The sequence below is a fragment of the Pseudoduganella flava genome, assembly GCF_007830495.1.
In the GTDB taxonomy this organism is placed as follows: Bacteria; Pseudomonadota; Gammaproteobacteria; order Burkholderiales; family Burkholderiaceae_D; genus Rugamonas; species Rugamonas flava.
Genome location: NZ_VLKW01000005.1, coordinates 115,344 through 171,923, shown reverse-complemented (window position 1 = coordinate 171,923; position 56,580 = coordinate 115,344). Strand labels below are relative to the sequence as shown.

Sequence of the window (56,580 nt, the reverse complement as noted above, 5' to 3'; positions counted from 1 at the left end):
CGGCCTGTCGTACCAGAAGGGCCACTACCAGGACGAGGTGACGTGGAACTCGCCGCCGGACAACACCGTGACGAGCGACCCGACGATCACCGGCCCGCGCGACCTCGGCCACAGCGGCACGACGGGCAAGCGCGATCGCTGGTCCGGCAACTGGGCATTCCAGTACAAGCCGTCCAACAACCTCGAGGTGTATGCCGAAGGCTGGTCGACCCGTATCGAACACGACCGCGAGACCCAGTTCTTCATCGGTAACCTGGGCTGGAACGCCGGCACCACGTACACGCTGTTCCCGGGCACGAAGCAGATCGACACTGTGACGTCGACCGGCGACCTGTACGCGCTGAGCTCGAACCAGGCGCCGCAGGACGATTCCGAGAGCCACCAGGGCGCGATCGGCGCCAAGTGGAAGGTGACCCCCGACCTGCGCGTGAGCACCGAATTCGCCCGCACCACCAGCCACTGGCAGCAATCGTTCCCGATCATGGAGATGTTCGCGCATCCGACCAAGATCGTCGGCCAGACCTATGTCGACGGCGGCGCGCGCTTCGATTATCCGGGCACCAATATGCTGGACCCGGCCAACTACACGCTGGGCGCGTTCATCGACAACTGGGCAGAATCGCGCGGCCAGTCGAACGACTGGCGTGCCGATGTCACGTGGAACAACGGTGAAGAGCACTTCTTCCGCGAGTTCTCCGGCGGCGTGCGTCTCGCCCAACGCAAGGCGGCCTACCAGCACGAGAGCGCGAACTTCCTGGCCGCGCCAGCCGGCCTGCCGGCGGTCGGCTCGCTGCCGGGCCTGACCTGCCCGTCGATGCCGATGGCCGGTAGCTACGGCATGAGCCAGTGGCTGGTGATCTGCGGCGACTACCAGCACGCCAACCTGGATGCCTGGCGCAAGATGTACGGCCGCAACGGCCAGACGGCGCCGGACCCGTACTCGCTGTACAGCAACAAGGAAGACACCACGGCCTTCTACGGCAAGACGCGCTTCGGCTTCGATGCCGGCCCGATCCCGGTCGAAGGCACGTTCGGCGTGCGCGTCGTGAAGACGGAGCTCGACGTGAACGGCTTCAGCCAGGTGAATGGCCTGCCGGTCGCCGTGAACCGCAAGACGTCCGACACCGACGTGCTGCCGAACCTGACGATGAAGGCCACGCTGACGGACACGCTGATCGCCCGCTTCAACGCCGGCAAGGCGATCCAGCGACCGGAGTTCAACCTGTTCAATCCGGGCCAGTCGTTGGGCACCACCGAAACGTCGCCGGGCTCGGGCCTGTACGACGGCGCCGGCGGCAATCCGGACCTGAAACCGGTGACGGGCAAGAACGCCGACGTGGCGCTGGAATGGTACTTCGCGCCGACCGGCAGCCTGACCGCGACCGTGTTCAAGCACAAGTTCCAGGACTACATCCTGACATCGCTGGCCCGCGAAACGATCGACGGCAAGGAGTACCGGATGTCGCGGCCGCGTAACGTCAACGACGGCACGCTGGAAGGCGTCGAGCTCGGCTACCGCCAGTTCTACGACTTCCTGCCGGGCTGGCTGGGCGGCTTCGGTCTCGAGGCGAACTACACGTACATGAAGGGCCACCTGAACGACCAGGGCAAGGTGACGCCGTTCCCGGGCATGTCGAAGAACGCCTACAACATCAACGTGCTGTACGAGCGCGGTCCATGGTCCGGCCGGGTCGCCTACAACTACCGCAGCAAGTTCGTCGACACGTTCAACTACCGGGCGATCCTGCCGCCGGTCGGCCCGATCGACCTGATCGTCGATCCGATCGAGACGATCGACGCGTCGCTGTCGTACAAGATCAACGACCACCTCGGCATCACGCTGGACGTCGAGAACCTGGGCGATCGTACCTACAACGACTATCACAACGTGCCGAGCAACCCGCGCGACATCCGCCGCTACGACCGCGTGATCGGCCTGTCGCTGCGCTGGAAGCTGTAAGCGGCAAGCCGCACCGCTTCACCTGACCCTCTCGATGCGCGCCGCCGGCGATACCGGCGGCGCGCATTTTTTTTTCGCGCTGTCCGCGCAAAATTGGGGAACTGCCTGGCGTCAACGCTGTCTTACCTTCTGTTGAGATAACTCATCGATAACAGGAGGCAAGCATGAGCACGAATGGCTTTCAGCACCTGTTCCGCGCGCTGGCGCAGCTGCCGCTGTCGGCTGACGAGATCGATTGCTTGCGTGATTGGCTCGCCGCGCTGGAGGCGCCGGGGCGCTGCCTGGCCCTGATCGAACAAGCGAAGGGGCGATGTGCGTGCCCACATTGCGGCAATGCGCGCTGTCACCGCAGCGGCCACGCCAATGGCTTGCAGCGGTATCGCTGCATCGCCTGCCACCACAGCTTCAATGCGCTGACCGGGACGCCGCTGGCGCGCCTGCGGCATCGCGACAAATGGCTCGCCTATTTCCAGTGCTTGCTCGACTCGCGCACGGTGCGCGCGGCTGCCGAACGCGTCGCGGTCGCGAAATCGACCAGCTTTCGCTGGCGCCACCGGTTCGTCGCGGCCGTGCGCCGCGAGGAGCCGCCAACATTGAAGGGCATCGTGGAAGCCGACGAAACGTATGTGCTCGAATCGCAGAAGGGCTCGCGCCACCTCGACCGGCCGCCGCGCAAACGCGGTGGCAAGGCCACGTGCCGCGGCATCAGTCAGCAGCACGAGTGTGTGCTGGTCGCGCGCGATCGCGGCAAGACCACGCACGCTTTCCATGCGGGGCGCGGCGAGCCCGACGCCGAGCGCCTGCTGCGCTACCTGAAACCGGTGCTCGCGCTGGATGCCTTGCTGGTCAGCGACGGCGCGGTCGCGTATCCGCGATTTGCGAAGCTGGCCGGGATCAGCCATCGGGCAATCAACGTGCGCGCCGGCGAGTACGCGCGCGGCGCTATCCATGTCAACGGCGTCAACGGCTGGCATGGCCGCTTCAAGATGTGGTTGCGCCGTTTTTGCGGTGTCGCGAGCCGCTACCTGGCCAATTACGCCGGCTGGCAAATGGTTCTCGACGCTGCAGCACTCATCATCCCCGAGCACTGGCTGCGGGCGGCGGTTGCACCCCGGCAGCAGGAGCGACCGTAATGTCTGCGAGAAGTTTCGTTCCGGGGTGAAAGCTCAGCTAATGCGAACTGCGCGTTTTTTTCATCTTCCTCGGCCCATACATCTTTTGACATCGCACGCCCGCAAAATTTGATTGGATGCTGCATCGCAGGCTCACTAAGATTGGTTGCGTTGCATACGAAAAAATCGCGCCGCCACGGCGCGAACAAAATCAAAACCATGGAGACGAAGATGAATACACCCGCCAACGGGACGGTACCCGCACGCCCATTCAACTTGAAGATGACGGTTGCCGCATTGGCCGCGGCCGGCATCGTGACGCCCGCATCCGTGTGGGCGCAGGACGCGCAGGGGGCCGCCGAGCGAGAGCAGGCATCGGCAGGGCCGACGGTGGTCGTGACGGGCGTGCGCCGCGCCGCCCAGAGCGCCCAGGCCATCAAGAAGAATTCGGATGAAGTGATCGATTCGATCGTCGCCGAGGAAGCGGGCAAGTTCCCGGACAAGAACGTGGCCGAGATCCTCGGCCGCGTGTCCGGCGTGCAGATCCGCCGCGAGTATGGCGAGGCCGCCAACGTCGTGATCCGCGGCCTGACAGGCTTCGTCACGCTGCTGAACGGCCGCGAAGTGTACACGTCGCGCGACCGCAGCCTGTACCTGGCGGACATCCCGACGACGATGCTGCAGCGCGTGGACGTGTACAAGACGCAGGGCGCCGAGATGGTCGAAGGCGGCACCGCGGGCGTGATCGACGTGCGCACCGCGCGGCCGTTCGACTTCGCCGGCTTCAACGCCAGCATGGCCGGGCGCGTGGAGAACCGCGACAAATCGAAGACCAACGACCCGCAGGTGTCGGGCACGATCAGCAACCGCTGGAAGGGCGACTTCGGCGAGTTCGGCGCGCTGCTCGGCCTGTCGTACCAGAAGGGCCATTACCACGACGAGGTCACGTGGAACTCGCCGCCGACCGCGGTGCTGGGCGCGGCCTCGCCGGTGACGGGCCCGAACGACCTGGGTCACGTGCTGTACGAGGGCAAGCGCGATCGTACGGCCGCGAACTGGGCGTTCCAGTGGCGACCCAGCAAGGCGTTCGAGATGTTCGCCGAAGGCTGGTCCACCCGCGTCGACCACGATGCGCAGCGCCAGTTCTTCGTCGCCAACCAGGGCTGGGGCCCGAATTCCCAGTACACGCTGATGCCGGGCACGAACCAGGTGGCGGCGGTGACGAGCACGAACGCGAACCCGTTCACGCTGTCGTCGACGCAGGCGCCGAACGACGATTCGGAAACCCACCAGGGCGCGATCGGCGCGCGCTGGAAAGTCAACGATGACTGGACCGTCACGACCGAGCTGGCGCGCACGAACAGCAAGTGGAAGCAGGACTTCCCGATCCTCGACCTGCTCGCGTCGCCGCCGACGGTCAGCGGCGAGACTTACCGCAACGGCGGGGGCTACTTCACGTATCCGAACTACGACATGATGAATCCGGCGAACTACCGGATGCATACGTTCTTCGACCAGTGGAGCAATGCGCACGGCGCGTCGAACGACTGGCGTGCCGACGCGACGTGGAACCCCGGCTCGGATGGCCTGATCCGCGAGATCGGCTTCGGTGTGCGGCTCGCCGAACGCAACGCCTCGTACCAGCATGAGAGCAACGGCCAGATCGCGCCGCCTGCGGGACTGCCAGCGGTGGGCTCGCTGTCCGGCTTCGCGTGCACGTCGTTCCCGATGGCGAACGACTATGGCCTGGCCAGCTGGGTTACGCCGTGCGCCGGCTACCTGCATGCGAACATGGACAAGCTGCGCCAGCTGTACGGCCGCGCGGCGGGCCGGCAGGCGGCCGACCCGTACTCGCTGTACACGAACCAGGAAGACACCAGCGCCATCTACGGCAAGACGCGCTTCGGCTTCACCGTCGGCGCCGTTCCCGTCGAAGGCACGGCCGGCGTGCGCGTGGTGCGCACGAAGCTGGACGTGAACGGCTTCTCCGGCGAGTTCGTGAACGGCGTGCAGGTGCCGGTGCCGGTGAACCAGAAGACATCGTCCACCGACGCGATGCCGAACCTGACGTTGAAGGCGATGATCACGCCACAAGTCATTGGGCGCTTCAATGCCGGCAAGGCGATCCAGCGCCCGGCGTTCGCCGACTTCAACCCGGGCACCACGTACAACAACGGTGGCGGCGGCACGGTGGACCCGACGGCGAACGGCGGCAACCCGAACCTGAAACCCGTCGAAGGCACGAACTACGACGTGGCAGGCGAGTGGTACTTCGCACCGACCGGCAGCCTGACGGCCACGCTGTTCAAGCACGACTTCAAGAACTACGTCATCCGCCGCAACACGTTCGAGACCGTCAACGGCATCCGCTACCTGACGGAGCGCCCGCGCAACGTCGAAGGCGGGGAGCTGAAGGGCATCGAGCTCGCGTACCGCCAGTTCTACGACTGGCTGCCGGGCTGGCTGGGCGGGTTCGGGCTGGAAGCGAACTACACGTACATGGAAGGCCACCTGATGGACAACGGCGTCAAAAACCCGTTCGTCAACATGTCGAGGAACGCGTTCAACATCGTCGCCCTGTACGAGCGGGGGCCGTGGTCCGGCCGGCTCGCGTACAACTACCGCTCGAGCTACGTCGACACGTACAACTACCGTGGCCTGGGCTTCGACCTGATCGTCGATCCGATCAAGACGGCCGATGCGTCGATCACCTACAAGATCAACGACAAGCTGGGCATCACGCTGGACGTCGAGAACCTGAACGACCGCACCTACCACGACTACCACGGCATCGCCAGCAATCCGCGCGATATCCGGCGGTATGACAGGGTGGTCGGGCTGTCGATGCGCTGGAAAATGTAGCCGCCGCCGCTGCGCCGCGTGGCCGGGAGCCGGCGGCGTGGCGCGGCAAGTGTCATTCCCCTTCCGATGAATCGAAGGACGCTACCGGTCCGGCCCCGCCGGGCGCCCCAAGGTCGCGCACGATACGTCCATGCATGATTCTCTGCGGCAGTGAAGTGCTAGGATGCGACTAGGTTGCCCGGCATTTTAGACCTCGTCAAATATGATTTCCAGGTATCGCAGAAATCCTGTCATTGTTCTGTTGCTGGTCTTTTTCCTGTCCGTCCGGATGCAGCGAGTACAGGCGCAGGGAATCGGCTACACCTACTATTCCGTAGGGGACCCGACAATCCCCGTCGCGGTTCCACCGGATCAGGCGCGCTCCGGCATGGTGCTGATGGGAGGCGGCCCGGATGTCGACAAGGCCTTTCGCTGGATGATCCGCAGAGCCGGGATCCGCCCTGGTACAGGGGGGCGCTTCGTCGTGCTGCGGGCGAGTGGGGCGGGCGCCTACAATCCGTACATCTACTACAGCGGGCCGGGAGAACGCACAGATGAACCAGCAGAACGCGATTGGGTTGGCGGGGCGGCACTTGGGCTGAGTTCGGTCGAGACCCTCGTCATTCCAAGCAGGGCCGCAGCGAATAATCCGTTCGTGAACGAGATCGTCAGCCGTGCGCACGCGGTGTTCATCGCCGGCGGCGACCAGAGCCGCTACATCCGCTTTTGGAAGGATACCGCGCTGGATCGAACGCTGATGGAGTTATTGAACAAAAACGTTCCGATCGGCGGCACGAGTGCGGGCCTTGCGATCCTTGGCCAGTACAGCTTCTCGGCACTACAAGGCGGCATCGATTCGACCGCGGCGCTTGCCAACCCGTTCGATCCGCGCATCACCATCGATCCGGACCCGCGTGACAAGTCGAAGAGCTTTCTCGCGCCAGCACCTCTGGTCGGTGTACTCACCGACTCGCACTTCGACCGGCGAAAGCGGATGGGCCGCTTGATCGCTTTCCTGGCAAGGCTCGGTGGCGCGACGGGAGCTGCCGGATGTCTTGGTGGCGTGCCCGCGGCCGCGGGTATCGAGGGGGAAACGTCCATCCGCGGTATCGGCGTCAGCGAGCAGACCGCATTACTGGTTGAGAGCACTCCTGACGGAAAGGATTTCATCGCCCGCAGGGTCAGGAACACATGGAGCGACAATGAAGGCGCGGTTTACTTCGTGCGTCCGCTGGCCCCGCCGCGTGAGTGCGATGCAGGGGTGCCGCTGTCGATCCAGCAGATCGAGATACGCAAGCTCTCCGATTCCGATTCCGTGTTCAACCTGTCCGACTGGTCGGGTATCGACGCATACATTGTCAACGTTGAGGAGGGACGATTCGATCGCTCTCCGTATTAGCGGCGTCGCTTGCGGCGTTCACCGGCGGATGCACATGGCCGACGTGGCTCCGCTTGCCGGCGCGGTCGCGCATGGCGAATGTTGCGCCGATCTTTCAACAGTACCTGATGCTGCGAGGGGCTTGCCGATGTCAGAGGAAATCGCGATCGCTTACCAGCGCCTGCATGCGCTGGGCGCCGCCGCAGTGCGGATGTTGCCGAACCTGGTCATTGCCGCGCTTGTATTGCTGATGTTCCTGCTCGTGGCACGGCACGCGCGCAGCCTTGTCCAGAAAATCAGCGCGCGCAAGTATCACAACAATCTCGTCACCGTGCTCGGCCGTATGACGCAATGGGGACTCATCCTGCTCGGGGTGATGTTGGCGGTGACCGTGGCCTTCCCATCGTTCACGCCGGGGAATCTGATCAGTGCGCTGGGCATTACCGGCATTGCGATCGGGTTCGCGTTCAGGGATATCTTTGAAAATTTCCTCGCGGGCATCCTGATCCTTGTCACGGAACCATACAAGATCGGCGATCAGATCGTTTTTGGGAATTTTGAAGGGACCATTGAGCAGATTGAAACCCGTGCGACAACCATGCGAACGTATGACGGGCGAATGGTGATCATTCCCAACGCGGATTTGTACAAGGGGACGGTCATCGTCAACACCGCGTACCCGGCCCGGCGATTGCAATATGATGTCGTGATCGGGAATAGCGATGATGTGGCGATGGCGAAACGATTGATGCTCGACGCGATGCGCGGCATTCCCGAAGTCGAGGCCACGCCAGAGCCGGATGTGTTACTTCTCGCGTATGCGGATGCCGGGGTGACCTTGCGGATCCGCTGGTGGATCAAGCCGCCCCGGCGCGCCGATGCCCTGGCATTGCAGGATCAGGTATTGGAGAAAATAAAGGTCGTGCTGACCGAGAATGGCATCGATCTGCCGTACCCGACCCACCAGATACTGTTTCATGATCAGACCGAGATGACCGACGGAGATCGGCGGCGTCAGCGTGAAGGTTGGCCGGCAGGGAAGGGTGATGTGCCGCGGCCGGTACGCTTTGGCGGAGCGGACGCCGCTGACAGGGACGACGTGGTCCGGCGGTGAATGCCGCGCCGTGTGGCCGGTTGCGCGGCAGCGGTTCCGCGAACGCTCTCAACATGATTCGTTAACCGTAGAGGTGCCATGTTCTTTGCCGACTGGAGCAATATCTATCGCGTCGCCGTGGTTGGCGCGCTTGCGTACTCTGCACTGGTGGTCCTTCTGCGCCTGAGCGGTAACCGTACGCTGTCCAAAATGAATGCCTTTGACCTCGTCGTGACGGTCGCGTTCGGGTCCACCCTGGCGACGATCCTGGTCAACAGGAACGTCAGCCTGGCTGTCGGATTGGCGGCGCTGGCATTGCTCGTGGCGATGCAGTTTGTCGTCACATGGTCCTGCGTAAGAAGTTCCCTGCTGAACCGGATCGTGAAGACGGCGCCGACCGTGCTGGTGCTGCGGGGCGAACTGTGCCCGGATGCGTTAAAGCGGGTCCGGGTCACCAGCGATGAGGTGCTCGGCGCGGTACGTCAACACGGCTATGGAGGGCTCGACCTGATCGAGGCGGTGGTGCTGGAAACCGATGGCAGTCTTTCGGTCATATCCCGCGGCCAGGCCGGCGACGGCTCAGCGCTATCGGGCCTGGATGCTTGAAGGGACTGTGCGCTGCCACGGCACGTGCCCTTGCCACCGCGCTTGCGCGCCGGCCTGTCGAGGTGGCGCGAGCATTTCGCACGTTCACTCCGACCCGCTCAACCATGCACGCCTCCACGCTTGCCACGCTGCTCGTCCGGCGGAGGGCAGGACACGACTTTTCGCACCAGTTTCTCGACGGTCAGCCCTTGGACCAGTACCGAGAACACCACCACGATATAGGTCATCGTGACGATCGCGTCCCGTTCGGCGCCGGGCGGCAGTGCCAGCGCGAGGGCTACCGAAATCCCCCCGCGCAAGCCGCCCCAGGTAAGCACCTGCCACGCGCCCTTCGGTAATCCGGACCGGCTGCCGAGCACCGCGACAGGCAGGCCGGCCGTGAGCAGGCGCGCAAACAGCGTGATGCACACGGCCATGAGGCCTGCGCCCAATAGGGTGCCGGAAAATGGCAGCACCAGCGCTTCGAAGCCGATCAGCACGAACAGCACGGCGTTAAGCATCGAATCGAGCAGTTCCCAAAACTGGTCAAGCTGCTCCCGGGTGAGATCGGACATCGCTTTACGACGCCCGCGATTACCGATCAGGATACCCGCCGCGACCATCGCAAGCGGACCTGAGACCTCCAGTACGTGCGCCAGGCTATATCCGCCCAGGACGGCGGCGACCGACAGCAGTACCTCTTCCTGGTAACTGTCGATACTCTTGAGCATCTGGTATGTCACCGCGCCCAGTGCCAGCCCGTACGCGATGCCGCCACCGGCCTCACGCATCAACAGCATGGCTGTCTGGGACCCGCCCGGAGCGTGGTGCTCGGCTGCGAATGTAGTCATTATCGTGAACACGACAATCCCCACGCCGTCATTGAACAGTGATTCCCCCGAGATGACCGTTTCCAGGTTGGCCGGCGCCCCGACCTTGCGCAACAAGGCCGTCACCGAAATGGGATCGGTCGGAGCAATCAATGCGCCGAACACCAAACAGGAGGAGAAGGGAAGATGAAGGCCGGCCAGCGGTAGAAGATAGAACAATCCCGCGCCGACCAGAAGCGCCGCCGCGACGGTGCCGAATACGGCCAACGTGCCGACTTGCCATCGATAGGCCGCCAAGTGCCTTAAATCGACCTGCAACGCGCCAGCGAACAGCAAGATGCTCAGCATTCCCTCCATGAGCACGTCGGAGAAGTCGATACTACTGAACAGGTCGGCAGCGTAATCCCGTGGCAGTCCGTATCCGATGTGGTCCAGCAGCAGCGTCAGCGCGGACAACATCAATGCGGCAGCCATGACGCCGATCGTCGAGGGTAACTTCAGGTAGCGTGCATTCAGCCATGCGATGACGGCGGTGATAACCAGGAACACGGGAACCACTTCAGGCATCTATCCTCCTGCAAAGGGACATTCATTTGCCGTTCCGTACCGGCGGTCTCGACGTGCGCCCTGTGCACGGCGGGGCACGCATCCCGCCGGGGTAACGATGGCGACCGTACGAAGGTCCACCTCGACGCTGCCGGGTCCCCGGCGGAGCCGGGTCCGCAACGTGATCAAGGCAGGAACCGTGGATCGCTACGAAGGCGCGCTCGACGGCACGTGCCGACGCCAACCCCGCCGGCGGCGGAGCCGTGGCGCCAACAGCACCCTGAACTCATCATACGGGAGTCGCTTCGCCCACGGCGTACAGGAGCTTACGCGGAAACCGCGCCCGCGGATGGCCGCCATGCTTCCGCCGATCGCACAATTGACTTGACGACTCATAACCCGCCAGCTATGATTAATCCATAACCAGCCGGTGATGAATCAAAGGATGAATCAAAGGATGAATCAAATGAGCAGCGCCCACGACATCCTCTTCCGCACGCTCGCCGACCCGACGCGGCGGGCCATCTTCGAGCAGCTCTGCAGGGAAGGGGAGCAGACCGTCGGCGCGTTGACGGCGCATGCGCTGGTGTCGCAGCCGGCCGTGTCGAAGCACCTGGGTGTCCTGAAGCAGGCCGGCCTGGTGCGCGACCGGCAGGCCGGACGCCAGACGCATTACAGCGCGCAGCTGGCGGCCCTGGCGCCGCTGGTCGACTGGACGAAGGAGATGGCCGGCTTCTGGGAAGCGAAATTCGACGACCTGGAAGACCTGTTGAAACGGATGGACCAATAACCCCAACGAAAGGAAGAAGCGATGAACGATACCGCCCTGCAAACCCGCTCCGTCGTCGTCGAACGCGAGTTTTCCCATCCACCGGAAAAGCTGTGGCGCGCGCTGACGCAGCCGCACCTGATCGAAGCGTGGCTGATGAAGAACGATTTCGTGCCGGACGTCGGCCGCCACTTCACGCTGCGCGGGGACTGGGGCTCGGTCGACTGCGAAGTGCGCACCGTGGAACCGAACCGTACGCTCAGCTACACGTGGGCGGCAATGGGCCTGGACAGCGTCGTCACGTGGACGCTGACGCCGACCGGCACGGGCACGCACGTGCGCATGGAGCAGATGGGCTTCCAGCCTGGCCAGGATCAGGCTTACACTGGCGCGCAGTACGGCTGGCAGAAGTTCTTCGGCTCGCTCGAGCAGGTGCTGGCACAGCCGGATTGATCGAAACGCCCACAGGAGGAGACATGAGGCAAGCGGAAAGTGCCGGCACGCAGCCGGCAACGGCTGTGATCGACGAGAAGATCGCGTCGCTAGGCGACTGGCGCGGCGCCACGCTGGCGCGGATGCGCCGGCTGATTCACGAAGCCGTGCCGGACGTCGTCGAGGAAGTGAAGTGGATGGGCACGCCGGTGTGGTCGCACGGCGGCATCCTGTGCACCGGCGAGTCGTACAAGGCGGTGGTCAAGCTGACGTTCCTGAAAGGCGCCGCGCTGCCCGATCCCGCTGGCCTCTTCAACTCCAGCCTGGACGGCAATGCGCGCCGCGCGATCGACATCCGGCAGGGCGAGGAAGTCGACGCGGCAGCCTTCAAGCAGCTGATGCGCGAGGCGGCGACGCTGAACGGTTCCAAGGCGAAGCCGAAGCGCGGCAAGGCCGCGGCGGCATAGCGTTCGGCAACGGCTCTGACGCCGGTCAGCCGCCTTGGCCGCGCGGCTGGCGGTTGCGGCCATGGTGCATATGCTCCGGGTGTGGGGCGAGCATGGGCAGTTGCGCATGCGCGCCCCGGTTCACTACACAAAGGAGCTGGCCATGAACACACGAAATCATGTACGAGCAATGACATCCACGGCGCTGCGACGGGCCGCGGGCGCGCTGGCGGGCGCCCTTGCGGGCCTTGTGGCGCTCGCCGGCGTAGCGGCCGCGCAGGAGGGGGTAACGCGGCAGTGTCTGATCGTACCCGCCGACGTCGAATGGATGGGCACGGGCATCACGGTGACCCCGCGGGAATTTGTCTGCGTGAAGGGCGACGGCCTGTGGTCGCACGGCGGCCAGGGCGTCGAGCAGCTGTACCCGTATTACGGCCCCGAAGGCTACGGCAGGGACGCGTATCCGGCGGATCCGGAAGAGCCGGATCCGGTCCTGCACATCGGGGCGCTGGTGGGCAAGATCGGCCCGGAGAGCTATCGCTTCCTGATCCGCCATCAGACATGCTTCGTTCCAAAGATCACGGCCGAGCTGCTGCTGGCCATGGACGATGCGCCGGGAACCTATGGCAACAACGACGGCTATCTGCGTGTGCAGGTCGTCAAACAGCCCGCCACCTGGCCGCTGCCGAATCGCGTGAAGATGAATCCGGAAATGTGCGCGCCGCCGAAATAGCCGGCTGTTCGCAGTGCCGGCGGCCGCGGCGGCGTTGGCGTCCCGGTGGCCGCCGGCGGCGATGCAGGGCGTTCGGTCAGAACATGAACCATGCCAGCAGGTAGGCGGTGTCATTATCCGATGCACGGCGGCCGAAGCCATCGTAATTGCGTGAGGCGCCGTTGAACTTGTTGTAGTGGGTCAGCTGGAGCGTCAGCCGGATGTCGCGCCGCGGCAGGTAGTTCAACTCGGTGATCCAGCCTGAGCTGTCGGGTCTGCCGTTACCGCTGCCCGTGAACGCCTCGCCAGTGTCGTACAGCGCGCTGTCGGCGCTGCCGTGCAGGCTGAAACGGGCGGCGTTGAAGCCATACTTTTTATCGTAGTAATAGGTGGCTTTCGCCCGGAACACGTGGAGCCGGTCCGTGCCGTTGCTGGCTTGTGCGGCGGCGCTCCATGTCTGCGTCTCGCGCAGGTAATTGAGTTGCGCCGTGACGCGGTGGCGATCCGTGACGTACTGGTATTGCGCATCGACGCCGATGTCGCGGTAACGGTCCGTGGGCCCGGCCGCGACCCGATTGTCCGGGAACACGTCCGCGACCAGGCCATAGGTCCCGATCATTGCCGATTGCGTGCCGTCCGCCCAGTCGTGCTGCAGCGCCAGCCGCCAATAGGGGTTGTAGCCGTCCAGGGAGGCCGCTTCGGCGCGGTTCACGCCCAGCCGCAGTGGGTTGAACAGGTGATTGCTGGTGCGATAGGCCGTCACTTCCGCATACACGGTGTCGTGCCACAGCACGTACGCGCCGAGGCCGGCCACTTGCTGGCCCAGGTCCTCGATCAGCGGCGCCGCGGCGGGCACGTTCGCAGCGGGCGACGAGGAGAACGGGAATCCCCACGTGCTGGTCGTGTTCCACACGTCCTGGACCTGGGGGTTGTTATGCAGCATGAAGCCGTACAGCACATCCGTCCCCGCGAGGGCGACGTGGTTCGCGTATCGTACGTCGACGTTGTCGATGCTGGTGTGGTGCTCGACGCCATCGTAGCTGAACTGCGAAAAGATGCCAGCATGGTCGGCCAGCTTGCCGCTGTAGAACAGGCTTGCTTGTTGCAGGACCACCTCCCGATCCTTCGGAAAGCTGGCGGCGAAGTCCGTGCCCCGCTTGTCGGTCGCGCAATACGACAACTGGAGCATACCGGCGAGCGGAAGGGCGGGGCGGGGCCCCAGCGTATAGCCGTTCAGCTTGAACTGGCGGCCCGTCGGCGTCAGTTCCGGCCAGCTGACGTGGCAGGCGAAGCAATCCATCCGCGTCTGGCGGGCGAAGCTGGGAACGGCCTGGACCGGCTGTACGCAGCCGGCCAGCATGATGGCGACAGCCAAGCCGCGCCACGGAAAACTGCATGGGAATTTTCTCATGAGGCCCTCGATCAATGGACGGGTGCACCCCGCACGATCATTGGAACCGAAGAGGTGCGGGTTGGTTCCCCACTGTCCGTCCAGCCGTCGCGGTGAAAATAGGTAACGCGCCACCGCATATGCTCCCGATGGGCGATGCGCACCACATGGACCATCACGTGGTTGAGTTATAAATACAACGTAAAACGTTGTATTACCTATCGCTTTAGTCCAGTTCGAAAACAGGATGCCCGGCGGGGCGAACCGGCTTGCGCGCATGTAGCGACACTGCCTGTCAAGCTTCGTGGCTGGCTCCAAATACAACGTTCGATGGGCGCGCCGATCGGTAGAATTTCCTTCACCCGCCGGACCGCGCAGGGCGCAGCCCAACGGTTTCATCAACGCTGATTGGAGAGCCACCATGCGCACCCCGAACGAGACGCCACCCGCCTGTTTCAGCCAGCCCGACCAGACCGCCGAGCGCATCACCGAGCTGTTTGTCAACGTTGCCCAGGCCGGGCATATCCGCAACGACCCGGCGCCCGCCAGGCGTGCCGTGTTCCGCAAATTGCACGGCGTGGCCCACGGCCGCTTCGAGATGGCGGCGGCGATTCCCGATGCGCTGCGGGTCGGCGTGTTCCGGCACGAGCGGCTGGACGCGTGGGTGCGCTTTTCCAGCGATGCCGCGCCGACCGACCCGGACGTGGGCGCGACGGTGGGGATCGGCATCAAGCTGTTCGGCGTGCCCGGCCCGAAGGCACTGGGCGACGACGGCGACACGGCCGACTTCATCCTGCAGAACTTCCCCGTGTTCTTCGCCGATAACGCCACGGAGATGCTCGACGTCACCTATGCATCGCTGATCGCCGGGGACGACAAGCGCTATCTGGCCGACCACCCACGCATGGCGCGGATCCTCGACCAGATGGCCAACGTCGTCGAGGCGAGCGTGCTGACGGCGCGCTACTGGGCGATCCTGCCGTTTCACTGCGGCGCACAGCAATACGTGAAGTACCGGCTGGAGCCCGAAACGGCGGGCGACGCGATCGCCGGCTACGGCGACAACTACCTGGGCATCGACATGGCGCGGCGGCTCGCCAGCCGCGAGTACCGCTTCCGTTTCATGGTGCAGCTGCGCACGAACGACGCCTCGATGCCGCTGGATGAGGCCTCCGTCGAATGGCCGGAGCAGGAAAGCCCGTTCGTCCACGTCGCCACGTTGATCCTGCCGCGGCAGGACACCGGCACGCGCGGCCAGGCCGCGTACGGCGAGGCCCTGGGGTTCAACATCTGGCGCGTGCCGCCCGAACACGCACCGGTAGGCTCGATCGCCGAGGCCCGCAAGCTCGCTTACGCGGCCAGCGCGCAGGCGCGCCATGAAGCCAACGGCCAGCCGCTGCAGGATCCCCCTGAACCGCGCCCGGCCTGTCCGTTCGGGCACGGCCGGCCGGCGCAGGACGACGACACGTGCATCGTCACGGCCGCGATCTATCCGCCGATCGGCATCGCCCGCGTCGGCTCGGCCGACAAGGACTGGTTCCTGGGCCCCGAAGTGCCCGAGCCGAAGGCGCATCCGCCCGGCTTTTACCGCGACAGCGAGAACAAGCTGAAACGGCAGGCCGTGCGCTATCGCGTCTATGGTCTCAACGCGAAGGGCAACATCGTTGCCGAGCTGACGTCCGCCAACGCGCACATCGCGTGGCAGGTGCAACTGGCGAACACGAAGTCCGCCTGGTACGGCTTCCAGCTTGCGCTCGACATCCCGGAGGCGGCCTGGGCGCCGCCGACCACGCTGCGCAACGCCGCCGTGACGGACCGCGCCAGCCTGGCGATCACGCCCGGTGCCCGCATGGTATCCGGCCCGAATGCGGCACCGCAGGCGTTCGATGACGGCACGTTCATGGGTAAGCCCGTGTACCTGGGCGAGATCTTCACCGATGACGAAGGCCACCTGATCGTGCTGGGCGGGCATGGCGCCGCCGCATCGTACGACGGCAGCCGGGCGATCACGTTCGCCAACAACGAAGGCTGGCACGACGACGTGTCCGACGGCCCCGTCAACGCCACCGTGCATTACCAGGGCCAGGAGCTGAACGTGCTGCCGGCCTGGGTGGTGGTCGCGCCCCCGAACTACGGACCGCAGCGCAAGTCGGTGCGCACGATGTGGGACCTGATGCGCGACGTGGCGATCCAGGGCGGCAAGCTGCCCAAGCCGACCCGGCCCAGCTTCACGGACGACATCCTGCCGCTGTTCGAACGGATGGCCGGCCTGCAGTGGGTCAACGCGGGCTTCGCGTCCGGCTTCGGCTGGAAGGGCGCGAACGACCTGACCAGCCCGGAGGCGTTGCGCCGGCTGTCCGATGCGGGCGGCGCGAGCGGCGAGCTGCGCCGCCTCGTCGCCAACCAGTTCCGCAACGACGCCGTCGACAGCTACTCGCCCAAGCCGTGGCCCTGGCTGTACGGCGATGCGATGAACGTGCCACCGGCCGCGACGCCGCGCCAGAACGCCACGCTGACGGCCACGCAGATGGGCATGCTGGCGCAATGGGCGGCCGGCGATTTCGTCGAGGATTACGACCCCGAACGGGGGCCGCCGGCATGCCTGGAGGATGTGCCGCTGGCCGAGCGGGGCGACGTGTTGACGCGCGCCGCGCTTGAATTCGCGCTGGCCGATGCGTTCCATCCCGGCTGCGAAATGACGTGGGTCACGCGCCTGCCGGGCATGTACATGGCGCCGTTCCGGTTCCGGCACGCGCCCGACGGCTGGATCGCGCCGCAGCCGGCGCAGGTGCTGACGGCCGATGCGCTGGGCACGCCGAACGGTCCGTTCGCCGGGCAGCTGCCGGGCGGGATCACGCGCTGGATGGCGGTGCCGTGGCATACCGACACGGCCAGCTGCCGCTCGGGCTACGTGCCGGAGTACGACCCGTACGTGCCGACGTTCTGGCCGGCGCGCGTGCCGAACGAGGTGCTCACCAGGGAGAACTACGCCGTCGTCATGGACGAGGGCAGGCCGCTGGGCGAGCGCCTCGCCGCCTTCGCCAACCGGGCCGGCTGGCTGACGCCGCTCGGCACCGCGGACTACACGGAAACGATCAACAACATGGTCGCTCACTTCGGCGAGCTGGGCGTCGTCGAACAGCGCGACGGCCCGTCCGACCGCGCGCATTTCCCTGCCTTCATCGAAGTGGAAGACCAGCACCCGACGATCCCGCCCGAGCCGGAGTCCGCGGAGAAGGCGCGCGACACCCGCCAGCGCACGCTGCGCATCGGCGCCCGTGTGAGCACCCGGTCACGTTCGTTCGACCTGAGCCACATCGACAAGGTGAAGCGCTTCCCGCGCGGTTTCCCCGGCTGATGAATACCGCCATCGATGCCGACGTGGCCGTCATCGGCGCCGGCCCGGCCGGTTGCGCGCTGGCGCTGAACCTGGCGCCGTTCCACCGCGTGATCGTGGTCGATAAGGGCAGTGCCGCGCGCCGCCGCGTCGGCGAATCGCTGCCCGCCGCCGGCGGTCGCCTGCTGCGCGACATGGGCCTGGCGGACGAGTTCCTGGCCCAGGGCCACACGCCATGCCACGTGATGCGCTCGAGCTGGGGAGAAGGGGAGGTCGTCGAACAGGACGCGCTGCGCAACCTCGACGGCCACGGCTGGCACCTGGACCGGGCTCGTTTCGATGCGTGGCTGGTGGAGGTGGCCGCGCGGCGCGGCGCCGCGACGCTGCGCGACACGCGTCTGCTGGGAGTACGGGGCGCACCCGGGCACTGGAAGCTCGACCTGGCGCGCGCGGGCAGGCCGGTGCGGGTGCGGGCGCGCGCGCTCGTCGATGCCAGCGGCCGCGATGGCGTGCTGGCGCGCCATGTCGGCGGCCGGCGCGCGCCAGCCGGCAAACTCATCTGCGGCTGGGTGTTCGGCCATGACGACGGGCGTGCGGCCGGCATCGCCGAGCTGCACGCGGAGGCCGAAGGCTGGTGGTACAGTGCCGCGCTGCCCGCTCGCCGCCGGCTGCTGGCGTTCTACAGCGATGCCGACCTGCCGGCCGCCCGCGCGGCCCATTCGGCCAGCGGGCTGCTGATGCGCATGGCGAACGTGCCGCAACTGCGGGCGCTGCTCGTCGACCACCGGTTCGCGGCCGACGGCGATCACGGCTTTTGCGCAGCCCATGGCGCGGCGCTCGAACAGCCGGCAGGCGACGGCTGGCTGGCGGTCGGCGATGCCGCGCTGGCGTTCGATCCGCTGTCGTCGCAAGGCTTGTTCAACGCGCTGTACACGGGGCTGGCCGGCGCCGAGGCGCTGCACCGGCACCTGCAAGGCGACCTCGCGGCGCTCCCGCAGTACGCCGACGAATTGGCCCGCGTGCAGCGCACCTATGCCGCACGGCTGGATGCCTGCTACGCGCACGAGCGGCGTTGGCCGGACAGCGCGTTCTGGCGGCGGCGCCAGGCCCCCGAACCGCGCTGATACACCTCGAACCTGCGCTGACACTGCTGTTCCGCGGCGAGCGGCAACGCGGCTAGCCGCTGTCGCTGACGATCGTCCGGTATGCGGCTTCCGTTTCCGCCGACGGCCGTATGCCGAGCAAGACCGACAGCATGTGGCGGCAGCGACGGTAAGCCTCCAGCGCGGCGGCGGCGCGGCCGCGCCGGTATTCGCATTGCATCAGGCGCCGATAGAGTTCCTCGGCGAGGTTGTCCACTTCGATGCCATGCTGGTAGGCTTCCGCGGCGCGGCTCCAGTCTCCCGCGTCTTCCCACGCGCAGCCGAACTTCAGCACCTGGCGCAGGTACTTGCTGCGCAGCCGCTCCCGCATCGGCACCACCCATGGCGTGTCCGTGTCCTGCGGCAGGAAGTTGCCCACGTAGAGACGGAGGAATCTCGTCGCGTCGTCCAGCCGGGGTTCCTCGGCCCGCTGCAGGCGATTGCCGAGGCGCTCGAACAGCCACGCGTCGACCCACACCTTGGCGGGATTGAGCGACAGCTTGGCTTGCTGGACGGTGATCGCATCGTCCTGCCGCAACAGCTTGCGCAGCCGATACAGCGTCGTGTTCAGCGTGCTCTGCGCCGCATCGCCTTCCATGTCCGGCCACAGCTGCGCCGCCAGCGTGGCGGCGGCCACCTCCCGGCCGCCATTCGCGACCAGCGCCTTCAATAGCTCAAGGGGCTTGGCCTGCGCCTTGCCCGTCGTCTTCAGCGGACTGCCGTCGATGACGACGGAAAAGCGGCCCAGCAGGTACAGCTTGACGGGCCACGGCCATTGCTCGATCTCCGGCGTGTCGGGGTACAGGCCGCGCACGCGGATCAGTTGCCGGACGTAGTCGACCTCGATGCCTTCCTGTAGCGCATGGCTCAGCAGCCACACCATCATCTTCGGATACCAGCGCAGGGAGCCCACGTAGTTCTGCTCGCGGCCCACGGCCAGCCCCGCTTTCAGCAGCGGCAGCCCGGCCGCCGGGTCGCCGGACTGGAACGCGGCATACGCTTCGGTCAGCAGCGCGTCGAACTCCAGCAGGCGGCTGGAGCCGTCGGCACGCAGCCGTAACGTGCGTACGCTGGCCTGCGCGGCCGCCGCGTCGCCCAGTTCCAGCATCAGTTGCGCACGGCCCAGCAGGCAATAGGTCTGGATGGAGACCGCGCCGGCCGCGAACGCTCCCTCGACGGCGGCCTGGCCGTGCTTGACGGCAGCCGTCAGTTCGCCGCTCTGCAGCTCGTACCACGATTGGGCGGAATGGTACAGCGCCAGGTCCATCCGCCGCGTGGAATCGATCGCGCACTTCAAGCGGGGCAGCAGCGCGCCGGCGCAACCGAGATCGCCGAACGACAGCGCAAGGAACGCGCGCTGCGTCAGCACCGTGGGCCGGATGAAGTTCAGTCCGTGCTCGCAAGCGATCGCCTCGGCCCGGTCCAGCGCGTCGGCGCCGGCGTCGTGCTCCGCGCGCAGCATGTGATAGTAGGCGACGGCGATCAGCCACCACACCCGGTTCAATGGCGTCAGTTCACGGTCCGCCAGGTCGGGGCGCAGCAAACCGATCACCCGCTCGGCACAATCGAAGTCGCCCCGGAAGCAGTAACAGTTCAGCAGGATGATGCCGGCGGTGAGGCGCGCGGCAACCGGCACGTCCGCCTCCAGCAGGGCCAGGGCACGGCCGGACTCCGGGCGCAACAGCCAGTTCTGCGGCTGGCGGTACAGCAGCGCCGCCACCAGCGCCGAGCGGGCCCGCAATTCGATGGCGGGGGAGGGGAACGGCACGCCTTCTTCGAACAGTTTGCTCTGCAGGTCGATCCAGCGGTCGAGCGGCGCGAAGGTGGTCCATTCGAAGTAATAGGTTTCCATCATCAGCGCCGCGGCCATGACCTGGCCCAGCAGGTCGTGGTTGGCTACCAGCCCCGCATGGGCTTTTTCCAGCGCGGCGCGGGCATGCGCCGGCGCGGTCACCACGTCGCACGCGCCATCCCAGAACGGCAGCCAAGGGTCGGCCTCCAGCAAGGCCGGCGGCAGCATGCCGATCCACCGCTTGGCCGTTTGCCAGCGGCCCTGGCGGATCAGCTCCGGCGCCTGCTGGCGGACCATCCGGCCGGCGGCTTCCCAGTCCTCGGAGGCGACATACAGGAAGAATGCCTGCTCCGTATGGTTGCCGATCTCCAGCAGGCGGGCGGAGCGCCGTTGCAACAGCAGGTACTCGGGCGGCTGCAGGTACTCGCGCGCCCGCGCATTCAGGAACTCCCGGAACAGCGCGTGGTACTGGTACGTGGTTTCGGGCTCATCGCGGCGATCGATGAAATAGCGCAGGCGATATAGCTCGCCGAGCCGCTGTCCCGCTTCGAGGTCGCCGCTGATCGCCTCCGCCATCGGCACCGTGAACATCGGCAGGAAGGCCGTGCGCAGCAGCAGGTGACGCACGTCCGGCGACGCGGCACCGAAGATCTCGACCGCGAAATAGTCGAACAGCAGGTCGCGGGAAGGCGGCACCGCACCCCAGCCTTGCCGGGCGATCGCGCTGTGATGCTCGAGCATCAGCACGAAGCCGACGGCCCAGCCGCCGGAACTCTCCCAGACGGTGCGGATCTCGTCCTCGTCCAGCCGGGCCGACCGCTCCTCCAGCCGGGCGATCCGGCACGCTTCGTCGAAGCTGATGCGCAGGTCGTCCGCGTCCAGGCACACAATGGCGTGGGTCAGCCGCAGGCGGCTCAATGCGGGCGGCGGCTCGGTGCGGCTGGTGATGATGACGCAGATGCCTTCGGGGACGTCCTGCAGCGCATCCTGCACGATCGTGTGCAACACGGAGGCGGGCGGCACCATGTGGTAGTTGTCGAGCACCAGCACGCTGCCCTTGTGCAGCCGTGCATACAGCTGGCGGAAGAAGCGGCGCGTGAATCCGGGCAGGTCGGGCAGGTATTCCGGATTCAGCAGGGGCAGCGGCTCGCCGGCGGCGAGCGCCTGGCAGGCCATCGACAGGTAAAAGAAGAAACTGGCCGGGTCCGAATCGCCGCTGTCCATGTGGTACCACAGCGCGGGCACCTGGCGGTGTTCGAGGTAGCTCGACGCCAGCGTCGTCTTGCCGGCACCCGGCGGCCCGGTGATCCAGATCCCCTTGCGCTCGCCCAGCTCGTCCAGGCGGTGGAACAGGTGGTCGCGAGGCACTGTGCGATAGAGCCTCGGACGGGTAACTTTGGCCATGCCGGCAGCGAATTCCATGACATCCCCCGCTTCCTCGTGCATGCCGAGAAGCTCGTCAGATCGGAACACCGCCATCGTCAGCCCCAACCGCGCACTTGACGAGACCGAGCGCTCGCGGGACAGGCATCGCGGCGTGACGTGAATTCTCTCACGTGTGGGCGCCGTGTGGCCCGACAGCAGCGAATATGTAAGCAATTTGAAAGCCACTCAGGCCGCCAGCCCGGCGGCTGTGGTTGATCGCTTGTGTTGCGGGCAGTCGTTGCCGATGGCCTGCACGGCGGCCCGCCGATCGTTACAGCGAAGGCGAGGGCGCCAACTGCCGCGCCCGCAGCGCATACGTGGTGCGCGCGAGCGCGGCGGACAGCGGCGTGCTGGCGATGCCGAACGTCCGTTGCGTCAGCGCGGACGAGAACGCCCATGGCGTCTCATACAAGTGCAGCATGTCGTGCAACTCGTCCAGCGCCGGGTTGAACAGCGCGAGGCAGCGCATCGCAAGGGGGCCCAGCGCACGCAAGCGGACGTCCTGGTCGGCCGGCTGCGCCGCCTCCCGCAGGAAGTCGAGATGCGAGCGACCGTTGTGCGACGGCGTATGCCAGCAGTGGCCGAACGCCGCGTCGCGGCAGCCGAGTTCGATCATCGTGCCGGCAAAGTCGGGCACGTAGGTGAAGGCATGGGCCATGCCGGGATCGCCTGGCACGTGGACGATCCTGCCTGCCAGCGCACCGGCCAGCGCGGCCTGGCTGACGCTCGACTTGGTCACGCCCGGCCCAAAGAACGTGGCAGCGCGCACGACGGTGGCCCGCACGCCATACCGCCCGTGCAGCGACAGCACGCGCTCGGCCATATACATGCGCGCCCGGCCTTTGCTGTTGCACGGCCGGGCCGGATCGCCTTCGACAAACGAGCCTTTGCAGTGGCCGTAGGCGCAGACGCTGTCGGCCAGCACGATATCGACATTGCGCCCCGGGACTGCGCCGGCGATGCCTTCGGCCAGGCGGGGGAACTCCAGGTCCCAGCGCGACACGGGCGGCGCGGCGCAGACGTACAGCGTGGCCGGAGCGTCGAGCAGCGCCGCCAGCGCGGCCGGATCGCCGGCATCGCAGGCCAGCACGGACCAGCCGCCGACCCGCCTGCCGCTGCGGCTCGCAAGCACCGGCCTGACGCCGTGTGCCGCGAGCATGCGGGCGACAGTCAACCCCAGAACCCCGGTGCCGAGGACGATGTGTTTGCGTGAGTTCATGGCGGATCCTTTACGGTAGGGCTGGACAAGCTGCGCGTTGCGCACATGTCGTGCGCGCCGGGCCGCGCTTCATGTCGGAATGGATATGGGGCGCCAGCGTAGAGGAGGGTGGCTTACGGATAGCTCACAGATCGTGCAGCCCAGCGGGCCCGGACAGATCGTGGGGGCGGGAGCCATGCCCACGAGCGGGGCGGGCAGCGCGGGCAAACGGCCGGCGGCTGCTTGCGCGGCGCGGCTTACGCGTGCTTGCCGCCTGGAGGGAAGGCTCTCCGCGCGCAGCACCTATCGAACCAGGCGTGCAAGCGGACGGTAAACCGTCTTATTTGCTCAGGCCCGGGTCGTGGGCCTTGCTGTCCTGGTTGAGTACTTCATCGGGCAGCGTGCCCTTCGCATCGGAGTCCATGTAGTAGATGCGGTAGCCCGCCAGCGGGCGGTCGGGGTCGTAGGCTTCGGCAAGGCCGAAGTCGCGCATTTCCTTCAGCGCGCCGGCCTTGTCGGTGGCCGCCAGTTTTATGGTCGCCTTGTTGGAGAGGGCGTGGAAATCCCTGCCTTCCTGGAGCAACGCCAGCGCGTGCGGTGCGCGGTCGGGATCGGTCGGGGTGACCGCCATGTAACCGACCGGGGTATAACCGCTGGCGACCAGCAGCCGCACGCCGTAGGTGGCCAGCACGTCGCAATCGACCTTGAGCTGGGACTTTTGCGGACCGGCGGCGCTCAGCTTGGTGATGCGCCCGCTCTTGTCCGGTTTGACATCTTCCTTGGTGTCGGGCGGGACGTGCCAGGTAAAGGCGTCGACGATCTGCGTGTACATCGCTTTCGCCGCTTCCGGATTGCCCGGATTCTGCTTGTGGACCGCCTGGCCGATTTTTTCCGTATTCAGTTCCAGCCAGGCCTTCAGGGTAGCGATGTCGCGGGCGGCGGGCGGCTTCAGAGGGGTACCGGCGGCGGCGCAGACGGCGATCACGTCCTCGACCGTGATCCGCTGCTTGTTGCCAATGGCCCAGCCCAGCGTGGCGGCATCCGGGTGTTGCGTGGCCGTCCCTACCGAGACATTGGCGCCTTCGACGAAGTAGGCCTGCTCGGAGACTTGCTTGAGCAAGGCGCCGCGCTTGTCGGCCAACATCCACTCCGTGAAGGCGACGCGGCCGCCGGGGTGGAAGAACATCAGTCCGGCCAGTTTTTCGGGCAGGTCGGGATCGTTCGCATAGGCCTTGACGATGACTTTCAACGCCGCATTGACCTTTGCGCTGCCCAGCGCCTTCGCGTAGACGCCCTGGTCGCTGGTCAGCCGGGCAAGCAGCGCGTGGTCGGCCATGGACTTGGCGTTGCTCGCCTGGTCCTGGGCAATCGTCGCGATCTGCGCTTCGGTGACCTTGGCGGGCTGGTCGAGCACGGCTTTATGGACGAATTTGCGCAGGTCCAGGTCCGTGATCTTGGGCGCCAGGGCCATCGCTTCGTTCAGGAAGCCGGCGGTGGCGAGGTCGACGGCCAACATCTCGGCGCGGGCTTCCTTCTGCTCCACATCGGGGCCGCTCTTGTCGAGGATGCGGTTGGCCAGCTTGTCGATTTTCTGGAACCGGCGTTTCCACGCTTCCTTGGCTTTCGGGTCCTTCGGTTCCGGCAGCAAGTCCGTAGCGTTACCGGACATGTCGTGCGTGATGTCGTAACCGTAACCCTGCAAGCTGCGGGCGTATTCGCGGTGCGTCGGATCCAAAGACTTCTGATCCTGGATCTTGCTCTTCAACTCCTCGTCGAGCTCTTCGTCCAGCGTCTTGTGGTCCACTCTAGCGATGCGGTCTCCAGCCTGTTGGGTAACGTGGGCCAGTTCATGTGCGAGCAGCGCACGGCCGTTCAGCGTCTCCGGCGCCCACTGGCCGTGGGCGAATGCGATGCGTGGGCCGCACGTGATGGCCCGGCTGCCCGCCAAGTGCACGGCATCCGCTGTCGGGCCCGTCGTGAAGATGCGGACCCGCGAGAAGTCATGCTTGAAACCCTGTTCGAACGGCGCCCGCAAACTGCCGGCGAGTTCCTGGCCACCGCTATCGGGCAGCGGATTGTGCTGTCCAGGCCAGTCCGGCAGAGCGCGCAGGGACGCGCCAGCCATCCCGGCCGGCCGGCCGCCGTCGAGGGCATCGATGGCCCGCCGATCGGCATCGCGCTCGCGGCCGTGCCGGTCGGTCGCCCGGCCGGCCGGCGCTGCGGCAAGGGAAGGCTGGGCAGGTCTGAACTGTCGCATGTCCGGCCACCGCCTTTCTCGTGAGGTTTCAAGCCGTCGTCAAGCCGTCGATCGGGCCCCCGGACGCGGGACCGGGCGAGACGACGAGCCAGCGCCGGGCGGACACGCCGGCGAGACGTTCTGGACAGCTTAATGCATTTGTCGCCGCCCGTTGCAGTGACGTGATACGGTGTGTGGCGGTTTGGCGATAGCCATCCAGGCTGGCTGATTCAAGCTGGAGCGCTCCAAGCGAATGCGGCGGCGAAGCGCATAGGGCATGCGCGTGGCTTGCGGAACGTCGCCGCATTCCAGGCCACGCGAGCGCTGCGGCGTCGTTACCGGTGGAACGTGTGGCCAGACTCTGGTGACTTGGCGAAGCGAGGGGCGAGCATTGGTTACTGAAGCGGTGTTGGGTGGCGGGCTGGTGGAGTTCAAACGGAGCGACGTGCGGCAATGGTCGTCGCTACAGACCCCATTTGACATAATATAGATTATGCGAAGCAATTCGCAACTTTCTGAAGTAGCCCCGGACGATGCACAATACCTTGCAACACACTATGCCGGCACGCACAGACGGCTTTTCTTCAGCCAGAGACCATTCATCTCTGGCTGTTTTTTCATGGGAGGCACTGTGCGTTACCCGAACCTGAGATACGGCAATCCCACGGAACTGGCTTACTACGCCATGGGCGTCCCGCTCCGCGACCTTGCGCGCCGCTTGCGCCGCGACGAGCGCACGGTGCGGGACTGGCTCTCCGGTAGACAGCGCGTGCCTTGGTGGGTTCCCGAAATTCTCAGGCTCAAACGCCTGGAAGCCGAATTACGGCACCAGCAGATGGGCTTCGGATCGCTGGCGCCGCACCTGGGGATCGTCGGGGCCGATGTCGTCGAGCTGGCCGACGTGCGCAAAAAGACCGTGACGGCCAGCACGCCGCCACGGCAAGCCCATGCACTCGACCCATCCTATCCGCCGCTGGCCGATACCGCTTGAGCCGTAACAAAAAGCCCGCACGCGGCGGGCATCGTTCACTTCTTACGGCGCTTGAAACGGCCGTTGGCGCCGCGCGGCGGCAGGCGTTTTTTCTTCGTCATGGCTTGACCCCTGTCTTAACTTCGATCGTCAGCAAGCGGCGTTCGACCGCCAGCCCCCATTTCAGCAGCCCGAGGCCGCCCGCCAGCACGCCGGTACTCGTGACCAGCTGGATCGCCTCGAGCGCCGTCATTACTGCGCGGCCTTCGTGCGTTCCGGCAGCGCGCCAGCCAGGGCGGCGGCGGCGGCCGTCAGCGCGTCCGCGTACATGTGGTTGTGCGCCGGCAGGAAGGACTTCAACACCTGGAACACAGCGGCGATGCCCGCCCAGGTCGAAGGTTCGGTGAAACGGTTCATGGTTGTTACTCCTTTCGTGGTTACATGGATGGCGACCAAACCGGCTCGCCTTTGTAGTAGTACGTGCCGTCCGGGCTGATCGCGGTGCCGTCGGTGAAGTACTGCCAGCCGTTCGGCACTGCAACCGGGATCGCCTGCGGCGGAATCCATGGCTGGCTGCTGGTGCCGGTGCCGGAGGCCTTTTTGCTCAACATGAGCACTGCGGCCGCGCCGGCCAGCAGGTAAAGAATGTCGTTGTTCATGGTTTTCACTTCATCAGGTATTTGAGCCACGTTCCGGCCGGGCACGCGAACGACGCGTCCCACGTCCGCCCTTCGCGCATCGCCTTCTCGCACTCGGTTTCGTCCGTGCGCGGGATGCCGATCACTTCACCGATGCCGATCACGACACCGGACATCGCATCACCGATCACCCCCACAGCTCCCGCAGCCGCATCCACAACTCCGAAGTTTTTTTTTACGATGATCAGGCCCAGCACAGCGCCGGCCGCCAGCAGCACGAGCTTCGTGTTATCGATGGTCATGCGATCACGTCCCACCAGTCGCCGTCGGTGCTGTTGTCGCCGCCGATCGGCAACGACCAGTCGGACGACGATCCGCTTTCGATATCGCTGACGTACGGCCCGCCGTTCGCACCGGAACCGGTCGGAGCCGCGGTGCTGCCGGACTTGAACCACGAGCCGATCAGGTTGCCCAGCGCGCCGCCGAGCGCCTGCCCTACCCCCGTGCCGATGTTCCCCGGCAGGGACGACAGGTTGTTGTTCTGCGGCCGACCGACAACCGGCTGAACCATCGCGGTGCGCCGCGTGTACATGTAGGCTGCACCCAGCAGCAGCACTGCAAGCAGTGCGTCGTTGTTGTTACTGCTCATGCGTAAATCCCCCCTGCCTTGCGCAGAATGGTTGTGTAGTAGTCGACCGTTTCAGCGGGGGCGCTATCGATGCCCTTGCGCTGTACGTTGCCGATGCCCCAGTTGTACGCGGCCAGCGCGCCGGTCCAGCTGCCCGTGCCGCGATACAGCTTCGCGAGGTATCGCGCGGCGCCAGGGATCGCCTGCGCCGGATCGAGTGCGGCCGCAGTGCTGCCCAGCTCTTGCGCGGCCGTGGCCGGCATGAACTGCGCGATGCCCATGGCGCCCACGGCGGAACGGCGCGTGCCGTCGATGATCGCGGCGCTGTAGCGCGATTCCTTCCACAGCAGCCACGCCAGAATCAGCGGGGGCACACCAGCGGCCAGGGCGCTGTCCTGGATGATGTTCTGGTAGGGGCCGGAGCCGATCGGCCAGCCGTTCGTTAAAGCGCTCAATTCGTCTATCCCGTCAAAAAAAATGTTCGATTCGTCGTCGCCGGCCGTGCCGGCTGTCTGCCGCGTCGCGTCGTACAGCATCAGCAGGCCTGCGGCGGCGACGGCCAGCGTCGTGCGGTCCATCACAGCACGGTGAGCAATGCCGAGACGATGCCTGAGTAGGAGCCACTGCCCACGACATAAATTCCCTTGCCCGCCGCTACCTTGATACGCGTTCTGTCGATCGGTCGAGCTGACGAATCCAAGAAGTTGATGACGTCGCCCGCTGTATCGCTGGTAGTCGTCGGCTTGACGGCTTTCGCCCACATGTATGCTGTGAAGTTCGTCCCGGCGGCATACGTCTGCTCAACGACAGCGCCATTGAGGTTGTCCGTGGGTGCCAAGAGTTCAACGACGTCGGTAGATGCGGTCCCTACGGTGAGCTTGTTTTTGGCAGTCGTGTAAGTCATGATCGGCGCGGAATTCTGAAGGAGCTGGTTCGGATCGAGGGACACCGGCACGCGGTGCGCGCTGTCGTTCATCACAGTGACGTTGTTCGCGAAGGACGCGTCCAGCGTCACCCGGTTAAGCGTGTTGGCGTCATCGAAATCACCTTCGCCGATGATGAAGGTCCCCGCGAGTGGGTCGGTGCCCACCATGCGCACTTGCCACTGCATAGCTGGCTTGGCCGGGCGGAAGCGCTGCCCCGGCTTCAGGATGATTTCGCCGCCGGAGTCGGGCTTGACGCTCACGCGCACGTCGCCCGTCGTGGTCGCGGACTCGTAGACGAACAGGTTGCCCACCGTTTGCAGCGTGGTCGCTTGGCCGTTACCCGGCGTGAGGTTGAATGTGTAGCTCTGCATATCAGTCCTTCAGCGCGATAGCCAAACCGATAGCCGCCACGCTGGCAACGGCAGCGATCTGCAGCGTCTTGTTGGTGCCGCCGTCCTTCGCTTCCGCGAAGGCGTCGCCGGCCTTCGTAATCGTGTCTTTCGCGAAGCCGATGACGTCGGTGTATTTCTGCGCGTCGGCCGCACTGGACGACTTCGCGAAGTCGAACGCGGCGCTCAGCACAGCAAGGTTGTCTTTCGACTGTTCGGCCAAGCCCTTGATGCCGTCCTTGACCATCTGCCCGGACAGCGTCAGCGCGGCGTCGGAAACCTTGCCCATGCCGTCGAGCGCCTTTGTTACGGAACCGAAGTCCGTGCTCGTGTACGTCGTGTTGTTCGTCGTCGAGGTGCTGCGGTTCGACGAGTCCAGGAAGTTCGTACTGCGGTTGCTGTTGTCGGTGAACGCGGTGTTGTTCACAACCGACTTGTCCACGATGTTGCTGTTGCCGTTCAGGCCGACGGCGTTATCACCGCCCATCATGGACTGGTCGAGCATGTTGGTGCTCGTCGTCGTCGTCGTCGCCGTGGACGTGTTCGCCTGGCTGCTGCCGCCTCCGCCGCCGAGGTTGTACACCCGGCCGTGGCAGCGCGCCTTGCGTTTGTAGAGGTCGATGTTCACAGTGTTTTTCTCACGATGTAGGCCGCCACTCGGTAGCCATGTTTTTCCGCTTTCTTTACGAGGCCGCGCCGGGCGGTCTGGAAGCCGATGGCGCGGAAGCGGCCGTCGGCGTGGTCGCGCAGGTGGTCGGCCATCAGGTCCACGAGGTCGGTTTGCGCGCGCCCCACCGCCACGGACACCCAAAGCTCGTCTCCGCATGCTTCGGTGACGAGGGCGCCCGTAATCACGCCCTCCTCTACGATCTTCCAGCACTGGCCGGCGTCAATCAGCGCGTCTACGCTGTGCCGGCCGTCCGGGTCCGTTTTGGGCGACGCCGCGGTGCGCAGCAACGCGCGCACCTCGTCCGCTAACGCTTGCGCAACAGCAGCCATGCTGCGGCCCCGATGAGGATCCACTTCATATCGATACCGCCGACGCTGCCGAAGCCGGTAGCGCCCGCCGTCGGGTTTGCGGACGCGTTTGCGCTCTGCGTGCTGCCCTGCGGCTTGTTCTGGTAGTTCTTGATCTGGTTCCACGGCAGCGTGACGTTGATGGGCGTACCCACCTGCGAATTCGCATCCACGGGCCCGGCGGCGCCGCCAGCGCCGCCGGTAAAGCTCATGTTTGGAATCGCCATTTAGGAGCCCTTCCCATTCAGCAGGAAGAACAGCACCGCACCAATGATCAGCAGTTTTGTGCCGCTGGAAGCCGGCGTCGCGTACTGCACAGGCGCCTGGAGCTGGCCGCTTGCGTAGGCGCCACCGATGGCCGAGTAGATCGCGTTCGCGGCCGCGTTCTTGATGCCGTTCGCCAGCAGGTAGCCAAAGTCGTTTTCATCGGCAGCACCGGCGTTGAGCATCGTGGCGGGGATGGCACTGTAGTTGTTCTCAGTGCCGAATACCCCGCTGTACGCGTCCATGTTCACAGGAACAGGGGAACTCATGTCATGCCCCTGTTACAGGTTCTCGGCAGCGTCCAGCACTTCCGCGATGATGGTCAGGCTCGCGCCGGCAGCGTCCGTGATGAATGCGTTGAACTCGAACGCGTCGTACACGTAGGCGCCGCCATTCATCACGCGGGCGCTCGTTACCTGCGCGTCGTGGTTGTTGTCCACGATGAAGTCGCAGACGTACAGGCCGGCCTGCGGCACCTTCTTGAAGTGCGACTGCGTGAAGCGGTTGTCCAGGTCGTATTCGTCGTGGAACACCATGGAGTTCTTCTTGCACTCCATCCGCGACACGTTGCCGTTGGTCGTGCCCGTCCAGGCCGTACCGGTGTAGAACACGTACAGGCGTTTCAGGACTGCGCCTTTCAGCTGGACCGGCAGCGTGAATTTGCCGGAGGAGTTGAAAGCGGCAGTGAACGGCACGTACTTCAGGACGATCGGGTTGCCCTGCGCCTGTTCGTAGTAGCCGACCACGTCGATTTTCGGCGCGACGGCCGCGCTGTTGATCTTCAGCTCAACCGTAACAACACCGGTCTTCAGCAGGGCATACAGGTCCAGGCCGCCGACTTCCTTCACGGGAAACACGGCTTGGTCGCGCTCGACGAAGTCCAGGAACAGATACTTGGCGTTGTCGGCCGAGTTCTTGTAAGCGTTGATCGCCTGCACCTGGGCATACGTCAAGTCCCACAGCACGCGGGAGCCGACCTTCAGCTTGACGCTGTCGATCTTCGTTTTGTCGAACGTGGTGCCGGACAGGATCAGTTTGAGGCCGATCAGGGTGAGGTTCTCGGTGGGGACGGTCAGAATCGCGGTCTGGCCAGGGGCGATGTTCAGCGGTTGCGGGAGCGGTTTATTGATCATGTGTTTTATTCTCCGGAGAGTGCGGAATACACCAGCCGGCGGGTCGCCGCAAACTGGTTCAGGACGAAGATCACGGCCAGCACGGTAGCCGTCGTCTTCAGTGCGTCTTTCAGGTCGCCCATGGGCTTACTTGGGCAGGTAGGCGCCGACGACCGGGATGGTGACGCTGTTGTTGATCAGTTTCGCGACCGCGTACACAGCCAGGATGAACGCGGCGTCTTTCAGCATGCCTTTCATGGTTTTGCTCTTTCGTAGTGGGGTTAAAGTTCGTAGTCCTTGACCAGCCGTTTGAGTGCCGGCACCTTCGCTACCACGTAGGCAACGAGGATCACCGCGCAGGCGGTTGCCAACACTTCTTGGCTGATCTTGTCGAGGCTGGGCAGGTATTTCATGGGTTCCCAGCGTATCGAGCGAAGGCCCGGAAATACAGGGTTCGGGCCGTGCCTACGTTTACGCCTACGCCTAGGCAGCGCTATGCCGCCCTTCCCCTACCTTTTCGTGGCTGTAGTGCTACGGGTGCGCCCGTCCGATCGATGGGCGCGGACTTGATGCGGCCCGTCCACGTGATGGTGCCCCGCGAGATTTGCCGGGTCTCCCGCTCCCACTCCAAGAAGTTCAGGTCCGGCAGATCGCGGATTAGGTCCGGGTGAACGTCCATGCGCGACGCCACGGCCTTGCGGTGCGCCTCTTCGCCGAGGAAGCCCACATGTATCAACGTAGCGTTCGACAAAAACGCCTTGTCGATCTGCGCCGGGTATTGGCTGACCCCGATCACGTGCACGCCCTCGTGCCGGCCGCTGTTACACATGCGCTTCCACAGAGGCGGCGCCCAGCTCGGCGTGGTGAAGTTGGACAGCTCCTCCGGCAGGAACACGCAGTTGCGGGCCAAATAGGCGAGCTGGCAGGACAGGTCAAACACCTGCCTGAAGTGGTCTTGAGTGGCGGACTTCGGGAACACGTAGCGCACGCGGAAATCGCCGGCCGGCCCGGCCTTCGTGACCATGCGCGCGAGGTCGCCCGCGCTGGCGAACGGGCTGGCGAAGTCGCCGTATTCGTCCTGGGGGTCCAGGATCAGGATTCGGCGCGGTTTGAGCAGCTTCAGTTGCCGCTTGACCCACAGACCCTTGCCGGTACCCGATTGGCCCATGACGGCCCAAATGCGGGCCTTGTTATCGGTCGCCATCGGTCCCGCCGTTGATCACTGGTTTGCCGTTCAGCGTTGCCCCGCCCTGCCCTTCAGCCTCCGCCGCCGCGATCTGGCGGGCCTTGTACGCCATGAAAGCGGGCATGGCGAACGCCACGGACGCCAGCCCAAGGGAGATTTCCGGCGAACTGCTCATGCCGTTCCAGCCGCGCTTTTCCGCCACGGCGGCAATCTTCGTGGCGAGCATGTGCTGCGCTTCCGGCGTGTAGGCCGGCGCGGCCTCCGGCAACGCGATCGTGACGACCATCGTCACCAGCTCCGGCACGAACATCCATTCGGCGGCGGGATCGACGGCGGGGCCGGCGACGACGGCGCCGGCAGGCGCCACGGCATCAGCCAGTTCGGCGGCGGCGCCGGCATCGATCGCGGCCCCCTGGTTCACCAGCAGTTGAGCTTCTTCGGGCGTCATGCTGCACCCCGGAAGGCAAATCGACGGCGCGGGGCCGGCGCGGGGGGAGCCGGCGTAGGCTCGACGGGCGTAGGCGCGGCCGGCGGGGCGTCAGCCGCGCGCGTAGGCGTAGGCGTAGGCGCGGGTTCCGGCGGCGTGTCCAGCGCTTCGGGGCGCGTGCGCTTCAGCAGGTAGCCCGCCTGTTCGTCGTTCTTCGTGTGGAGCTGAGCGCCGCAGTTGCGGCAATGGATGTACGGGAAGGCAGCGGATGCTTTGTCCGTCTTGATCTTGACGTGCGCCGCCGTGTGGCCGCACTGAATTGGGCACTCGATGCGCCCGAGGGTTTTGCTTGCCATGGTGAGAATCCTGTTCACGGCGCCCCGGTAAGGGCGCCGCTATCGGTGGCTCGGCGCGGCTTGTGGCCCCGCTCTGCCGGGTTGATTGTTACGCGGTGGCGGCCGCCGGCTCGGTGGCCGGGACGACGGACGCAAGGATGTCGGCGCGGGTCTGTGCGAGCGCATCCATCACGGCATGGTCGGAGCGCTCGATTTCCGCAATGACCTTGTCGGCAACGTCGGCGCTTGCGGCGGCGGCCGTCATCCGCGTTACCGCATGCTCGACCTGTTCGGGGGTCATCGCGGCCAGGACGACGGGCGGCGGGGGCGTGTCGGCGTCTGGGTCTTCCGGCAGGTTCAGCGCGGCGGCTACCTGCTGTTGGAGGTCGCGGTAATTCGCGTCCTGGCTGTTCAACGTGCCGTACACGTCTGCCGTCCGTTGGAGGGTATTGGCGACGACGCCCAGCGCCGCCGCCATTGCGGTGTATTTGATGCCTTTGCTCATGTTGTTACGTTTCCTTTTGGGACCGCAGTTCGTCGACTTCGGCACGGAGGCGGTCTATCTCCTCGCCGTAGGCCAGCAGCACCGCCCGGAGATCGTCCGGGAAATACGCCTTCACCATCACACTCAGGCGCGCCAGCGCGGCGCGCATCTTTTCCATCATTGTTACCACCCTCCTTTGTAGTGAGCCCTGCATTCGTCGGTGTCGAAGTACGAGAAGTCGAAGTTCGCGTACCACTCCGCGTCGCTATGCGGCGCCACCGGCACCGGGTCGGGGGCGAACGCTTCCCATCCCGCGACGTGTTCGGGGTCCGGCCCCGTACAGTTATTGACACCAGTCCAAGGCCGGCCGATGGCCGGCGCGACTGCGGCCCGCTTCCACTCGTAACGGGTCGAGGCGTAGACCGCCTCCGGCGTGTCCTTGCTGTAGACGCCGAGGTAGACGGGGCGCGGCGCGAGGCCGTAGCGGCCTTCCTTCAGCTCGACACGCTCCGCGACGCCGATGCGGTACAGGCGCCCCATGTTGACGCCACCTTGCGCCCGGATGTATTCGCCGAAGCTGGCGGCCTGCAGCGTGGTCACCTCGCCCGTTTCCGGGTCGGTCTCCGTCACGCGCTGGCACGCGGCCCACGCCTGCCGCACGTGCTCCGGCGCGTCGGCGACGTGCTCGGCGCCAACGCGGCGCAGTTCACGCCACACGGTGACGGGCGGCTGGCCGACGGCCTGGAACTGGCGGATTCCCCATGCGGCTGCCCAGGCCTCGACGCGCTGGCTTGGCGCGATGACGGCATCGCCTACGAGGTCGGCGCCGATCACGTTGCCGTCGGCGTCGAGGTGCTGGCCGACGTGCTCGCCGTCGATGTTCTTGCCGACGTACTTGGCGATGTAGCCGGCCGCCGTGCCCTTCTCCGCCTCGATCCGCACGATCTTGATGCGGTTCTTGCGGGCGCCGGCCTCGTCACCATCTTCCGCCAGCGCGTACGCGCGCATGTTGGCGCAGAGCTGGGCCACCTGATCCGGCGCGATGAACAGCAGCAGGTGCCAGTGCGGGCAACCGTCATGATGCGGCTCGGCGATGCGGAAGCCGTACGGGTGCAGGCCGTCGCGGTGGTTCTTGGCGCGTATGCACTTCCATACGTCGGTGAGGTAGCCTTGGGCCTCGCGCGGCGTGGCGCCGTTGTAGTTCGGGTTGATCGTGCCGGACTTCGCGAGCACGGCGTGGTACTTCGATGGGCACGTGAGCGTGACGAACACGCCCACGTCGCCGCGCTCCGTCGCCACGTCTTCGCAGCCGGCCATGCGCAGCATTAGTTCGCCGCGCCGGATGGCCTTGTTGCCCACACCCTTGGCGGCCAGCTCTGCGAGCGTGAACTCGTGCCCGTGCTCGTTCTGCATGGTGACGGCGCGCAGCATCTTCGCGTTGCGCTGCACCTGCGCCATGCGGCGCTGCACCGTCTCGTTGCTGGCGTAGGCGCCGGCACGGATGGACACGAACCCCAGCCGGATCGCGGCATGCTCGAACGTGCGGCCGTGCACGCGCCGCAGGTTGCGGCGCCACCACGCGGCGTCCAGGCAGCGCAGCATGAACTGCCGGTCGTCCGTGATCTGCGGCGGGGAGATACCGCGATTCGTCACCATCCATGCCAGCCGGGCGCGCAAAGCCTTCGGGTCGTGGATGATGGTCGCCATGCTTGCGCACTCGTTCGCGCTCCGCTCGGCCAGCACGCAAAGCTGCGCGTCCGTGGCATCGATGGGCAGCGGCGCCGCCGTCACCTCGTCGAGCAGGGCGGCCAGTTGCGTGTAAGCCGGCGGCATTTCGCCGATGCTTACCCCGGCGCGGGCTCGCGACAGTTCGCTATACGCACGAACGCCCCACCGGGGCGGTAGCCCTTTGATGGAGCGGCGGCCGTTCTCTTGCTGGATGGTCGGCATCAGTGAACCGCCGGCCCCGTGTTGGCGAACATAGCGATCGCGTGTGCGTCCCACTCCAACATGCTCGCCGCACGCCGAATGGCCGCGCGCTCCGCATTCGAAAAGGTGTCGAGGGTGTCCCCAGCGCGATCACGCGACAGGCCGGCCATCAGCAGGACTGCGGCACGCACTGCGCGCGACGTCAATGACCATCCCGCGATGCGCTTCAATTCGACCTGTTCCGGGTTGTGCCGCGATGCCGGCGCGGCTTTGATCGATGCGCCCATTGTTACCGCTTCCTCAGAAGTTGGGTTTCGATCAGGCGTGCGATGATGGCCGACTTCTCTTTCGTCTTGCCCTTGGCGACGAGATATTCATTCAGGCGGCGTGCAAGATCGGCGTCCAGCTGGATCGGCACGACTACGAGGTTGTTGCGTTCGCGGTAGGCGGCCTGCTTCGCGGCGCGGTCGGCGTGCTGCTTGTCCTTGCGGTGCGGCTTCACGCCGGGGATGGTGAGCTGTTCGGGCATCCTGTTACACTCCCAATTTTTTCTTGGGGGAACCGTGACCAGTGAGCTTGACGAGGTCTTGCAGGACGTTGACGCCGTGGCCCACGCGGTTGCGACGATCGTTGGCGCGAAGCTGACGAGCGATGAACGGGACGAGGTCTGCGGGAAGCTGGCCGCATACGTCCAAAGCCTTCAGCGCATAGGCGGCACCCAGATTGAATGCATGATCGTCATTGGCGCGCTTCGCGCTATGGGCTACGACTTCAGCAAGTTGAAATGACATATCAGCCCCCGATGACGCCGAGTGCGTTCAGGATCGGACCTAAGGCCATCAGGCCGGCCGCGATCGCACAGCCGGTAACGAACTTGCCTACTTTGTAAACTTGTGTAACCAACATGGGGCCTCCTCAGGCGCGTTTTCTCACTCAGGCGGGTATGTCGGACGGCCCGGAAGGCCCGGAATTGCCTGAGGAGAGACGTGAATTACCGCCCGACAAGTGGAATGTACACTAAGGCCATTGTGTAGTTCAAGCACTTTGTGCATCAAGGCCATGATGGTTGTATGATTCAAGGCCTTGAAGTACTCTTTCCCTTGATGTAACTATCGTTACTGCCTGAGGAGGCAAATATGAGAACAGTGAACTACTTGGACGCGATCAAAACGCGTCTCAACCTGCCGTCGGACTACGCGCTGGCGAAGCGCTTAGGGATCACGCAGCAGGCCATATCCAACTACCGCGCAGGTCGGAGCAAGATGGACGACGACGTTGCGTTGACGATTGCGGAACTGCTGGGTGTGAACCCGCTTGCAGTGATTGCGGCGGCGAACGCCGAGCGGGCGAAAACGGACGAACAGCGGGAGCGCTGGACCGGCATCATGGAAAAATTTTCCGCGTCTTTCCGTAACCTCCTATCCCCTTGGGACGGGCGCGAACGCAGGGCTTTCGCGCGCGGATAGGCAGTAACCGTCCGGGCCTACCTTCTATAGATTATACGAAGAAAGAAGCAACAATCGATGCCGCGCTCCAATCCCTGATGCACAATACGCCGAACCGACATTTTCCCAGTTTTGCACACCGACGCCCAGTCCACCACATCGCGCCCAACCACCATGACCCTCACCACCATCTGGTTCTTCATCATCCCATTCGTGATCGCCGCCGCCTTGCCCGGCCCGGCCCAAGGGACGATGATCGCCACCGTCATGGCGCGTGGCCGTGCGTCCGCGGTTTCGTTCGTCACCGGCATGGTCATCGGCAATTCGATCTGGCTGATCGCGACGATCTTCGGGCTGGCGTCCATCGCGTTGCGCTACGAGGCGCTGTTTGTCGCCGTCAAATGGTGCGGCGTCGCCTATCTGCTGTTCATCGCGTGGAAACTGTGGACGGCGCCTGTCGATGCGGCCGATGGCACCGCGCAAAAGCCCAAAGGCTTTGCAGCCGGCATGCTGCTGACCCTCGGGAACCCGAAGGCCGTCGTGTTCTTCGGCGCGATCCTGCCGCAGGCCTTCGACCTGAGCGCGCTGTCGTTTGGCGATGCGCTGCTGATCGTCGCGCTCGGCGCGGCGTTGGACACGGCCGTGCAAAGTGCCTATTTGCTGGGCGTGCTGAAAGCGCGCCGCGTATTCGGCAAGCCGGTGCACATGCGCCGGGTGAACCGTGTTGCGGCGTCGCTGATCGGCGGCTGCGCGCTACTGGTGGCGCGCCGGTAGCACGGCCGGTTGGGCCGGCGCGGCTGCCAATTCCGCGCGCGCCCGCCCGACGATCTCCCGCGCCGCCGCCAACCCCAGCACGCCCATCACGCTGGCCACGACGATGTCGGGCCACGCCGCGCCGGTGCCGAAGACGCCGGCCGCGGCCAGCAGGACCGCCAGGTTGCCGATCATGTCGTTGCGGGTGCACAGCCACACGGAGCGCATGTTCGCGTCGCCGTTGCGGAACGCGTACAGCATCAGCGCCACGAGGCCGTTGGCAGCGAACGCGGTGATGCTGATCACACCCATCGTGACCGCGCCCGGCACGTGGCCACCCATGCCGATCCACAGCGCGCGCAGCAGGACAAGGACGGCGAAGCCGCCCATCACCAACCCCTTACCGTAGGCGGCACGCGCGCGCCAGATCGCGCCCATGCCGAGCACGAACAGCGATACGGCGTAGTTGCCGGCGTCGCCCAGGAAATCGACGGAATCGGCCAGCAGGGACACGGAATCGGCGCGCACGCTGCCGGCCAGTTCGACGAAGAACATGATCGCGTTGATCAGCAGCGCCGCCCACAACACCTTGCGGTAGCGCCCATCGGCGGCGGGCGGCTGGCTGCAGCCGCCGGAACAGCAATCGGACATGACGTCTCCTTAATAAGCGTCGGTTAGAATTCGCATTACAAACCCTGTAGCGGGTACAAGGTCAAGAGGCAATGATGGACATGAAAATCGGCCAGCTGGCCGCCCTGACGGGCAGCCAGGCGGAGACGATCCGCTTCTACGAGCAGCGCGGCCTGTTGCCGCCGCCGCTGCGGGCGGATAACAACTACCGGCTGTATGGTCCCGCGCATGCGGAGCGGCTGCATTTCATCCGGCGCTGCCGTGCGCTCGGCATGTCGCTCGACGAAGTCCAGGCGCTGCTGGGCTTTCACGACCGGCCGGACGAGCCGTGCGGCGGCGTCAACGACCTCGTCGACGGGCACATCGGTGCGATCGACCGGCAGATAGCCGAGCTGAACGCGCTGCGCGACGAGCTGTCACGCTTGCGGGCCCGTTGCGTCTCGCCCCGCCAGGCCGGCCAGTGCGAGATCCTGAAAGGACTCGGCGTGCCCTCTTCCCCTGCCTGACGCGCCGCTTGAGCCATCAACACTTCGATAATATTTGAAATGTCGCACGATCTGTTCTAAGATGGGGCCTTCACCCATTGAAGAGTCATCATGGACACCAAATCCGTACTCGCCGCGCTGGCCGCGCTGGCCCAGGAAAGCCGGCTGGCCGTGTTCCGGCTGCTCGTGCAGGCCGGGCCACCCGGGCTGGCGGCCAGCAAGATCGCCGAACACCTCGATATCGCGCCGTCGTCGCTGTCGTTCCACCTGAAGGAGCTGACGCATGCGCGGCTCGTCACGTCGCGGCAGGACGGCCGCTTCGTCATCTATTCGGCGGACACCGCCACGATGAACGGCTTGCTCGGCTTCCTCACCGAAAACTGCTGCGGCGGCGTACCCTGCGGCCCCGACACCACCTGCTCGCCGACCCGATGAACATCCTCTTTCTTTGCACCGGCAATTCGTGCCGTTCCGTCCTCAGCGAGGGCACGTTCAACCATCTGGCCCCGGCCGGCCTGCGGGCGATCAGCGCCGGCAGCCAGCCGACGGGCTGGTTGCATCCGCGCGCCGTGGCGCTGTTGCAGCGCAAAGGCATCTCCACCGACGGTTACTACAGCAAGTCGTGGGACGATCTGCCGGTCACGCCGGACATCGTCGTCACCGTCTGTTCCAGCGCCGCCGGCGAAACCTGCCCCGCCTATCTCGGGCCCGTGCTGCGCACGCACTGGGGCCTCGACGATCCCAGCCACGTCACCGGCACGGACGACGAGATCGAAGCGGCCTTCGAGCGTACCTACGCGATCATCCGCGCCCGCACCGAAGCCTTCCTGGCCTTGCCGCTCGCCGAACTGCGGCACGACCAGGCGAAGCTGAAGGCGGAACTGGACCGCATCGGTACCCTGCTGCCCTGATTTGCCCGCGTCCCCTCTCCCACCGCTTGCCGGCGGCGGGGAGCGTGCGCCCCACTGAAAGAGCATCGTGCTGATCGCCTTCCTGATTTTCCTCGTCACCCTCGTCCTCGTCATCTGGCAACCGCGCGGCCTGGGCATCGGCTGGAGCGCGGCCGCGGGCGCGCTGGTCGCGCTGCTGGCAGGCGTGATCCACGTGGCCGACATTCCGGCCGTCTGGCACATCGTGTGGAATGCCACGGGCACGTTTGTCGCGGTGATCGTCATCAGCCTGCTGCTGGACAAGGCCGGCTTCTTCGAATGGGCCGCGCTGCACGTCGCGCGCTGGGGCAATGGCGACGGCCGGCGGCTGTTCGTGTTGCTCGTGCTGCTGGGCGCCGCGGTGGCCGCGCTGTTCGCGAACGACGGCGCGGCGTTGATCCTTACGCCGATCGTGATCGCGATGCTGCGCGCACTGAACTTCTCGCCGCGCGCCACGCTGGCTTACGTGATGGCGGCCGGCTTCATCGCCGATACGGCCAGTCTGCCGCTCGTCGTGTCGAACCTCGTCAACATCGTCTCGGCGGACTATTTCGACATCGGCTTCGCCCGCTACGCCGCCGTGATGGTGCCGGTGAACCTGGTGGCCGTCGCGGCGACCCTGGGCGCGCTGATGTGGTTCTTCCGCCGCGACATCCCGGCCGGCTACGACGTCGCCCAACTCAAAACACCCGCCGAAGCGATCCACGATCGCGCCACGTTCGTCACCGGCTGGTGGGTGCTCGGCCTGCTGCTGGCCGGCTTCTTCTGGCTCGAGCGTCTCGGCGTGCCGATCAGCGCCGTCGCCGCGGCCGGCGCCGTGCTGCTGCTGGCGGTCGCTGCGCGCGGCCACCGCATTTCGACGCGGGCGGTCCTGCGCAGCGCCCCTTGGCAGGTCGTGATTTTCTCGCTCGGCATGTACCTCGTCGTGTACGGCTTGCGCAATGCCGGCCTGACGGACTTCCTCACCGCCGTGCTGAACGCGTGCGCCCGCCACGGCGTGTGGGGCGCGGCGCTCGGCACTGGCTTCCTGACGGCGTTCCTCTCGTCGATCATGAACAATATGCCGACGGTGCTGGTCGGCGCGCTGTCGATCGACGCCACCACCACCGAGGGCGTGGTGCGCGAAGCGATGGTGTATGCGAACGTGATCGGCAGCGACCTGGGGCCGAAGATCACGCCGATCGGCAGCCTCGCCACCTTGCTGTGGCTGCACGTGCTGGACAACAAGGGCATCCACGTCGGCTGGGGCGCTTACTTCCGCACCGGTATCGTGCTGACCCTGCCGATCCTGTTCGTCACGCTGGCGGCACTGGCGCTAAGGCTGAGCTAACCTCCGCGGATCGATCAATCTGGCGATTGGTCCGTCCAGTAGCCTCAAGTGGTCTTGCCACCTCCTTTGTTTGGACCTACCATCGACGCAGCCGCGCAGCTGTCAACCTGCAGGCCGCGGCGCACACAGACCAACAATGGAGACACGCAATGACTGATCACACCACGGGCCCGATCGACCGGCGCACGGTTCTGAAAGCGGCCGGCGCGGCCGGAGTGATGATGGCGACGAGCGCCTTTGCCGCCGTGCCGCGCAAGCGCTATGCCGTCGTCGGCGTCGGTTCGCGCTCGCGCATGTACACGGGCGCGATCACCGGCAAGTACCGGGACGACAACGAGGTGGTCGCCATCTGCGACAGCAATCCGGGGCGCACGGCGCTCGCGGTGCGCACGATCGCGGCAACCGGTGCCAGCCAGCCGCGCGGCTACAAGGCGTCCGAGTTCGACCAGATGATCCGCGAGACGAAGCCGCAATACGTGATCGTCACCACGCCGGATGCGCTGCATGACGAATATATCGTCCGCGCGCTGGAGGCTGGCTGCGACGTGATCACGGAAAAGCCGATGACGACGACGCCGGAAAAGGCGCAGCGCATCCTCGATGCCGTGCGCCGCACGGGCCGCCACATCCGCGTCACGTTCAACTACCGCTACACGCCGCCCCGCACGCAGGTGAAGGACATCCTGATGAGCGGCGAGATCGGCGACGTGCTGTCCGTCGACTTCACGTGGCTGCTGAACACCGTCCACGGCGCCGATTACTTCCGCCGCTGGCACAGCAACAAGGCGATGTCCGGCGGGCTGATGGTGCACAAGGCCACCCACCACTTCGACCTGGTGAACTGGTGGCTGGGCGCGCAGCCGGAGCTGGTGCATGCATTCGGCTCGCGCCAGTTCTACACGCCGGCCACCGCCAAGCGCATGGGCCTGTCGGGCGCGCACGAGCGCTGCCTCACCTGCCCCGAAAAACAGAAGTGCACGTTCTACTTCGACCTGGCCGCCGATCCGGGCCTGAAGGCGCTGTACCTCGACAACGAGAAGTACGACGGCTACTACCGCGACCAGTGCGTGTGGCGCCCGGAGATCAGCATCGAGGACACGATGAACGTGATGGTGCGCTACGACACGGGCACGCAGCTCAATTACGCGCTGTCCGCGTACGACGCGTGGGAGGGATACTACGTGGCCTTCAACGGCACCAAGGGCCGGCTCGAGCACCGCATCGTCGAGAAGGTGGGCGCCGCAGGCGCCGGCGAGGTGCAGAGCAAGAGCAATCTCGTTGAAACGCGCGTGATCCCGCTGCGCGGCGCGCCGCGCGACATCACGCCATGGACGGGCACCGGCGGCCATGGCGGCGGCGACAACGTGATGCTCGACGAGATCTTCGGCACCGCGCCGGACGACAAGTACAAGCGCTTCTCGGACGAACGGGGCGGCGCGTATTCGATCCTGATCGGCGCTGCCGCGAACCGCTGTTTCGAGACGGGCCAACCGGTGCGGATCGCCGACCTCGTCAACGGCCTGACGCCGCCGGAGCGGGCGCCGATGCCGGGTCGGGACGTGCCCGTGCCGATGCCGCTGCGCGTGAAAATTCCCTGATCACCCCGCCGTCCGGGCGCCGCATCGGCGCCCCTCTCCTTTCCGTACGCTCGTTCTTCTTTCTCCAGAAGGTTGACTTTCCGTCAGCAAACCGATACTTTGTCGCTCGACTTGCCGAGTGGAAATATCAACACGACAATTTCTGCGGCTCACATGAACCCGTGACACCGGCAAGCCACACATAACAGAGCGGCGCGGACTACCCGTTCAGCGCCGTCCGGCCATCGGGAGGCTGTAAGCGCATGGTCCGCGCCACCGCACGGACCATTCCACGAACCATGGGCAAGGAGAATCCATGCAATACCCCATGCAACACCACCACACAGGCCGGCCGCCGCGCGGGCGCGGCGTGCTGTTGGCCACGCTGCTGACGGCCCTGGCCGCGTCCTTGGCCGGCTGCGGCGGCGGCAGCGACAGCGCCACCCCGCAGGCGAATCGCCAGGGCGGCGCCCTGAAACTGCTGGCCGCCTCCGGCACGTCGGCCGAAACGGCGCTGACGCCCGTCGCGGCCAGCGCCAGTTCGTCGGAACGGGGCGACCTGTCGGCCGCCGCCGCGATCGACCACAACGACAAGACCCGCTGGGGCAGCGCGTTCACGGACAACGAACAACTGACCCTGGACTTCGGCAAGCAGCAGCTGATCACGCGCGTGCGCATCGACTGGGAAAACGCCCACGCCACGCAGTACCTGCTGCAGGTCTCCGACGACAATGCGACGTGGACGACGATCAAGTCCGTCGACGACAGCGCCGGCGGCACCGAGGACCTGACGGGCTTCGCCGCGCGCGGCCGCTACCTGCGCGTGCAGGGCGTGCACCGCTCCACGCAGTACGGCTATTCGATCATCGAGATCCAGGCCTATTCCGGCACACCCGTCATCACCGAGCCGGAAGTGCCGCCGACGCCGATCCCCACCGACCCGACCCAGCCGGGCGTTGCGATCAAGCCCGTGGCGGCGTCGTCGTCGGCCGTCGAAAACGCCGGCCTGTCCGCTGCGATGGCGATCGACGGCAAGCCGGCCACGCGCTGGGCCAGCAAGGCCGAGGATGGCGCTTACATCCAGTTCGACTTCGGCGCGCGCACGCCGGTCGGCTACATGAAGCTCGTGTGGGAAAACGCATACGGCAAGGAATACGCGATCAAGGCGTCGGACGACGGCCAGAACTGGACGCAGCTGCGCTACGTGAACAATGGCCGCGGCGGCACCGAGGAATTCCTGAACCTGGGCGCGAACGCCCGCTACCTCCGCATCCAGGGCGTGGCCCGCGCCACGCAATACGGCTATTCGCTGTTCGAAGTGGAATTCAAGTCGCCGGGCAGCGACAACACGCTGCCGGTGACCACGACGTCGCCGCTGAAATTCCCGATCGACGGCACGGGCCTGGTGCCGCTGCCAACCAGCGCGGAACCGCTCGAGACGCTGCAATTCACGCTGGCGGACGGCACGTTGGTCACCCGCTTCGGCGCACGTGGCCTGGCCCGCCATGGCCGCGAACGGGGCGAGGACTGGAACGAGATCGGCTACGGCCCGAATGAAACGGTCGATGCGCTGGGCAACCCCGTCGACAAGGGCCCCGGCAATTACCTGACGTTCGTGCCGCAGTACTTCAAGAACCGTACGTGGGGCGTCGAGATCATCGACAACAGCCGCGTGCCGGGCGTGACGAAGCCGACGCTGATCGTCAACCAGTACCCGCTGGTGGACTTCCTGCCGGGCGGCGTCGCGTTCTTCCGCGCGTTCGACCGCCCCGGCGTCACCGGCTACGGCTGGATGAATCCGGGCGAGCTGGTGGACAACACGGTCGGCATCTGCAAACCGGTGCCCTACCCCGCCAACGGCAAGCTGGCCAGCAGCAACGGCATCAACGGCGCCTGCACGCTGCTCGTGAAAGGCTATCCGGGCCACGGCGGCCTGGATGCGAACGGCTTCCCGAACGGCACCACGGTACCGGGCCGCGCGCTGGTCGCCGGCGACGTGATCGAGGTCTCGCCATCGTTCTTCTCGACCAGCGCGGCGATGACGGCCATCGGCGACACGGGCGGCATCCGCTACTACTCGCAGGAGTGGATCTACGTCGTCGGCACCGGCCTGCGGCCGTGGTACGGCGTGCAGCCGCGCTTGAACTCCGTGCCGCTGCCCGACAGCACGCTGTCCGGCGGCCTGGGTTCCGTATCGTACAACTACACGGACAACGCGCTGTTCATGTTCCAGCAGCCGCACAACAACGTGGGCATGCAGAACATGCAGCGCTTCGTCGAAGGCCGCCGCCTCGTGCACACGAACTTCACGACGGGCGACCACAACGAGCCGGGCAACGACCGCTACACGGCGGCCGTCGGCCTGCAGGGCCCGCGCTTCAACCAGTCCGCCTGTATCGGCTGCCACGTCAACAACGGCCGCAGCCCGGCGCTGGCCGCGATCAACCAGCGGCTGGACACGATGTCGGTGCGCGTCGCCGCCGTCGACGCGGCCGGCCAGCAGGTGCCGCATCCGCAATACGGCATGGTGATCCAGATGAACGCGCAGGCCGGCGGCACCACGCAGAACTGGGGTACCGGCGTGCGCGTCGCAGGGTTCACGGCCCGCACCGTGAAACTGACCGACGGCACCAGCGTGGAACTGCGCAAGCCGAACCTGGCGTTCGACGGCCCCGTGCCGGCCGTGTACTCGGCCCGCGCGGCGCAGCCGATGATCGGCATGGGCTTGCTGGAGGCGGTACCGGAAGCGGACATCCTGGCGCGGGCCCGCGTCACGCCCGATGCGGACGGCGTGCGCGGCGTGCCGAACTACGTGTTCGATCCGGAGACGGGCGCCGTGCGCCTGGGCCGCTTCGGCTGGAAGGCCGCCAAGTCCACGTTGCGGCACCAGTCGGCCGAAGCGCTGCTGCTCGACATGTCGGTGACGTCGACGATGTACCCGAACCGTGCCTGCGCGGCCGGCCCGGCGGCATGCGCCGGCGGCGGCAAGCAGGCCGGCATCTCGGCGGCCGACCTGGAATCGATCTCGCGCTACCTTGCGCTGGTGGCGGTGCCGGCCCAGCGCAGCCTGCCGAGCGGCTTCCCGAAAGGCGTGGCGCCGCTGGACGAACTCCGCGTCGATCCCGCCAGCGTCACGGCCGGCTCGAAACTGTTCCAGTCGATGCGCTGCAGCGCCTGCCACACGGTCGAGATGAAGACGGGCAGCGGCCACCTGTTCGCCGAACTGCGCAACCAGACGATCCGGCCGCATACGGACCTGCTGCTGCACGACATGGGCGCCGATCTGGCCGATGGGCTGAAGGAAGGCCAGGCCAGCGGCACCATGTGGCGCACGGCGCCGCTGTGGGGCATCGGCTACACGGAAAAGGTGCTGGGCAAGGGGCTGCAGGCGGGATATCTGCATGACGGCCGCGCGCGCAACCTGACCGAGGCGATCATGTGGCACGGCGGCGAAGCCCAGCGTTCCCGCGAGCGCTTCGCCAACCTGTCGAAGGCCGAGCGCGATGCGCTGCTCGCCTACCTCGGGTCGCTGTAATCCTCCGCTGTAACCCTTCGCTGTAACCCTTGCACCGGGCGCCAAACTGGGCCCGGTGCACCCCTCCCTCTCCGTCAGAAGGCCGTGCGCAGCGACATCGTGTAGCTGCGGCCCGGCTTGTACTCGTCGAAGATCGCGTTCGAGAACTGCGTGTAGGTGCGGCTGATCGCATCGTTCACGTTCCATACCGACAGCGTCAGGTCCGTGTTGTACGCGAAGTTGAACAGCCGCTGCAGGTTCACGCCGACCGACACGTCCACCTGCGTGCGTTCGCTGGTGTACGCGTACGCGCCGCCCGGCACGTTCAAGCCCGTGCTCGTGTTGACGACGTGCGAAGCCGTGTACTGCCGCGACACGCGCGCATTGATGCCGTTGCGCTCGTAGTACAGCGTGAAGTTGTTGGTACGCGGCGGCACGCCGCCGACGGGCGGCGCGTTCGGCGCCTCGTCGGTCTGCTTCGTGTACGTGAAGTTGCCGGTAAAGCCGAAACCCTTCACGGGCAGCATGTCCAGCGGCTGCTGCCACGTCAGCTCCACGCCGCGCACCTTCAGCTTGCTGTCGATGTTGTACGGCGCCGTGACCTCGACGAGGTGCTTGTCGCGGCCGCCGCTGGCATTGACGGCCTGCTGCTGCGCGTCCGTCAGTCCCACCGTGCCGAACATCTGGTCCAGCTGCGCCAGCGTGTAGCTGAGGATGTGCTGGCCGGGCCGGCTCGTGATGTCCTTCGCGAACGCACTGCCCGCGATGTACGCCTCGCGCGTGAAGTAGTACTCGAGCCCGACGTCCAGGTTGTTCGCCGCGAACGGCTTCAGGTTCGGGTTCGTCAGGTTGCCCTGCCGCGCGCCCTGGTCGCCGATCGTCAGCCGGGTCTGGCGCAAATCGGCGGGATTGGCGCGGGTCAGCGACTTCGAACCCGACACCCGGGCGATCAGCGCCGGCGTCAGGTTGTAGGCCACCGTCGCGGACGGCAGCGTATTGCTGTAGCGCGTCGTCTCGTACGCCCACTCGGCCACGTTCGGGTACAAGCCGCCGTTCTGCAAGCTCGCATTGCGCGGGTCGGCGGCCGACGTCAGGTCGCCGATCGTCTGCCTGGTGCGGGCGTGGCGCACGCCGGCGTTGTAGCGCAACGTGCGGCCGAACAGCTGCGTGCGGCCGTTCACCTCCGCGTACAGCGCCGCAACCGCCTCGCGGATATAGCCGCCGCTGCCGCTGTTGAAGCCCTTGTAGATGTTATCGCGGAAGTACTGGTAATCCGTGTCGCGCGCAAACTTGTCCCAGTCCACCGTGATGAAGCCGTGGTTGCTGGCATGCGCGTAGTTCGGCACCGCGGCGTTCGGCACCACCGAGCCCAGGTAGGCCAGCGGCCCCTGGCCCGCCGAATATCCGGTGCCGTAGCCGGGATAGGCGGTGGCCGCATCCGTCACCGGCCCCGGCGCGTTGCGCCCGTCGCAGGTGCGCAACTGCGTGTTCGGCCCGAACAGCCGGGTATTGATGTGGTTGCCGCAGGCGACGTTCATCCACGCGTCCGCCACGCTGTAGCCGCGGTAGCGCCGCTCGATGTCGTCGTAGGCGCCGCCCACCTTCAGCGCGAAGTCGCTGTCGCCCCAGTTGACGTTCAGGCGCGTACCCTTCGTCGTGTTGGTGCGTTCGTACAGGTCCATGCGCAGGCCCGAGAGACCCTGGCCGCCCTGGTACCAGCCGAAGTTGGCGGGGTTGTTGATGTCGAGGTTGCCCGTGTACGTGGGCGTGCGGCCCGGCGCCGTGTTGTCGTAGCTGATCACGGAGTTGGCCGACGGCGTGGCCAGCAGCACCGTCGGCATGTCGCGATAGAACGTGCTTTTCGTGTAATTCACGTGGCCGTCGATGGTCCAGTTGTCGGCCGGGCGCCATTCGAAGCCGGGATTGAAGCTGCGAAAGCGCGTCTTTTCCTTCATCGGCCGGAATTCCAGTGCCCAGAACGTGTTGGCGAACACGCCTTTCGTGATCACGCATCCGATCGTACAGTCGCTGCGGTCGAATTCCAGGCCGATCGGGATCGGCGTGTTGGCCCGCGTGCCCACGTTCATCCCTTCGGACAGCATCTCGTTCTGCTTCTGCGCGAACAGCGTATCGAAGTACAGGTCCCACTGGTCGTTCGGCTGCCACTGGATGCTGATCACTTCGCCCGCCCGCTTGCGCTCGCCCTCGTAGACGATGTGGCGGCCCAGTCGCCCCATCAGGCCGTTGTCGATCTGCTGGATCGTCGCGCCCGGATTCAGTGCCAGCAGCAGCGCCCGGTCGATCGGCGCACCCGGCACGAGGAGCGGCCTGGCGTAGTCCGGCAACTGGGCCAGGGGCAGGCCGGTGGGCACCGTGTCCGGCGTCGATTGCGACCCGCCGCCGGTGCTGTTCGGCCGGTCGGACGCGTTGGCCTGGTTCGGCTTCAGCTGGAAGTTGCGCATGTCCACCGTCTGGAACGCATCCGTCTTGTATTTCGTGTCGCCGAACGCGATGCCGGCCAGGATGCCGAACTTGCCGAAGCGGCTGCTGGTCCACGTGTTGCTGATCAGGCCCGAACCCGTCGCGCCCCACTTGCCGTCCTGGTCCCGGTAGTTGCCCGACAGCGTGAACGCGGAGCGCAGGCCGCGCTTGTCGAATGGCCGGACGCTGCGCATATTGACGGTGCCGGCGATGCCGCCTTCGATCACGCTGGCCTGCTGGCTCTTGTACACGGTGGCGCTACGGAACAGCTCCGAAGGCAGGAAATCCATGTCCACTTCACGGTTCGCACTGATGTTGCCGCCCCAGCTGCCGGCGGAGGCGGACGCCATCGGCGCACCGTTCAGCAGCACCCGCGTGAACGCGGGGCCCATGCCGCGGATCGAGATGTTCATCCCTTCACCATCGATCGAGGCGCGCGTGACCTGCACGCCGGGCACGCGCGACAGCGCGTCGGCGATGTTCGGGTCGGGGAATTTGCCCATGTCCTCGGAGAACACTGTGTCCGTCAGGCCAATGTTGTCGCGCTTCTCGGCGGCGGCCAGGCCCAGCGAGCTGCGGTACCCGCTGACGGTGACGGTGGGGATGACTTTGTCGCCAATAGCGGCGGGAGTTCCGGTGGCGGGAGCTTGTTGGGCCCACGCGGACGTGGACAGCAATGCGATCTGCGCGACCGCGGCGGCGATGACCTTGTGATGCAATGTCTCCATGATGTCTCCTCCATATGTATCGTTGTTATGTCGATGTGGATGGATCTGCAATGTGACTGCGCATTGGTACCGGTACCAAATCAGTATGTGGGTGACCTCCTGTGGTGGCGACGAATGAAAGGGAACCGGACGGCGGGCGGGCGCCGCCCAGCGAACAAAGTGCGTTCGGCTGAATCTAAAGGACGAGTTATGCGAACGCTAATGACTTTTTGACGCGGGCCGATACGGATTCCGGTATCGGCCCGGCAGGGATGTACGCTACCTGCAGGGTGCGCACGATGGTAGAAGTAGCCTCGTCTATATCATGGCGTTATACGCTACCACTGATGACTGGCGCGGAGGTTGTGGTGTTATTGCATCAGGAAGTCCAGCCGCTGGTCGACGCGCGACGGCGCGATGCCGACGATTTCCGCCGTCACGACGCGTTCGGCTACGAACGGGTCGGCGTCCACGCGCGCCTGCAGGTCGGCCAGCGACGTGTTGTGGGCCAGCACCGCCCCGCCCGTACCTTCGCCGAGGCTGCCGGCGACGAGGAACACGCCATCGTCGAACCCGCGTTTCAGCCACGCCTTGTGGCCATCCATGTGTTGCGGCGCCTGGCCGCGGTTATCGGCGAACTTCAACATGACGACGTACATGCACTCCTCCTTGGTGGGAACATCAATGGTGATCGGATTGGGCGCCACGGCCCAGGCACCCCGCCAGCCACTCCTCGGCCAGCCGCACTTCGTGCCGGAGCGTCCGCTCGTCGCGCAGCGCGCTGGCCAGCGTCGCGATGCCCTGGCTGAGTACGAGCGCGTGCAGCGCGTGCCGGTCGGCCTCCGCGGCGGCGAATCCGGCATCGACGAATTGGCCGTGCAGCCAGGTGCGGAACAGCGTGAACAGCGCCGCCGCCGCGCCGTGCGACGGGTGGTCCAGCTTGGCGAGCTCGTTGCACAGCGTGCCCACGGGGCAGCCGTGCATCGCAATGGCGGCGCGGTTGGCGACCAGCATGTGGAAGAAGCTGCGGATGCGTGCCGCCGGGTCGGCGCCCTGCGCTTGCCAGTCGTCGAGCATCTGCCGGGTGCGCGCCAGGCGCAGGTCGATGACGGCCGCCAGGATCTCGTCCTTGGCACGGAAGTGGTAGTAGAAATTGCCGCGCGAGATGCCGACCGCGTCGGCGATATGGGCAAACGACGTGTGGTCGAACCCCTGCTCATAGAACAGCCGGTCGGCCGCCGCGACGATTTGCTCCCTTGTGGTGTCTTGCCGTGCCATGTGTGCGTGGTGTTTCATGCAATACACGGCAGAATAGGACAATCGTCCTACGCCGTCAATGGCCCGTGGCGCGATGACAGCGCGGGTGGGCGGCGCTATAATCTTCGCCTTCGTCTTTCAGGATCCGCCATGTCCCTTCTCGACCATCAGCTCGAACTGCTGTCCCCCGCCAAGACCGCCGAGATCGGCCGGGAAGCCATCCTGCATGGAGCGGATGCCGTCTACATCGGCGGGCCCGCGTTCGGCGCCCGCCACAACGCCAGCAATCCGCTGGAAGACATCGCCGCGCTCGTCGAATTCGCCCACAGCTACCGGGCGCGCATCTTCGTGACGATGAACACGATCATGCATGACGCGGAGCTGGACCTGGCCCGCAAGCAGATCTGGCAGCTGTACGAAGCGGGCGTCGATGCGTTGATCATCCAGGACATGGGCCTGCTGGAACTGGACCTGCCGCCGATCCAGCTGCACGCCAGCACACAGTGCGACATCCGCACGGTGGAGAAGGCGAAGTTCCTCGGCGACGTCGGCTTCTCGCAACTGGTGCTGGCGCGCGAGCTGACGATCGAGCAGATCAAGAAGATCCGCGCGGAAGTCGACACGCCGTTGGAATACTTCATCCACGGCGCGCTGTGCGTGGCGTTTTCCGGCCAGTGCTACATCTCGCATGCCGACACGGGCCGCAGCGCGAACCGGGGCGACTGCTCGCAGGCGTGCCGCCTGCCGTACACGCTGACGGATGGCCAGGGCCGCGTGGTGGCCTACGACAAGCACCTGCTGTCGATGAAGGACAACGACCAGAGCCGCAACCTGGAAGCGCTCGTCGACGCGGGCATCCGCTCGTTCAAGATCGAGGGCCGCTACAAGGACATGGGCTATGTGAAGAACATCACGGCCCACTACCGCCTGCTGCTCGACGAGATCCTGGAGCGCCGCCCCGAATTCGCGCGCGCATCGAGCGGCCGCACGAAAGTGCTGTTCACGCCGGACGTCGACAAGAACTTCAACCGCGGCCACACGGATTACTTCGCCGGCGGCCGCCAGGACGACATCGGCGCGTTCGATTCGCCGAAATACCTGGGCGTGAAACTCGGCACGGTCACGCGCCTGGCCACCGACCATTTCGACCTGCTCACCGATGCGCCGATGGCCAACGGCGACGGCCTCAATTACATGAACAAGCGCGCGAGCGCCGGCATCCAGGCCAACAAGGTCGAGAAGCTGGGCGAGGACAATCAAGGCCAGCGCTGGCGCGTGTTCCCGAACGAACCGATGGCCAGCCTCGTCGCGCTGAAGGTCGGCACGGAGATCCACCGCAACCGCGACCACCATTGGGAAGCGGCGCTGACGAAGAAATCGTCGGAACGCAAGGTGGCGCTGGACATCACGCTGACGGACGACGCCGAGGGCCTGACCCTGTCGCTGATCGACGAGGACGGCATCGTCAGCAGCACGCACGCCGCCCTGCCCCTGCAGCCCGCCCAGCAAGCGGCGCAGGCCGAAGCGGCGCTGCGCACCAGCCTGGCGAAACTGGGCAACACGATGTTCGAGGCGCGCGACGTCACGCTGGCGCTGACACAGCCGTGGTTCGTGCCGGCCGGTGCGATCAACGCGCTGCGCCGCGACGCGATCGCCGCCCACGAGGCGACCCGCCTGGCCGCGTGGCTGCGTCCGGAGCGCAAGGCCCCGGCTGAACCGCCGGCCGTCTACCCCGACACGCAGCTGTCCTACCTCGCCAACGTCTACAACGACAAGGCGCGCGCGTTCTACCACAAGCACGGCGTGCAGATGATCGACGCCGCGTACGAGGCGCACGAGGAACCGGGCGAAGTGTCGCTGATGATCACCAAGCACTGCCTGCGCTTCTCGTTCAACCTGTGCCCGAAACAGGCCAAGGGCGTGCAAGGGGTGCAGGGCCAGGTGAAGGCCGAGCCGATGACGCTCGTCTCCGGCAACGAGCGCTACACGCTGCGCTTCGATTGCAAGCCGTGCGAGATGCACGTGGTAGGCGCGATGAAGCCGGGCATCCTGAACTCGCTGCCGCCATCCAACGTGCCTTACAGCCCGCTGGTGTTCCACAAGCAGCGTCCGCGCGCCTGATCGCGGCCGGCCATGGCGCGGCCGTCAGCCTGGGCGCTGTTCGGCGAACAGCGTCTTAGCCGATGACGACAACATCCTCCACCGTGCGCGCGTAATCGAGCGCATACGCCAGCTCGCCCGGCGTCTCCGCGTGCACCAGCAATACCGGTTCGCCCCGTTCGACGGCGCTGCCCAGCGGCGCGCGCAGCAATACGCCGGCCGCGCGGCTTTCCGGCGCGCCGGCCAGCTTGGCCAGGCGCGCCAGCTTGCGATTGTCGATGCCGATCACGCGCCCGGCGCGGCGCGCCAGCAGCGGTTCGACGTAGGCGGCAACTGGCGGCTCGCGCATACCGCCTTGCGCGGCGCAGATCCGCTGGAACTTGTCCCATGCGTGGCCGCGGGCGAGCGTCGCCAGCGCGAGTTCGGTACCGGTGCCCGGCGCGGCGGCACCGCCCAGCTCCAGCACGGCGCCGGCCACCAGCGCGGCACGTGCGCGCAGGTCGGGCGGCGCGTCCGGTTCGTTGCGCAACACCGCCAGCACGTCGCGCGCTTCCAGCGCCGGCCCGATACCGCGCCCGACCGGCTGGGTGCCGTCGGTCAGCAGGCAGCGCACCGCGAGGCCGAAGTGCGCCCCGGTGTCCTGCAGCCGCTGCGCCAGCTGCCGTGCGTCGGCGTCGCTGCGCACTTTCGCGGTCGGGCCGACGGGAATGTCGATCACGACGTGGGTCGCACCCGCGGCGATCTTCTTCGACAGCACCGATGCGATCAGCTGGCCTTCCGTGTCGATATCGAGCTCGCGCTCGATGCGCACGAAGATCTCGTCGGCGGGGCTCAGGTGCATCGCCCCGCCCCACGCCACGCAGCCTCCTTCGGCATCGACGACGCGGCGCAAGGTGTCCATGTCCAGTTCGACGGGAGCGAGCGTCTCCATCGTGTCCGCCGTGCCGGCCGGCGACGTGATCGCGCGTGACGACGTCTTCGGCATCACGAGACCGTTGGCGGCGGCGATGGCCACGACGAGCGGCGTGGTGCGATTGCCCGGCAGGCCGCCGACGCAATGCTTGTCGACGACGACCGGCGCGCGCCAGCGCAGCCGCTCGCCCACGTCGACCATCGCGCCCGTCAGGTGGATCGTCTCCGCGGCGTCCAGCGGCAGCGCGGCCGTGGCGGTCAGGAAGGCGGCCAGGTGCACGTCCGTGTAGCGGCCCTTGGCCACGTCGCGCACGATCGCCGCCATGTCGGCCTGCGCCAGCCGCTGCCCATACATGCGCCGGCGCACGCCGGACAGCGATTCGAGCACGGGGGTGTGGCGCACCAGCACGGGGTCGCCGTCGGCAATCCCCAGTTCATCCCACGCCGCCTCGGACAATGCCACCTGCCCCGGTGCCAGCAGCTCGCTCTCGATCTGGTACAGCAGCGCCTGGACCTGGCGATCGCCGGCGATCACGAGCACCTGCGAGCGCGGCGACAGTCCTTCCGAACGGCACACGTGGCAGTCGGTGCGCATCAGCGCGATCGGCTGGTGCTGCGCGTGCAGGCGCATGCGCACCGCCCGCAGCGTGGGCGCCTCGACCTTCATGGCCGGGCTCACAGCGCGTACCTTTCGCCTTGCAGCACGACGCTGGCTTGCCAGCCCAGCTCGCGCTGGACCCGCTCGCGCAGCGCCTCCGACGCTTCCGGTTCGCCGTGCACGATGAACAGGCGGCGCGGCGGCTTGTCGAAGCCGCCCAGCCAGCGCAGCAGTTCATCGCTGTCCGCGTGGGCCGACAGCATCGGCAGTTCCGCCACCTCGGCATGCACGGGCACCCAGCTGCCATGGATCTTCACGTCGCGCGCTCCCTCGAGCAGCTTGCGGCCGCGCGTGCCCATCGCCTGGTAGCCGGAGAACAGCAGGGTGTTGCGATGGTCCGACGCGAACGCCGCGATATGGTGCAGCACCCGTCCGCCGGTGGCCATGCCGCTTGCCGAGATGATCACCTTCGGATAACGGTTGGCGGACAACGCCTTCGACTCCTCGACGTCGCGCACGTACGTGACGGCCGAGAATGCGGCCTCGAATGCCGCGCTGGGCAGCTTGTGCTCGTCGTGATACTTCTGCAGCAGCTCGGTCGCGCTGGTGGCCATCGGGCTGTCCAGGAAGACCGGCACATTGGCCAGGCCGCCGCGCTGGCGCAGCAGCCACAGGTCGTGGATCAGCGACTGCGCACGGCCCACGGCGAATGCCGGCACGACGACGGTGCCGCCGCGCCGCACCGTGCGGGTGATGATCTCGCCCAGCGCCGCAACGGGATCGGAGCGGTCGTGGCGGCGGTTGCCGTAGGTCGATTCGATCACCACGTAGTCGGCCGCGGGCACGCTCTCCGGATCGTGCAGCACCGGGTCGTCGTAGCGCCCCAGGTCGCCGGAGAAGACGATGCGCTGGCCGCCGACGTCGATCTGCGCCGTGGCCGCGCCGAGAATGTGGCCGGCCCGGCGGAACCGCAGTTGCGCGCCGCCCGGCAAGGCGATCGGCTGGTGCAGCGCCACCGGCTGGAACTGCTTCATCACGCGCTCCGCGTCCTCGACCGTGTACAGCGGCAGCGCCGGATGGTGCTTCGAGTACCCCTTGCGGTTGGCGAATTCCGCATCCTTCTCCTGCAGCCAGGCGCTATCGAGCAGTAGCAGCTCGGCCACGTCGCGCGTCGCACGGGTGGCGACGATGCTGCCCGCGAAGCCGTCCAGCGCGAGACGCGGCAGGTAGCCGCTGTGGTCGAGGTGCGCGTGGGTCAGCACCACGCCGTCGATCGTGCGCGGGTCGGTGGAGAGGCGCTGCCAGTTCAGTTCGCGCAGGTTCTTCAGGCCCTGGAACAGGCCGCAGTCGACCAGCAGATTCGTGTCGCCATAGGTGAGCAGGTGTTTCGAGCCGGTGACCGTACCGGCACCGCCCAGGCTAGTCAGTGTAAGCATATGCAATCCATTCTTCGTTGTTCGTATGAAGCCAGGTGTTCCCCGTCACGGCCGCGGCAGCTCGGCGTCCTGCCAGCCGCTGACCCGGGCGGCGGCGTGCACCGCATGGGCCCACGTGCAGCGGTTCGCCAGCAGCATCCCAGGCACGTCGAGCGTGCCGCCCCGGCCGATGTAGCCCAGCGCCTCGGTGCTGGCCGGGCCGCCGTCCAGCCGCCGCAGCACGCCCAGCATCGGTTCAGGGCGCGTGTGGCACAACAGCACGCGCGGCAAGCCGGGCGGGAACAGCGCGTGCAGCGCCGCATCGGACAGCGTGAACGCGGCCTCAATGGCGTCGCGCCCGCGCCGCAGCCGGCCCGGTTCGATGACGACCGTCACGCACGCGGCCACGCCGTGCCGCGCGAGCCACGCGTGCGCCTTCAGCGCTTCGTCCAGCTGGTAGGCGCCGAGCGCCACGAGCTGCACCGCCGCGCCGGCCGGCTGCCCCGCGACGTGGGCCGCGCCATCGCGCATCAACGCCTCGGCCGCGGCGCCGTCGAAGCGGGTCGGCATGTCCCGCTTGGAGACGACCATGCAGGCCAGTTGCCCGCGCCCGCCGTACAACGCGCGCAGGGCCGCCACGGCGGTATTGCCGTCGACGGGGAACAGCACGCGCATCGTGTCGGACATTTCGCCCAGCAGCGCTTCGCCGACCGTCGTGTCCTGGTGCGACTGTTCGTTCTTCGCGTTTTCCCACGTATGCGACGTGACGACGAGCGGCACCGGCAGCCAGCCGGCCGGTTGGCCCAGTTCCTGTTGGCGCCGCGCGAAGATCGCTTCCTGGCGCAGCACGCCGAGCATCTTCACGGCGAACGCCTCGTAGCTGACGATCAGGTTCAGGCCGCCCTTGTTGCCCAGCGC

At 66.2% G+C, this 56,580-nt stretch carries 56 protein-coding genes (2 of these 56 running past the window's edge); 22 read left to right on the top strand and 34 right to left on the bottom strand.

The annotated features are described in order from the left end of the window. From IP92_RS14795 to IP92_RS14770, 6 genes are all read left to right on the top strand, one after another. Positions 1-1,960: the 3' portion of a TonB-dependent receptor gene (locus IP92_RS14795; protein ID WP_229418791.1), read on the top strand. Its footprint begins 680 nt before the window's first position; 1,960 of the gene's 2,640 nt are visible here — the last part of the coding sequence; its start codon lies off the left edge, out of view; it ends in the stop codon at positions 1,958-1,960. A gap of 164 nt (positions 1,961-2,124) precedes the next feature. Continuing rightward, positions 2,125-3,093: an IS1595 family transposase gene (locus IP92_RS14790; protein WP_145876195.1), complete on the top strand. Its 969-nt coding sequence runs from the start codon at positions 2,125-2,127 to the stop codon at positions 3,091-3,093. 210 nt (positions 3,094-3,303) lie between these two features. Then, positions 3,304-5,934, top strand: coding sequence for a TonB-dependent receptor (locus tag IP92_RS14785; protein WP_145876193.1), 2,631 nt, complete (start codon positions 3,304-3,306; stop codon positions 5,932-5,934). Positions 5,935-6,136: 202 nt separating this feature from the next. Continuing rightward, the gene (locus tag IP92_RS14780) at positions 6,137-7,312 is read left to right on the top strand and encodes a cyanophycinase (protein ID WP_145876191.1); all 1,176 of its coding nucleotides are present in this window, start codon (positions 6,137-6,139) and stop codon (positions 7,310-7,312) included. A 34-nt stretch (positions 7,313-7,346) separates the two neighbouring features. Next, positions 7,347-8,405, top strand: coding sequence for a mechanosensitive ion channel family protein (locus tag IP92_RS14775; protein WP_199271871.1), 1,059 nt, complete (start codon positions 7,347-7,349; stop codon positions 8,403-8,405). A gap of 78 nt (positions 8,406-8,483) precedes the next feature. Further along, on the top strand, positions 8,484-8,990 hold the full coding sequence (locus tag IP92_RS14770) for a DUF421 domain-containing protein (protein ID WP_145876189.1): 507 nt from the start codon (positions 8,484-8,486) through the stop codon (positions 8,988-8,990). A gap of 98 nt (positions 8,991-9,088) precedes the next feature. Here the strand turns inward: IP92_RS14770 and IP92_RS14765 are convergent, their stop codons facing one another. After that, positions 9,089-10,366, bottom strand: a complete 1,278-nt coding sequence (locus tag IP92_RS14765; RefSeq protein ID WP_145876187.1) for a cation:proton antiporter — start codon at positions 10,364-10,366, stop codon at positions 9,089-9,091. A gap of 445 nt (positions 10,367-10,811) precedes the next feature. On the opposite strand from IP92_RS14765, the gene IP92_RS14760 reads away from it, so the two are divergent. The 4 genes from IP92_RS14760 to IP92_RS14745 all read left to right on the top strand — a co-directional run bounded on the left by IP92_RS14760 (position 10,812) and on the right by IP92_RS14745 (position 12,725). Further along, positions 10,812-11,135: an ArsR/SmtB family transcription factor gene (locus tag IP92_RS14760; RefSeq protein ID WP_145876184.1), complete on the top strand. Its 324-nt coding sequence runs from the start codon at positions 10,812-10,814 to the stop codon at positions 11,133-11,135. A gap of 21 nt (positions 11,136-11,156) precedes the next feature. Continuing rightward, positions 11,157-11,567 (top strand): SRPBCC family protein, encoded by a 411-nt coding sequence (locus tag IP92_RS14755; RefSeq protein ID WP_145876182.1) that lies wholly within the window; start codon positions 11,157-11,159, stop codon positions 11,565-11,567. 23 nt (positions 11,568-11,590) lie between these two features. Further along, complete coding sequence (locus tag IP92_RS14750; RefSeq protein ID WP_145876180.1) at positions 11,591-12,013, top strand: DUF1801 domain-containing protein; 423 nt, start codon at positions 11,591-11,593, stop codon at positions 12,011-12,013. 142 nt (positions 12,014-12,155) lie between these two features. Beyond that, a complete protein-coding gene (locus IP92_RS14745; RefSeq protein WP_158206642.1) occupies positions 12,156-12,725 on the top strand; it encodes a LecA/PA-IL family lectin in 570 nt (189 codons plus the stop codon). Between the two features lie 76 nt (positions 12,726-12,801). Here the strand turns inward: IP92_RS14745 and IP92_RS14740 are convergent, their stop codons facing one another. After that, on the bottom strand, positions 12,802-14,115 hold the full coding sequence (locus IP92_RS14740) for a cytochrome C (RefSeq protein ID WP_229418790.1): 1,314 nt from the start codon (positions 14,113-14,115) through the stop codon (positions 12,802-12,804). 400 nt (positions 14,116-14,515) lie between these two features. Between IP92_RS14740 and IP92_RS14735 the strand changes: the two genes are divergently transcribed. Further along, positions 14,516-17,452 carry a LodA/GoxA family CTQ-dependent oxidase gene (locus IP92_RS14735; protein ID WP_145876176.1) on the top strand — a complete coding sequence of 979 codons (2,937 nt, stop codon included), beginning with the start codon at positions 14,516-14,518 and terminating at the stop codon, positions 17,450-17,452. Continuing rightward, complete coding sequence (locus tag IP92_RS14730; protein ID WP_145876174.1) at positions 17,452-18,555, top strand: tryptophan 7-halogenase; 1,104 nt, start codon at positions 17,452-17,454, stop codon at positions 18,553-18,555. Before IP92_RS14735 ends, IP92_RS14730 begins: the two co-directional genes overlap by 1 nt. Positions 18,556-18,607: 52 nt before the next feature. Here IP92_RS14730 and IP92_RS14725 read toward each other — a convergent pair whose 3' ends face one another. The 3 genes from IP92_RS14725 to IP92_RS14715 form a co-directional block, all read right to left on the bottom strand. Continuing rightward, positions 18,608-21,733 (bottom strand): ATP-binding protein, encoded by a 3,126-nt coding sequence (locus IP92_RS14725; protein ID WP_145876172.1) that lies wholly within the window; start codon positions 21,731-21,733, stop codon positions 18,608-18,610. A 328-nt stretch (positions 21,734-22,061) separates the two neighbouring features. Then, positions 22,062-23,009 carry an NAD-dependent epimerase/dehydratase family protein gene (locus IP92_RS14720; RefSeq protein ID WP_145876170.1) on the bottom strand — a complete coding sequence of 316 codons (948 nt, stop codon included), beginning with the start codon at positions 23,007-23,009 and terminating at the stop codon, positions 22,062-22,064. Between the two features lie 319 nt (positions 23,010-23,328). Then, positions 23,329-25,245: an eCIS core domain-containing protein gene (locus IP92_RS14715; protein WP_145876168.1), complete on the bottom strand. Its 1,917-nt coding sequence runs from the start codon at positions 25,243-25,245 to the stop codon at positions 23,329-23,331. A gap of 610 nt (positions 25,246-25,855) precedes the next feature. Between IP92_RS14715 and IP92_RS14710 the strand changes: the two genes are divergently transcribed. Then, complete coding sequence (locus IP92_RS14710) at positions 25,856-26,215, top strand: hypothetical protein (RefSeq protein ID WP_145876166.1); 360 nt, start codon at positions 25,856-25,858, stop codon at positions 26,213-26,215. 97 nt (positions 26,216-26,312) lie between these two features. Here IP92_RS14710 and IP92_RS30650 read toward each other — a convergent pair whose 3' ends face one another. From IP92_RS30650 to IP92_RS14620, 22 genes are all read right to left on the bottom strand, one after another. Then, positions 26,313-26,447: a hypothetical protein gene (locus IP92_RS30650; RefSeq protein WP_260071182.1), complete on the bottom strand. Its 135-nt coding sequence runs from the start codon at positions 26,445-26,447 to the stop codon at positions 26,313-26,315. Next, positions 26,447-26,611 (bottom strand): hypothetical protein, encoded by a 165-nt coding sequence (locus IP92_RS29900; RefSeq protein ID WP_158206639.1) that lies wholly within the window; start codon positions 26,609-26,611, stop codon positions 26,447-26,449. Before IP92_RS29900 ends, IP92_RS30650 begins: the two co-directional genes overlap by 1 nt. Before the next feature lie 20 nt (positions 26,612-26,631). Next, on the bottom strand, positions 26,632-26,853 hold the full coding sequence (locus IP92_RS14705) for a hypothetical protein (protein ID WP_145876163.1): 222 nt from the start codon (positions 26,851-26,853) through the stop codon (positions 26,632-26,634). 5 nt (positions 26,854-26,858) lie between these two features. Continuing rightward, positions 26,859-27,134, bottom strand: a complete 276-nt coding sequence (locus IP92_RS14700; RefSeq protein ID WP_145876162.1) for a hypothetical protein — start codon at positions 27,132-27,134, stop codon at positions 26,859-26,861. After that, positions 27,131-27,481: a hypothetical protein gene (locus IP92_RS14695; protein ID WP_145876159.1), complete on the bottom strand. Its 351-nt coding sequence runs from the start codon at positions 27,479-27,481 to the stop codon at positions 27,131-27,133. Before IP92_RS14695 ends, IP92_RS14700 begins: the two co-directional genes overlap by 4 nt. Then, positions 27,478-28,038, bottom strand: coding sequence for a transglycosylase SLT domain-containing protein (locus IP92_RS14690; RefSeq protein WP_145876157.1), 561 nt, complete (start codon positions 28,036-28,038; stop codon positions 27,478-27,480). Before IP92_RS14690 ends, IP92_RS14695 begins: the two co-directional genes overlap by 4 nt. Continuing rightward, complete coding sequence (locus IP92_RS14685; RefSeq protein WP_145876155.1) at positions 28,038-28,757, bottom strand: hypothetical protein; 720 nt, start codon at positions 28,755-28,757, stop codon at positions 28,038-28,040. The genes IP92_RS14690 and IP92_RS14685 overlap by 1 nt, the downstream gene beginning before the upstream one ends. A gap of 1 nt (position 28,758) precedes the next feature. Further along, positions 28,759-29,403 carry a hypothetical protein gene (locus IP92_RS14680; protein ID WP_145876153.1) on the bottom strand — a complete coding sequence of 215 codons (645 nt, stop codon included), beginning with the start codon at positions 29,401-29,403 and terminating at the stop codon, positions 28,759-28,761. Next, the gene (locus tag IP92_RS14675; RefSeq protein WP_145876151.1) at positions 29,400-29,774 is read right to left on the bottom strand and encodes a hypothetical protein; all 375 of its coding nucleotides are present in this window, start codon (positions 29,772-29,774) and stop codon (positions 29,400-29,402) included. The genes IP92_RS14680 and IP92_RS14675 overlap by 4 nt, the downstream gene beginning before the upstream one ends. After that, positions 29,750-30,019 carry a hypothetical protein gene (locus IP92_RS14670; protein ID WP_145876149.1) on the bottom strand — a complete coding sequence of 90 codons (270 nt, stop codon included), beginning with the start codon at positions 30,017-30,019 and terminating at the stop codon, positions 29,750-29,752. The genes IP92_RS14675 and IP92_RS14670 overlap by 25 nt, the downstream gene beginning before the upstream one ends. Next, positions 30,020-30,301 carry a hypothetical protein gene (locus IP92_RS14665; RefSeq protein ID WP_145876147.1) on the bottom strand — a complete coding sequence of 94 codons (282 nt, stop codon included), beginning with the start codon at positions 30,299-30,301 and terminating at the stop codon, positions 30,020-30,022. A gap of 36 nt (positions 30,302-30,337) precedes the next feature. After that, positions 30,338-31,189, bottom strand: a complete 852-nt coding sequence (locus IP92_RS14660; protein WP_145876144.1) for a major capsid protein P2 — start codon at positions 31,187-31,189, stop codon at positions 30,338-30,340. Between the two features lie 260 nt (positions 31,190-31,449). Next, the gene (locus IP92_RS30645) at positions 31,450-31,581 is read right to left on the bottom strand and encodes a hypothetical protein (RefSeq protein WP_260071178.1); all 132 of its coding nucleotides are present in this window, start codon (positions 31,579-31,581) and stop codon (positions 31,450-31,452) included. Between the two features lie 80 nt (positions 31,582-31,661). Beyond that, positions 31,662-32,372 (bottom strand): hypothetical protein, encoded by a 711-nt coding sequence (locus IP92_RS14655; RefSeq protein ID WP_229418789.1) that lies wholly within the window; start codon positions 32,370-32,372, stop codon positions 31,662-31,664. Then, on the bottom strand, positions 32,359-32,802 hold the full coding sequence (locus IP92_RS14650) for a hypothetical protein (protein WP_145876142.1): 444 nt from the start codon (positions 32,800-32,802) through the stop codon (positions 32,359-32,361). Before IP92_RS14650 ends, IP92_RS14655 begins: the two co-directional genes overlap by 14 nt. Beyond that, on the bottom strand, positions 32,799-33,137 hold the full coding sequence (locus tag IP92_RS14645) for a hypothetical protein (RefSeq protein ID WP_145876140.1): 339 nt from the start codon (positions 33,135-33,137) through the stop codon (positions 32,799-32,801). Before IP92_RS14645 ends, IP92_RS14650 begins: the two co-directional genes overlap by 4 nt. Before the next feature lie 88 nt (positions 33,138-33,225). Further along, positions 33,226-33,621 carry a hypothetical protein gene (locus tag IP92_RS14640; protein WP_145876138.1) on the bottom strand — a complete coding sequence of 132 codons (396 nt, stop codon included), beginning with the start codon at positions 33,619-33,621 and terminating at the stop codon, positions 33,226-33,228. A 4-nt stretch (positions 33,622-33,625) separates the two neighbouring features. Continuing rightward, on the bottom strand, positions 33,626-33,781 hold the full coding sequence (locus IP92_RS29895) for a hypothetical protein (protein ID WP_158206638.1): 156 nt from the start codon (positions 33,779-33,781) through the stop codon (positions 33,626-33,628). Between the two features lie 2 nt (positions 33,782-33,783). Next, positions 33,784-35,433, bottom strand: coding sequence for a replication endonuclease (locus IP92_RS14635; RefSeq protein ID WP_229418788.1), 1,650 nt, complete (start codon positions 35,431-35,433; stop codon positions 33,784-33,786). Positions 35,434-35,549: 116 nt separating this feature from the next. Further along, positions 35,550-35,816 carry a hypothetical protein gene (locus IP92_RS14630; RefSeq protein WP_145876133.1) on the bottom strand — a complete coding sequence of 89 codons (267 nt, stop codon included), beginning with the start codon at positions 35,814-35,816 and terminating at the stop codon, positions 35,550-35,552. A 2-nt stretch (positions 35,817-35,818) separates the two neighbouring features. Beyond that, on the bottom strand, positions 35,819-36,058 hold the full coding sequence (locus IP92_RS14625; RefSeq protein WP_145876131.1) for a hypothetical protein: 240 nt from the start codon (positions 36,056-36,058) through the stop codon (positions 35,819-35,821). Positions 36,059-36,062: 4 nt separating this feature from the next. After that, the gene (locus tag IP92_RS14620; protein ID WP_145876129.1) at positions 36,063-36,320 is read right to left on the bottom strand and encodes a hypothetical protein; all 258 of its coding nucleotides are present in this window, start codon (positions 36,318-36,320) and stop codon (positions 36,063-36,065) included. A 345-nt stretch (positions 36,321-36,665) separates the two neighbouring features. Here IP92_RS14620 and IP92_RS14615 point away from each other — a divergent pair, with 345 nt between their 5' ends. Both IP92_RS14615 and IP92_RS14610 read left to right on the top strand, forming a co-directional pair. Next, positions 36,666-36,995: a helix-turn-helix domain-containing protein gene (locus tag IP92_RS14615; RefSeq protein WP_145876127.1), complete on the top strand. Its 330-nt coding sequence runs from the start codon at positions 36,666-36,668 to the stop codon at positions 36,993-36,995. Between the two features lie 111 nt (positions 36,996-37,106). After that, complete coding sequence (locus IP92_RS14610; RefSeq protein WP_229418787.1) at positions 37,107-37,748, top strand: LysE family translocator; 642 nt, start codon at positions 37,107-37,109, stop codon at positions 37,746-37,748. On the opposite strand, the gene IP92_RS14605 is transcribed toward IP92_RS14610, so the two are convergent. Then, positions 37,728-38,378: a cation efflux transmembrane domain-containing protein gene (locus tag IP92_RS14605; RefSeq protein ID WP_145876126.1), complete on the bottom strand. Its 651-nt coding sequence runs from the start codon at positions 38,376-38,378 to the stop codon at positions 37,728-37,730. The two genes, IP92_RS14610 and IP92_RS14605, sit on opposite strands and share 21 nt — an antisense overlap. 71 nt (positions 38,379-38,449) lie before the next feature. Between IP92_RS14605 and cadR the strand changes: the two genes are divergently transcribed. The 6 genes from cadR (at position 38,450) to IP92_RS14575 (ending at position 46,213) form a co-directional block, all read left to right on the top strand. Continuing rightward, positions 38,450-38,863: a Cd(II)/Pb(II)-responsive transcriptional regulator gene (gene cadR, locus IP92_RS14600; protein WP_229418786.1), complete on the top strand. Its 414-nt coding sequence runs from the start codon at positions 38,450-38,452 to the stop codon at positions 38,861-38,863. 90 nt (positions 38,864-38,953) lie between these two features. Continuing rightward, positions 38,954-39,277 carry an ArsR/SmtB family transcription factor gene (locus tag IP92_RS14595; protein ID WP_145876123.1) on the top strand — a complete coding sequence of 108 codons (324 nt, stop codon included), beginning with the start codon at positions 38,954-38,956 and terminating at the stop codon, positions 39,275-39,277. Further along, entirely contained in the window at positions 39,274-39,753 is a 480-nt protein-coding gene (locus tag IP92_RS14590) for an arsenate reductase ArsC (protein ID WP_145876120.1), read from the top strand. Before IP92_RS14595 ends, IP92_RS14590 begins: the two co-directional genes overlap by 4 nt. A 67-nt stretch (positions 39,754-39,820) precedes the next feature. After that, entirely contained in the window at positions 39,821-41,101 is a 1,281-nt protein-coding gene (locus IP92_RS14585; protein ID WP_145876118.1) for an arsenic transporter, read from the top strand. A 149-nt stretch (positions 41,102-41,250) separates the two neighbouring features. Further along, positions 41,251-42,699, top strand: coding sequence for a Gfo/Idh/MocA family protein (locus IP92_RS14580; protein ID WP_145876116.1), 1,449 nt, complete (start codon positions 41,251-41,253; stop codon positions 42,697-42,699). Between the two features lie 295 nt (positions 42,700-42,994). Further along, on the top strand, positions 42,995-46,213 hold the full coding sequence (locus tag IP92_RS14575; RefSeq protein ID WP_229418785.1) for a di-heme oxidoredictase family protein: 3,219 nt from the start codon (positions 42,995-42,997) through the stop codon (positions 46,211-46,213). Positions 46,214-46,287: 74 nt separating this feature from the next. Here the strand turns inward: IP92_RS14575 and IP92_RS14570 are convergent, their stop codons facing one another. The 3 genes from IP92_RS14570 to IP92_RS14560 all read right to left on the bottom strand — a co-directional run bounded on the left by IP92_RS14570 (position 46,288) and on the right by IP92_RS14560 (position 50,676). Continuing rightward, on the bottom strand, positions 46,288-49,401 hold the full coding sequence (locus IP92_RS14570; protein WP_145876114.1) for a TonB-dependent receptor: 3,114 nt from the start codon (positions 49,399-49,401) through the stop codon (positions 46,288-46,290). 350 nt (positions 49,402-49,751) lie between these two features. Next, on the bottom strand, positions 49,752-50,039 hold the full coding sequence (locus IP92_RS14565; protein ID WP_145876112.1) for a YciI family protein: 288 nt from the start codon (positions 50,037-50,039) through the stop codon (positions 49,752-49,754). A gap of 22 nt (positions 50,040-50,061) precedes the next feature. After that, positions 50,062-50,676 carry a TetR/AcrR family transcriptional regulator gene (locus IP92_RS14560; protein ID WP_229418784.1) on the bottom strand — a complete coding sequence of 205 codons (615 nt, stop codon included), beginning with the start codon at positions 50,674-50,676 and terminating at the stop codon, positions 50,062-50,064. Between the two features lie 111 nt (positions 50,677-50,787). Between IP92_RS14560 and IP92_RS14555 the strand changes: the two genes are divergently transcribed. Then, positions 50,788-52,758 (top strand): peptidase U32 family protein, encoded by a 1,971-nt coding sequence (locus IP92_RS14555; RefSeq protein ID WP_145876110.1) that lies wholly within the window; start codon positions 50,788-50,790, stop codon positions 52,756-52,758. A 55-nt stretch (positions 52,759-52,813) separates the two neighbouring features. On the opposite strand, the gene IP92_RS14550 is transcribed toward IP92_RS14555, so the two are convergent. The 3 genes in view from IP92_RS14550 to IP92_RS14540 are tightly spaced (at most 45 nt apart) and all read right to left on the bottom strand, a layout consistent with a single transcriptional unit that may run on beyond the window. Further along, positions 52,814-54,328 (bottom strand): thymidine phosphorylase family protein, encoded by a 1,515-nt coding sequence (locus IP92_RS14550; RefSeq protein ID WP_229418783.1) that lies wholly within the window; start codon positions 54,326-54,328, stop codon positions 52,814-52,816. Further along, the gene (locus tag IP92_RS14545; protein ID WP_145876109.1) at positions 54,325-55,683 is read right to left on the bottom strand and encodes an MBL fold metallo-hydrolase RNA specificity domain-containing protein; all 1,359 of its coding nucleotides are present in this window, start codon (positions 55,681-55,683) and stop codon (positions 54,325-54,327) included. Before IP92_RS14545 ends, IP92_RS14550 begins: the two co-directional genes overlap by 4 nt. Before the next feature lie 45 nt (positions 55,684-55,728). Continuing rightward, on the bottom strand, positions 55,729-56,580 hold the end of the coding sequence (locus tag IP92_RS14540; protein WP_145876108.1) for a phosphoketolase family protein. It continues 1,458 nt past the right edge of the window; only the last 852 of its 2,310 coding nucleotides appear in the window; its start codon lies beyond the right edge, outside the window — the gene reads right to left on this strand; it ends in the stop codon at positions 55,729-55,731.

Coding starts and splice junctions, on each gene's coding strand:
- IP92_RS14675 (WP_145876151.1), bottom strand. CDS start 29,774: ATGGCTGCTGTTGCGCAAGCGTTAGCGGACGAGGTGCGCGCGTTGCTG.
- IP92_RS14730 (WP_145876174.1), top strand. CDS start 17,452: ATGAATACCGCCATCGATGCCGACGTGGCCGTCATCGGCGCCGGCCCG.
- IP92_RS14705 (WP_145876163.1), bottom strand. CDS start 26,853: ATGAACAACGACATTCTTTACCTGCTGGCCGGCGCGGCCGCAGTGCTC.
- IP92_RS14570 (WP_145876114.1), bottom strand. CDS start 49,401: ATGGAGACATTGCATCACAAGGTCATCGCCGCCGCGGTCGCGCAGATC.
- IP92_RS14580 (WP_145876116.1), top strand. CDS start 41,251: ATGACTGATCACACCACGGGCCCGATCGACCGGCGCACGGTTCTGAAA.
- IP92_RS29895 (WP_158206638.1), bottom strand. CDS start 33,781: ATGATGGAAAAGATGCGCGCCGCGCTGGCGCGCCTGAGTGTGATGGTG.
- IP92_RS14660 (WP_145876144.1), bottom strand. CDS start 31,189: ATGATCAATAAACCGCTCCCGCAACCGCTGAACATCGCCCCTGGCCAG.
- IP92_RS14780 (WP_145876191.1), top strand. CDS start 6,137: ATGATTTCCAGGTATCGCAGAAATCCTGTCATTGTTCTGTTGCTGGTC.
- IP92_RS14745 (WP_158206642.1), top strand. CDS start 12,156: ATGAACACACGAAATCATGTACGAGCAATGACATCCACGGCGCTGCGA.
- IP92_RS14575 (WP_229418785.1), top strand. CDS start 42,995: ATGCAATACCCCATGCAACACCACCACACAGGCCGGCCGCCGCGCGGG.
- IP92_RS30650 (WP_260071182.1), bottom strand. CDS start 26,447: ATGACGGCGCTCGAGGCGATCCAGCTGGTCACGAGTACCGGCGTGCTG.
- IP92_RS14640 (WP_145876138.1), bottom strand. CDS start 33,621: ATGAGCAAAGGCATCAAATACACCGCAATGGCGGCGGCGCTGGGCGTC.
- IP92_RS29900 (WP_158206639.1), bottom strand. CDS start 26,611: ATGAACCGTTTCACCGAACCTTCGACCTGGGCGGGCATCGCCGCTGTG.
- IP92_RS14690 (WP_145876157.1), bottom strand. CDS start 28,038: ATGGACCGCACGACGCTGGCCGTCGCCGCCGCAGGCCTGCTGATGCTG.
- IP92_RS14775 (WP_199271871.1), top strand. CDS start 7,347: ATGGCCGACGTGGCTCCGCTTGCCGGCGCGGTCGCGCATGGCGAATGT.
- IP92_RS30645 (WP_260071178.1), bottom strand. CDS start 31,581: ATGAAATACCTGCCCAGCCTCGACAAGATCAGCCAAGAAGTGTTGGCA.
- IP92_RS14735 (WP_145876176.1), top strand. CDS start 14,516: ATGCGCACCCCGAACGAGACGCCACCCGCCTGTTTCAGCCAGCCCGAC.
- IP92_RS14720 (WP_145876170.1), bottom strand. CDS start 23,009: ATGAACTCACGCAAACACATCGTCCTCGGCACCGGGGTTCTGGGGTTG.
- IP92_RS14750 (WP_145876180.1), top strand. CDS start 11,591: ATGAGGCAAGCGGAAAGTGCCGGCACGCAGCCGGCAACGGCTGTGATC.
- IP92_RS14615 (WP_145876127.1), top strand. CDS start 36,666: ATGAGAACAGTGAACTACTTGGACGCGATCAAAACGCGTCTCAACCTG.
- IP92_RS14545 (WP_145876109.1), bottom strand. CDS start 55,683: ATGCTTACACTGACTAGCCTGGGCGGTGCCGGTACGGTCACCGGCTCG.
- IP92_RS14635 (WP_229418788.1), bottom strand. CDS start 35,433: ATGCCGCCGGCTTACACGCAACTGGCCGCCCTGCTCGACGAGGTGACG.
- IP92_RS14770 (WP_145876189.1), top strand. CDS start 8,484: ATGTTCTTTGCCGACTGGAGCAATATCTATCGCGTCGCCGTGGTTGGC.
- IP92_RS14740 (WP_229418790.1), bottom strand. CDS start 14,115: ATGAGAAAATTCCCATGCAGTTTTCCGTGGCGCGGCTTGGCTGTCGCC.
- IP92_RS14655 (WP_229418789.1), bottom strand. CDS start 32,372: ATGGCGACCGATAACAAGGCCCGCATTTGGGCCGTCATGGGCCAATCG.
- IP92_RS14695 (WP_145876159.1), bottom strand. CDS start 27,481: ATGAGCAGTAACAACAACGACGCACTGCTTGCAGTGCTGCTGCTGGGT.
- IP92_RS14670 (WP_145876149.1), bottom strand. CDS start 30,019: ATGGCGATTCCAAACATGAGCTTTACCGGCGGCGCTGGCGGCGCCGCC.
- IP92_RS14590 (WP_145876120.1), top strand. CDS start 39,274: ATGAACATCCTCTTTCTTTGCACCGGCAATTCGTGCCGTTCCGTCCTC.
- IP92_RS14715 (WP_145876168.1), bottom strand. CDS start 25,245: ATGCGACAGTTCAGACCTGCCCAGCCTTCCCTTGCCGCAGCGCCGGCC.
- IP92_RS14560 (WP_229418784.1), bottom strand. CDS start 50,676: ATGAAACACCACGCACACATGGCACGGCAAGACACCACAAGGGAGCAA.
- IP92_RS14665 (WP_145876147.1), bottom strand. CDS start 30,301: ATGGACGCGTACAGCGGGGTATTCGGCACTGAGAACAACTACAGTGCC.
- IP92_RS14760 (WP_145876184.1), top strand. CDS start 10,812: ATGAGCAGCGCCCACGACATCCTCTTCCGCACGCTCGCCGACCCGACG.
- IP92_RS14555 (WP_145876110.1), top strand. CDS start 50,788: ATGTCCCTTCTCGACCATCAGCTCGAACTGCTGTCCCCCGCCAAGACC.
- IP92_RS14595 (WP_145876123.1), top strand. CDS start 38,954: ATGGACACCAAATCCGTACTCGCCGCGCTGGCCGCGCTGGCCCAGGAA.
- cadR (WP_229418786.1), top strand. CDS start 38,450: ATGATGGACATGAAAATCGGCCAGCTGGCCGCCCTGACGGGCAGCCAG.
- IP92_RS14605 (WP_145876126.1), bottom strand. CDS start 38,378: ATGTCCGATTGCTGTTCCGGCGGCTGCAGCCAGCCGCCCGCCGCCGAT.
- IP92_RS14765 (WP_145876187.1), bottom strand. CDS start 10,366: ATGCCTGAAGTGGTTCCCGTGTTCCTGGTTATCACCGCCGTCATCGCA.
- IP92_RS14700 (WP_145876162.1), bottom strand. CDS start 27,134: ATGACCATCGATAACACGAAGCTCGTGCTGCTGGCGGCCGGCGCTGTG.
- IP92_RS14630 (WP_145876133.1), bottom strand. CDS start 35,816: ATGGGCGCATCGATCAAAGCCGCGCCGGCATCGCGGCACAACCCGGAA.
- IP92_RS14565 (WP_145876112.1), bottom strand. CDS start 50,039: ATGTACGTCGTCATGTTGAAGTTCGCCGATAACCGCGGCCAGGCGCCG.
- IP92_RS14625 (WP_145876131.1), bottom strand. CDS start 36,058: ATGCCCGAACAGCTCACCATCCCCGGCGTGAAGCCGCACCGCAAGGAC.
- IP92_RS14785 (WP_145876193.1), top strand. CDS start 3,304: ATGAATACACCCGCCAACGGGACGGTACCCGCACGCCCATTCAACTTG.
- IP92_RS14685 (WP_145876155.1), bottom strand. CDS start 28,757: ATGCAGAGCTACACATTCAACCTCACGCCGGGTAACGGCCAAGCGACC.
- IP92_RS14755 (WP_145876182.1), top strand. CDS start 11,157: ATGAACGATACCGCCCTGCAAACCCGCTCCGTCGTCGTCGAACGCGAG.
- IP92_RS14790 (WP_145876195.1), top strand. CDS start 2,125: ATGAGCACGAATGGCTTTCAGCACCTGTTCCGCGCGCTGGCGCAGCTG.
- IP92_RS14650 (WP_145876142.1), bottom strand. CDS start 32,802: ATGACGCCCGAAGAAGCTCAACTGCTGGTGAACCAGGGGGCCGCGATC.
- IP92_RS14620 (WP_145876129.1), bottom strand. CDS start 36,320: ATGTCATTTCAACTTGCTGAAGTCGTAGCCCATAGCGCGAAGCGCGCC.
- IP92_RS14645 (WP_145876140.1), bottom strand. CDS start 33,137: ATGGCAAGCAAAACCCTCGGGCGCATCGAGTGCCCAATTCAGTGCGGC.